Origin of the sequence: Limnohabitans sp. (assembly GCF_046052825.1) — a bacterium.
In the GTDB taxonomy this organism is placed as follows: Bacteria; Pseudomonadota; Gammaproteobacteria; order Burkholderiales; family Burkholderiaceae_C; genus Limnohabitans.
Genome location: NZ_JAVLFP010000030.1, coordinates 1 through 46823, shown reverse-complemented (window position 1 = coordinate 46823; position 46823 = coordinate 1). Strand labels below are relative to the sequence as shown.

At 60.9% G+C, this 46823-nt stretch carries 51 protein-coding genes; 26 read left to right on the top strand and 25 right to left on the bottom strand.

The window, feature by feature from the left end:
* Window positions 1-984 (top strand): B12-binding domain-containing radical SAM protein (locus ACKWJN_RS04980; protein ID WP_408595071.1); only part of this gene is annotated, 984 nt, incomplete at its 5' end.
* A 4-nt stretch (window positions 985-988) separates the two neighbouring features.
* Here the strand turns inward: ACKWJN_RS04980 and htpX are convergent.
* The 8 genes from htpX to ACKWJN_RS04940 form a co-directional block, all read right to left on the bottom strand.
* Window positions 989-1867, bottom strand: coding sequence for a protease HtpX (gene htpX / locus ACKWJN_RS04975; protein ID WP_408595069.1), 879 nt, complete (start codon window positions 1865-1867; stop codon window positions 989-991).
* Window positions 1868-1951: 84 nt separating this feature from the next.
* Window positions 1952-2758: a DUF3025 domain-containing protein gene (locus tag ACKWJN_RS04970; RefSeq protein WP_408595067.1), complete on the bottom strand. Its 807-nt coding sequence runs from the start codon at window positions 2756-2758 to the stop codon at window positions 1952-1954.
* Window positions 2743-3774, bottom strand: a complete 1032-nt coding sequence (gene pyrC / locus ACKWJN_RS04965; protein WP_408595066.1) for a dihydroorotase — start codon at window positions 3772-3774, stop codon at window positions 2743-2745. Before pyrC ends, ACKWJN_RS04970 begins: the two co-directional genes overlap by 16 nt.
* 18 nt (window positions 3775-3792) lie before the next feature.
* Window positions 3793-4530 carry an amino acid ABC transporter ATP-binding protein gene (locus ACKWJN_RS04960; RefSeq protein WP_408595065.1) on the bottom strand — a complete coding sequence of 246 codons (738 nt, stop codon included), beginning with the start codon at window positions 4528-4530 and terminating at the stop codon, window positions 3793-3795.
* Between the two features lie 15 nt (window positions 4531-4545).
* Window positions 4546-5214, bottom strand: coding sequence for an amino acid ABC transporter permease (locus ACKWJN_RS04955; RefSeq protein ID WP_408595064.1), 669 nt, complete (start codon window positions 5212-5214; stop codon window positions 4546-4548).
* Window positions 5215-5216: 2 nt separating this feature from the next.
* Complete coding sequence (locus tag ACKWJN_RS04950; RefSeq protein WP_408595063.1) at window positions 5217-5951, bottom strand: amino acid ABC transporter permease; 735 nt, start codon at window positions 5949-5951, stop codon at window positions 5217-5219.
* A gap of 78 nt (window positions 5952-6029) precedes the next feature.
* Window positions 6030-6929 carry a transporter substrate-binding domain-containing protein gene (locus ACKWJN_RS04945; protein ID WP_408595061.1) on the bottom strand — a complete coding sequence of 300 codons (900 nt, stop codon included), beginning with the start codon at window positions 6927-6929 and terminating at the stop codon, window positions 6030-6032.
* Between the two features lie 85 nt (window positions 6930-7014).
* Window positions 7015-7722, bottom strand: coding sequence for a class II aldolase/adducin family protein (locus tag ACKWJN_RS04940; RefSeq protein WP_408595059.1), 708 nt, complete (start codon window positions 7720-7722; stop codon window positions 7015-7017).
* Window positions 7723-7795: 73 nt separating this feature from the next.
* On the opposite strand from ACKWJN_RS04940, the gene ACKWJN_RS04935 reads away from it, so the two are divergent.
* A complete protein-coding gene (locus ACKWJN_RS04935; RefSeq protein ID WP_408595057.1) occupies window positions 7796-8761 on the top strand; it encodes a Bug family tripartite tricarboxylate transporter substrate binding protein in 966 nt (321 codons plus the stop codon).
* A gap of 71 nt (window positions 8762-8832) precedes the next feature.
* On the opposite strand, the gene ACKWJN_RS04930 is transcribed toward ACKWJN_RS04935, so the two are convergent.
* The 3 genes from ACKWJN_RS04930 to ACKWJN_RS04920 all read right to left on the bottom strand — a co-directional run bounded on the left by ACKWJN_RS04930 (window position 8833) and on the right by ACKWJN_RS04920 (window position 12309).
* Entirely contained in the window at window positions 8833-9825 is a 993-nt protein-coding gene (locus ACKWJN_RS04930; protein WP_408595055.1) for an ABC transporter substrate-binding protein, read from the bottom strand.
* Window positions 9826-9827: 2 nt separating this feature from the next.
* Window positions 9828-10826 (bottom strand): Bug family tripartite tricarboxylate transporter substrate binding protein, encoded by a 999-nt coding sequence (locus ACKWJN_RS04925; RefSeq protein WP_408595054.1) that lies wholly within the window; start codon window positions 10824-10826, stop codon window positions 9828-9830.
* A gap of 217 nt (window positions 10827-11043) precedes the next feature.
* Window positions 11044-12309, bottom strand: coding sequence for a Rieske 2Fe-2S domain-containing protein (locus ACKWJN_RS04920; RefSeq protein ID WP_408595053.1), 1266 nt, complete (start codon window positions 12307-12309; stop codon window positions 11044-11046).
* Between the two features lie 88 nt (window positions 12310-12397).
* Between ACKWJN_RS04920 and ACKWJN_RS04915 the strand changes: the two genes are divergently transcribed.
* The 8 genes from ACKWJN_RS04915 (at window position 12398) to ACKWJN_RS04880 (ending at window position 19749) form a co-directional block, all read left to right on the top strand.
* Entirely contained in the window at window positions 12398-13366 is a 969-nt protein-coding gene (locus ACKWJN_RS04915; RefSeq protein WP_408595052.1) for a PDR/VanB family oxidoreductase, read from the top strand.
* On the top strand, window positions 13363-14562 hold the full coding sequence (locus ACKWJN_RS04910; RefSeq protein ID WP_408595051.1) for a Gfo/Idh/MocA family protein: 1200 nt from the start codon (window positions 13363-13365) through the stop codon (window positions 14560-14562). Before ACKWJN_RS04915 ends, ACKWJN_RS04910 begins: the two co-directional genes overlap by 4 nt.
* Window positions 14559-15044, top strand: a complete 486-nt coding sequence (locus tag ACKWJN_RS04905; protein ID WP_408595050.1) for a MarR family winged helix-turn-helix transcriptional regulator — start codon at window positions 14559-14561, stop codon at window positions 15042-15044. Before ACKWJN_RS04910 ends, ACKWJN_RS04905 begins: the two co-directional genes overlap by 4 nt.
* Window positions 15045-15133: 89 nt before the next feature.
* Window positions 15134-15877: an energy-coupling factor ABC transporter ATP-binding protein gene (locus ACKWJN_RS04900; RefSeq protein ID WP_408595048.1), complete on the top strand. Its 744-nt coding sequence runs from the start codon at window positions 15134-15136 to the stop codon at window positions 15875-15877.
* Between the two features lie 8 nt (window positions 15878-15885).
* On the top strand, window positions 15886-16479 hold the full coding sequence (locus tag ACKWJN_RS04895) for a CbiQ family ECF transporter T component (protein WP_408595046.1): 594 nt from the start codon (window positions 15886-15888) through the stop codon (window positions 16477-16479).
* Window positions 16480-16541: 62 nt separating this feature from the next.
* Entirely contained in the window at window positions 16542-17111 is a 570-nt protein-coding gene (locus ACKWJN_RS04890; RefSeq protein ID WP_408595044.1) for a biotin transporter BioY, read from the top strand.
* Window positions 17111-18574, top strand: a complete 1464-nt coding sequence (locus ACKWJN_RS04885) for an AMP-binding protein (protein WP_408595073.1) — start codon at window positions 17111-17113, stop codon at window positions 18572-18574. Before ACKWJN_RS04890 ends, ACKWJN_RS04885 begins: the two co-directional genes overlap by 1 nt.
* A complete protein-coding gene (locus ACKWJN_RS04880; protein ID WP_408595042.1) occupies window positions 18553-19749 on the top strand; it encodes an acetyl-CoA C-acyltransferase in 1197 nt (398 codons plus the stop codon). The genes ACKWJN_RS04885 and ACKWJN_RS04880 overlap by 22 nt, the downstream gene beginning before the upstream one ends.
* 44 nt (window positions 19750-19793) lie before the next feature.
* On the opposite strand, the gene ACKWJN_RS04875 is transcribed toward ACKWJN_RS04880, so the two are convergent.
* The 3 genes from ACKWJN_RS04875 to ACKWJN_RS04865 all read right to left on the bottom strand — a co-directional run bounded on the left by ACKWJN_RS04875 (window position 19794) and on the right by ACKWJN_RS04865 (window position 23043).
* Window positions 19794-20504 (bottom strand): nitroreductase, encoded by a 711-nt coding sequence (locus tag ACKWJN_RS04875; RefSeq protein ID WP_408595040.1) that lies wholly within the window; start codon window positions 20502-20504, stop codon window positions 19794-19796.
* Window positions 20505-20600: 96 nt separating this feature from the next.
* Window positions 20601-21647: a hypothetical protein gene (locus tag ACKWJN_RS04870; RefSeq protein ID WP_408595038.1), complete on the bottom strand. Its 1047-nt coding sequence runs from the start codon at window positions 21645-21647 to the stop codon at window positions 20601-20603.
* Window positions 21648-21792: 145 nt separating this feature from the next.
* Window positions 21793-23043, bottom strand: coding sequence for a porin (locus ACKWJN_RS04865; RefSeq protein WP_408595036.1), 1251 nt, complete (start codon window positions 23041-23043; stop codon window positions 21793-21795).
* Window positions 23044-23207: 164 nt separating this feature from the next.
* Here ACKWJN_RS04865 and coq7 point away from each other — a divergent pair, with 164 nt between their 5' ends.
* On the top strand, window positions 23208-23840 hold the full coding sequence (gene coq7, locus ACKWJN_RS04860; RefSeq protein ID WP_408595034.1) for a 2-polyprenyl-3-methyl-6-methoxy-1,4-benzoquinone monooxygenase: 633 nt from the start codon (window positions 23208-23210) through the stop codon (window positions 23838-23840).
* Here the strand turns inward: coq7 and ACKWJN_RS04855 are convergent.
* The gene (locus ACKWJN_RS04855) at window positions 23837-24286 is read right to left on the bottom strand and encodes an OsmC family protein (RefSeq protein WP_408595032.1); all 450 of its coding nucleotides are present in this window, start codon (window positions 24284-24286) and stop codon (window positions 23837-23839) included. The two genes, coq7 and ACKWJN_RS04855, sit on opposite strands and share 4 nt — an antisense overlap.
* 151 nt (window positions 24287-24437) lie before the next feature.
* On the bottom strand, window positions 24438-25352 hold the full coding sequence (locus tag ACKWJN_RS04850; protein ID WP_408595030.1) for a DUF535 family protein: 915 nt from the start codon (window positions 25350-25352) through the stop codon (window positions 24438-24440).
* A 63-nt stretch (window positions 25353-25415) separates the two neighbouring features.
* On the opposite strand from ACKWJN_RS04850, the gene ilvA reads away from it, so the two are divergent.
* Window positions 25416-26993: a threonine ammonia-lyase, biosynthetic gene (gene ilvA / locus ACKWJN_RS04845; protein ID WP_408595028.1), complete on the top strand. Its 1578-nt coding sequence runs from the start codon at window positions 25416-25418 to the stop codon at window positions 26991-26993.
* A 27-nt stretch (window positions 26994-27020) separates the two neighbouring features.
* On the opposite strand, the gene ACKWJN_RS04840 is transcribed toward ilvA, so the two are convergent.
* The gene (locus ACKWJN_RS04840) at window positions 27021-27461 is read right to left on the bottom strand and encodes a type II secretion system protein N (protein WP_408595026.1); all 441 of its coding nucleotides are present in this window, start codon (window positions 27459-27461) and stop codon (window positions 27021-27023) included.
* Window positions 27462-27482: 21 nt separating this feature from the next.
* On the opposite strand from ACKWJN_RS04840, the gene gspG reads away from it, so the two are divergent.
* From gspG to ACKWJN_RS04775, 13 genes are all read left to right on the top strand, one after another.
* On the top strand, window positions 27483-27914 hold the full coding sequence (gene gspG, locus ACKWJN_RS04835) for a type II secretion system major pseudopilin GspG (RefSeq protein WP_408595024.1): 432 nt from the start codon (window positions 27483-27485) through the stop codon (window positions 27912-27914).
* An 11-nt stretch (window positions 27915-27925) separates the two neighbouring features.
* Window positions 27926-28375: a prepilin-type N-terminal cleavage/methylation domain-containing protein gene (locus ACKWJN_RS04830; RefSeq protein WP_408595022.1), complete on the top strand. Its 450-nt coding sequence runs from the start codon at window positions 27926-27928 to the stop codon at window positions 28373-28375.
* Window positions 28372-28758, top strand: a complete 387-nt coding sequence (gene gspI / locus ACKWJN_RS04825) for a type II secretion system minor pseudopilin GspI (protein WP_408595020.1) — start codon at window positions 28372-28374, stop codon at window positions 28756-28758. Before ACKWJN_RS04830 ends, gspI begins: the two co-directional genes overlap by 4 nt.
* 6 nt (window positions 28759-28764) lie before the next feature.
* Entirely contained in the window at window positions 28765-29463 is a 699-nt protein-coding gene (locus ACKWJN_RS04820) for a type II secretion system protein J (protein WP_408595018.1), read from the top strand.
* The gene (gene gspK / locus ACKWJN_RS04815; RefSeq protein WP_408595016.1) at window positions 29460-30440 is read left to right on the top strand and encodes a type II secretion system minor pseudopilin GspK; all 981 of its coding nucleotides are present in this window, start codon (window positions 29460-29462) and stop codon (window positions 30438-30440) included. The genes ACKWJN_RS04820 and gspK overlap by 4 nt, the downstream gene beginning before the upstream one ends.
* Window positions 30441-30447: 7 nt before the next feature.
* A complete protein-coding gene (gene gspL / locus ACKWJN_RS04810; RefSeq protein WP_408595014.1) occupies window positions 30448-31653 on the top strand; it encodes a type II secretion system protein GspL in 1206 nt (401 codons plus the stop codon).
* A complete protein-coding gene (gspM, locus tag ACKWJN_RS04805; RefSeq protein WP_408595012.1) occupies window positions 31650-32195 on the top strand; it encodes a type II secretion system protein GspM in 546 nt (181 codons plus the stop codon). The genes gspL and gspM overlap by 4 nt, the downstream gene beginning before the upstream one ends.
* 11 nt (window positions 32196-32206) lie before the next feature.
* The gene (gene gspN, locus ACKWJN_RS04800; protein ID WP_408595010.1) at window positions 32207-33055 is read left to right on the top strand and encodes a type II secretion system protein N; all 849 of its coding nucleotides are present in this window, start codon (window positions 32207-32209) and stop codon (window positions 33053-33055) included.
* 98 nt (window positions 33056-33153) lie between these two features.
* On the top strand, window positions 33154-35319 hold the full coding sequence (gspD, locus tag ACKWJN_RS04795) for a type II secretion system secretin GspD (RefSeq protein ID WP_408595008.1): 2166 nt from the start codon (window positions 33154-33156) through the stop codon (window positions 35317-35319).
* A gap of 5 nt (window positions 35320-35324) precedes the next feature.
* A complete protein-coding gene (gene gspE / locus ACKWJN_RS04790) occupies window positions 35325-36737 on the top strand; it encodes a type II secretion system ATPase GspE (protein WP_408595005.1) in 1413 nt (470 codons plus the stop codon).
* An 11-nt stretch (window positions 36738-36748) separates the two neighbouring features.
* The gene (gspF, locus tag ACKWJN_RS04785) at window positions 36749-37963 is read left to right on the top strand and encodes a type II secretion system inner membrane protein GspF (protein WP_408595003.1); all 1215 of its coding nucleotides are present in this window, start codon (window positions 36749-36751) and stop codon (window positions 37961-37963) included.
* Between the two features lie 54 nt (window positions 37964-38017).
* Complete coding sequence (locus ACKWJN_RS04780) at window positions 38018-38920, top strand: 5'-nucleotidase (protein WP_408595001.1); 903 nt, start codon at window positions 38018-38020, stop codon at window positions 38918-38920.
* Between the two features lie 19 nt (window positions 38921-38939).
* On the top strand, window positions 38940-40832 hold the full coding sequence (locus tag ACKWJN_RS04775; protein ID WP_408594999.1) for an ABC transporter ATP-binding protein/permease: 1893 nt from the start codon (window positions 38940-38942) through the stop codon (window positions 40830-40832).
* A gap of 56 nt (window positions 40833-40888) precedes the next feature.
* Here ACKWJN_RS04775 and ACKWJN_RS04770 read toward each other — a convergent pair whose 3' ends face one another.
* The 5 genes from ACKWJN_RS04770 to ACKWJN_RS04750 form a co-directional block, all read right to left on the bottom strand.
* On the bottom strand, window positions 40889-41212 hold the full coding sequence (locus ACKWJN_RS04770) for a type II toxin-antitoxin system RelE/ParE family toxin (protein WP_408594997.1): 324 nt from the start codon (window positions 41210-41212) through the stop codon (window positions 40889-40891).
* Window positions 41209-41451, bottom strand: coding sequence for a type II toxin-antitoxin system ParD family antitoxin (locus tag ACKWJN_RS04765; protein ID WP_408594995.1), 243 nt, complete (start codon window positions 41449-41451; stop codon window positions 41209-41211). Before ACKWJN_RS04765 ends, ACKWJN_RS04770 begins: the two co-directional genes overlap by 4 nt.
* Window positions 41452-41536: 85 nt before the next feature.
* The gene (queC, locus tag ACKWJN_RS04760; RefSeq protein WP_408595072.1) at window positions 41537-42250 is read right to left on the bottom strand and encodes a 7-cyano-7-deazaguanine synthase QueC; all 714 of its coding nucleotides are present in this window, start codon (window positions 42248-42250) and stop codon (window positions 41537-41539) included.
* A gap of 20 nt (window positions 42251-42270) precedes the next feature.
* Window positions 42271-42837: a DUF2889 domain-containing protein gene (locus ACKWJN_RS04755; RefSeq protein WP_408594993.1), complete on the bottom strand. Its 567-nt coding sequence runs from the start codon at window positions 42835-42837 to the stop codon at window positions 42271-42273.
* A 16-nt stretch (window positions 42838-42853) separates the two neighbouring features.
* Window positions 42854-43420, bottom strand: coding sequence for a TIGR00645 family protein (locus ACKWJN_RS04750; protein WP_408594991.1), 567 nt, complete (start codon window positions 43418-43420; stop codon window positions 42854-42856).
* A 61-nt stretch (window positions 43421-43481) separates the two neighbouring features.
* Between ACKWJN_RS04750 and ACKWJN_RS04745 the strand changes: the two genes are divergently transcribed.
* Window positions 43482-44030 carry a YggT family protein gene (locus ACKWJN_RS04745; RefSeq protein WP_408594989.1) on the top strand — a complete coding sequence of 183 codons (549 nt, stop codon included), beginning with the start codon at window positions 43482-43484 and terminating at the stop codon, window positions 44028-44030.
* Window positions 44031-44054: 24 nt separating this feature from the next.
* On the opposite strand, the gene ACKWJN_RS04740 is transcribed toward ACKWJN_RS04745, so the two are convergent.
* From ACKWJN_RS04740 to ACKWJN_RS04730, 3 genes are all read right to left on the bottom strand, one after another.
* The gene (locus ACKWJN_RS04740) at window positions 44055-45212 is read right to left on the bottom strand and encodes an acyl-CoA dehydrogenase family protein (RefSeq protein WP_408594987.1); all 1158 of its coding nucleotides are present in this window, start codon (window positions 45210-45212) and stop codon (window positions 44055-44057) included.
* 24 nt (window positions 45213-45236) lie between these two features.
* Window positions 45237-46223, bottom strand: a complete 987-nt coding sequence (locus ACKWJN_RS04735) for a Bug family tripartite tricarboxylate transporter substrate binding protein (RefSeq protein ID WP_408594985.1) — start codon at window positions 46221-46223, stop codon at window positions 45237-45239.
* 91 nt (window positions 46224-46314) lie between these two features.
* Window positions 46315-46823, bottom strand: a 509-nt coding sequence (locus tag ACKWJN_RS04730; protein WP_408594983.1) for an AMP-binding enzyme, incomplete at its 5' end; no start/stop codon positions are given.

The following is a 46823-nucleotide window of genomic DNA, read 5'->3' as shown; positions in this document are numbered from 1 at the left end:
AGCGCCCAGGTGCGCTACGTGAACTGGGCAGAGCCCGATGTGGCGTTTGAAGACGTGGGCACACCCACCTGGAACGGTCTGCCGCTGGACCGCTACCTGTCGCTGCTGGACATGCTCAACCCCATGCACCGACTGTGGAGCGATGGGCGCTGGAACAAACTCACCGTGGCCCATGGCTGCTACTGGAAGAAATGCAGCTTTTGCGACGTGAGCCTGGACTACATCTCACGTTACGACGCCGCGTCTGCCCACACCTTGGTGGACCGCATCGAGGCCATCGTCGCCGAAACCGGACAAACCGGTTTCCACTTGGTGGACGAAGCCGCACCGCCCAAAGCCTTGAAGGCCATGGCCGAAGAAATTTTGCGCCGCGAGTTGCGCATCTCGTGGTGGGGCAACATCCGCTTTGAAAAAACCTTCACGCCCGAGTTAGCTGAGCTGTTGGCCGAAAGCGGCTGCATTGCCCTGTCGGGTGGCTTGGAAGTCGCCTCCGACCGCTTGCTGGCCTTGATGAAAAAAGGCGTCTCGGTCGACCAAGTGGCACGCGTGACCAAGGGCTTTTCAGAGGCAGGCATTTTGGTGCACGCTTACCTGATGTACGGCTTTCCTACCCAGACGTTGCAAGACACGGTGGATGCATTGGAGTATGTGCGCCAGTTGTTTGAGAACGGTTGCATTCAGAGTGGCTTCTTCCACCGCTTTGCCTGCACGGTGCACTCACCCGTAGGGAAAGACCCTGCAGCCTATGGCATCACGCTGGTGCCCAACCCGCCGGTGACGTTTGGCGAGAACGACATTGGCTTTGTCGACCCCACTGGCACAGACCACGACCTGCTGGGACGTGGTTTGAAGAAGGCGATTTACAACTTCATGCACGGCATCGGTCTAGAAAACGATGTGCGCAGTTGGTTTGAGTTGCCCAAAGGCCAGTGCCCCAAGCCCACCGTCAAGCGGCAGGCGATTGAAAAGGCACTGGGCTATTGAGTCGTCATTGGCCTTGCGTGGCTTGCAGCACCGCAATGCGCTCTTCCAGCGGCGGGTGGGTGGCAAACAACTTGCCCAAGTCACCGGTGATGCCCATGGCCGACACGCTGCTGGGCAGCACCCCCGCTTGCATTTGACCCAAACGGCCCAAGGCATTGATCATGGGTTGCTTGCGCCCCAACAACTGGGCTGATCCCGCGTCGGCACGGAACTCGCGCTGGCGGCTGAACCAGGCCACGATCATGCTGGCCACAAAACCCAACACGATGTCGAGCACAAAGCTGGTCACGTAGTAGCCGATGCCGGGTCCGCTCGACTGCTCATCGTTCTTGCGCAGCATGCCGTCCACAAAGTAGCCCACCACCCGGCTCAAGAACACCACGAAGGTGTTGAGCACGCCTTGGATCAGGGCGAGTGTGACCATGTCGCCGTTGGCGATGTGGGCAATTTCGTGGCCCAACACTGCCTCGACTTCTTCACGCGTCATGCCTTGCAGCAAGCCCGTGGACACCGCCACCAAGGCCGAGTTTTTGAAAGCGCCAGTGGCAAAAGCGTTGGGCTCGCCGTCGTAAATGGCGACTTCAGGCATGGCAATGCCAGCGTTGTGCGACAGGCGTTGCACGGTGTCCAAAATCCAAGCCTCGTCTGGCGAGCGGGCTTGGGTGATGACCTCGGCACCCGTGGACATCTTGGCCATCCACTTGCTCATCAAGAGCGAGATGATGGCGCCGCCAAAGCCCATGACCAGCGAAAAGCCCAACAAGGCCGAGAGGTTCAAGCCATTGGCTGTGAGGTAGCGGTTGACACCCAGCAAACTGGCGACGACCCCCAGCACCACCATGACAGCGAGGTTAGTGAGGACGAACAGAAGAATGCGTTTCATGTGTGACGTTCCTTTGGTTGTTCAGCACGCCCGTTGGCGCACTGAACGTGAATATGAGGCACAAAGCCAGTCAATTCAAGTGCGTCAAAGGATAGCCCCACGGTTTTTAGGACGAAACACCTGCGCGTTGTCATAAAAGTCAGGCGCTTCGTTGGCAGGCCACCAACCCGGCACGCCCAACACGGGCAAAGGTTCAAATGGTTTGGTGGCGAGTTTTTCGGGCTGCAAATCGGCGCTCAACCACGCGTCCAGGGCGGCATCGTCATGGGCGTCCACGTCGGCTGCGATGCGGTACACGTGTCCGGTGATGGAGGCGTAAGGCGTGACCAATTTTTCCAGCAAGGCATGCCCAAACAACACGATGTGCACCTGCGTCCATAGGCCGCGTTGAGCCACACACAAGCTGCGCCAGTCACGCGCTTGCAGGGTCTGCCACAGCGCATCGGGCAGTTGCAGCAAGACGGCGTTTTCGTCGAACAAGGTCAGGGCATCGCGCACCGGGCCGCGTGTGGCGCCCACGCCTTGCTGCGCAATCTGTGCCGCTTGCAGAGCGTTCAGACGTCTCTTCGCTCGGGGAAAGCGATGCCAGCACAAGCCGTTGAAAAAATCATGCAAGCCATCGCGCGTGGGGACACGGCCTTGCTGAAAGATGAAGTCTTCATAAGCCTGCTTGGGCGCAAGCTCGGATTGCGCAACGAACTCCACACCACTGCCGGGGTTCTCTAGCTGCTGAGCGTTGAGCGCTTGGGCCAAGTTGTGCGTGCGAAGGGCGTCTTGGGCCACTTGCGCGCCAGGGCGTTGCCAAGGCGCAAACCACGGCTGCGCCCAATCGATGTCGGCCAGCGCTGCACCCGCAAAAATGCTGGGCGCGGGTGTCAGACCACGCGCCAAGACAGCGACTCGCCAGAGCGCAGAGGCTTGAGTTCGGCATCACCAAACGCAAAACTCTCAGGCGGTGTCCAGCTTTCGCGGCGCAAGGTGAGCGTGCCCTTGTTGCGCGGCAAACCGTAAAAGTCGGCACCATGAAAGCTGGCAAAGCCTTCGAGCTGGTCCAGCGCACCGGCGTTGTCAAACGCTTCGGCATACAAGGGCATGGCCGCATGCGCGGTGTAGCAACCGGCGCAACCGGTGGCGTGCTCTTTGAGTTGCGCCGGGTGAGGCGCGCTGTCGGTGCCCAAGAAAAACTTGGGCGAGCCACTGGTGGCCGCCTGCACCAAAGCTTGGCGGTGCACCTCGCGTTTCAACACGGGCAAACAGTAAAAGTGCGGGCGAATGCCGCCCGTGAAGATGGCGTTGCGGTTGTAGAGCAAGTGGTGCGCGGTGATGGTCGCCGCCGTGAAAGCATCGCTTTGCGCCACATACTGCGCCGCTTCGCGGGTGGTGATGTGCTCGAACACAATTTTGAGTTCAGGAAAGTCGCGACGCAGCGGGATGAGTTGGGTGTCGATGAACACCGCTTCGCGGTCAAACAGGTCGATGTCGCTGGACGTCACCTCGCCATGCACCAGCAGCAACATGCCGGCTTGTTGCATGGCCTCCAAGGTCTTGTAGGTCTTGCGCAAATCGGTCACACCGGCATCGCTGTTGGTGGTGGCGCCTGCGGGGTAGAGCTTGGCGGCCACCACGCCAGCGTCTTTGGCGCGGGCAATTTCGTCGGCAGGCAGGTTGTCGGTGAGGTAGAGCGTCATCAAGGGCTCAAAGTGCATGCCGTGCGGCACAGCAGCCAAGATGCGCTGTTTGTAGGCCAAAGCTTGGGCCGCGGTGGTGACCGGTGGCTTGAGGTTGGGCATGATGATGGCCCGACCAAATTCAGCGGCGGTGTGAGGCACCACGGTGTTCAAAGCAGCGCCGTCGCGCACATGCAGGTGCCAGTCGTCGGGGCGGATGATGGTGAGTTCTTGCGTCATGCCCACCATTGTCTTCGATCAGTGCTGCAAGATCTTGTTCAAGAACTCTTTGGTGCGGGGCTGGCGGTTCTCGGGGTGGTTGAAGAACTCGTCTTTGGAGCAGTCTTCCAAAATCTTGCCGCCCACATCCATGAAAATCACGCGGCTGCTTACTTTGCGGGCAAAGCCCATTTCGTGGGTCACGCACATCATGGTCATGCCCTCATGCGCCAAGTCGACCATCACATCCAACACCTCGCCCACCATCTCAGGGTCGAGAGCGGAGGTGGGTTCGTCAAACAGCATCACGATGGGGTCCATGCTCAAGGCACGGGCAATGGCCACGCGTTGCTGTTGACCGCCGGAGAGCTGACCGGGGAATTTGTCTTTGTGCGCCATCAGGCCCACACGCTCCAGGTATTTCAGGCCATGCGAGCGCGCCTCGTCCGCGCTGCGCCCCAGCACCTTGACTTGCGCCATGGTGAGGTTCTCGGTGACCGACAGATGGGGGAACAGCTCGAAGTGCTGAAACACCATGCCCACCCGGCTGCGCAGCTTGGGCAGGTCGGTGTCTTTGCCGTGCACGGCCACGCCATCCACAAAAATCTCGCCTTGCTGAAACGGCTCCAGCGCATTGATGGTTTTGATGAGGGTGGATTTGCCCGAGCCCGAGGGGCCGCACACCACCACCACTTCACCGCGCTGGATGGTGGTGGAACAGTCGGTCAGCACCTGCACAGGGCCATACCATTTGGAGACGTTTTTGAGTTCGATCACAGGGTTTCTCCAGGCTCAACGGATGATGGCAATGCGCGCTTGCAAGCGTCGCACCAAGGCCGACAGGCCATAACAAATGACGAAATACACCACCGCGGCCAACAGGTAGGCCTCTTCGGGGCGACCGTAAATCTTGCCTGCGGTGACAAAGCCTTTCAGCAAGTCATAAGCGCCAATGGCATACACCAGCGAGGTGTCTTGAAACAAGATGATGGTTTGCGTCAAGAGCACCGGCAGCATGTTGCGAAAGGCCTGGGGCAAAACCACCAAGCGCATGTTCTGTCCGTAGGTCAGACCCAAGGCCTGACCCGCAAACACCTGGCCGCGTGGGATGGACTGGATGCCCGCACGCATGATCTCGCTGAAGTACGCCGCCTCAAACGCCACAAAGGTGATGGTGGCCGAGAGCTCCGCCCCGATGGGGCGGCCGATCAAGGAGGGGATCAGCAAATAAAACCACAGGATCACCATCAACAGCGGGATAGAGCGCATGCCGTTGACATAGACCACCGCAGGCGTGGCCAACCACTTGTAGCCCGACAAGCGCATGAGCGCGAGCAAGGTACCAAACAGCACACCACCGACGGTGGCAACGATGGTGAGCTCCACACTGAAAAACAAGCCCTTTGAGACAAACTTGCTCAGGATGTCCCAGTCTAAAAACGACAGGTCGAGGTTGCCCATGGTCAGTGCCCCCCGCCGGACGCCGTGGCCACGGTGAGCCCCGGAATTTGCATGCGCCGCTCGACCAACGCCATCACACGGTTCACAGCAAAAGCCGAGACCGCATACAGCGCCGTCACGGCCAGGTACACCTCCACGCCGCGCGAGGTCTCTTCTTGCACCTGCATGGCGTACATGGTGAGCTCAGCGATCGACACCGCAAAAGCCACCGAAGAATTTTTCAGCAAGTTCATGGACTCGCTGGTGAGTGGCGGCCAAATGATGCGAAACGCCATGGGCAAGAGGATGTAGCGGTAGGTCTGCCAGGTGGTGAACCCCATCGCCATGGCCGCATGGCGCTGACCGCGCGGCAAGGCTTGTATGCCTGCACGCACTTGCTCGGCAATGCGCGCCGAGGTGAAAAACCCCAGTCCCAGCACCACCAGGGCAAAGCCCGGCACCTGTTGCATGGCCGGAAAAACCTTGGGCAACACGAAGTACCACAGAAAAATTTGAACCAACAAGGGGATGTTGCGGAACAACTCCACCCACACATTGGCCGCACGAATCAAGCTGCGGTGGAGCGCGTTGTCGGGCGGCAAGGTGCGCAAGGTGCCCATCAGCGCCCCCACCACCATGGCCACCAGCCAGGCGCTGCCGGCCACCGACAACGTCCAGCCCCAGGCTTCAAACATCCACTCGAGGTAGGTGCGCCCACCGCCGTCGTCTTCTAAAAAAACCTGCCAATCAAGTGCCATGGGTTTGCCTTGTCAATCGAAGATGGGGCGAAGCGGGAGGGCGCAGTGGATGGGCGCAGTGGTGTCGATGCGCGTGACTTACTTCTTGGCGTACTCTTCGACCGGCTTGTCGTTCAAGTTGGCCCAAGCGGCTTTGTTGGCGTCGCTGGCGGGCATGCTCATGCGGATGTTCTTAGGTGGGATGGGTTGCACAAACCACTTGTCATACAGCTTGGCGAGTTCGCCCGACTTGGCCAGCGCACCGATGGTGTCATCCGCCAGTTTTTTGAACGCGGCGTCGTCCTTGCGCAGCATGATGGCGATAGGCTCCACGCTCAACACCTCACCCACAATTTTGAAATCTGCAGGGGACTTGCTGTTGGCGATGTTGCCCGCCAAGATTTGGCCATCCATCACAAACGCGTCGGCTCGGCCCGACTCCAACAGCAAGAAGCTGTCGGCGTGGTCTTTGCCAAACACTTCCTTGAAGTCCACGCCAGTGGCACGCTCGTTCTTGCGCAGCAACTGCACCGAGGTGGTCCCCGTGGTGGTGGCCACGTTTTTGCCGTTCAACTGGCCAATGGCGGTGATGCCCGAGTTGGCACGCACGGCGATGCGCACTTCTTCCACATAGGTGGTGAACGCAAACGCCACGTCTTTTTGACGCGCCAAGTTGTTGGTGGTGGAGCCACACTCGATGTCGACCGTTCCGTTTTGCACCAGAGGCAAACGGTTTTGCGAGGTCACGGGCAGGTATTTGATCTCGAGCTTTTTGCCAACGGCTTTTTCGAGGTTGTCCAGGATGCGTTGGCAAATTTCCACGTGGTAGCCCACATACTTGCCGTCGCCCAGGGTGTAGGACAACGCGCCTGACGAGTCACGCACCCCCATGGTCACGCTGCCAGAGGCTTTGACCTTGGCGATGGTGTCATTGGCTTGTGCCTGCACACCACCAGCCACCAAGGTGGCCAGTGCCAAGGCGAATAACTGCTTTTTCATGAGTTGCTCCAGTTCAAAGTAACGACAAGTAAAAAAAGTCATTCTAGAGACAACCCGGGCGCTTCAAGCACCCTGAACTTTCAAATCAGAAGGGGTTGGCCAAGGCCTTGCGCTTCCACATTTGCCATGGGCGGTCCAAATGCTGGTCGTTCATGTCCGAGGTGGCTTGGGCTTCAGCATCGGTCAAGAAGTTGATCTCACCCAAGGGCGCGGCCAGGGACTGCAAGCGCGCATTGTTCTCGGTGTAAATACCGCGATACACCGCTTGTTTGATCGAAGTGCCCACCGTCACGCTGCCATGGCCGCGCATGAGCGCCACACTGGCTTGGCCCAGGCACTGGGCCAGCGACACACCCAGAGCTTGGTTGCGAATCAGCAGGTCTGAGGTTTCGCCTGCGCTGTGGCGAATTTCGTAGACCGGAGTCACTGCCCCCAAGAAACCACTCATGTGGCAGATGGGACGCAAACGCGCACCGGTCACACCAAACGGAATCACCGCAGGGGAATGGCTGTGGATGACGGACATCACCTCGGGACGGGCCCGGAAAATTTCGCTGTGGATGAAGCGTTCCAAATACGTGTGGCGACCTTGGGCGTCGTGCACCACACCGTCCAAGTCGACCGACACCAAGTCTTCAAGGGTCACCAACGCAGGCGCCATGCTGCGGGCGATGTAGAAGCGCTCGGGGTTGCTGGGGTCGCGCACGCTGATGTGGCCAAAGCCATCGAGCACGCCTTCGTTGACCAAAATGTGGTTAGCCACGACCAAATCAGACAAAACTTCCGAAACCATTTGATATCCTCCAAAAGATGTGTTGATCGTACTGGTTGCACGCTTTCAAGACAGCCCCCAAGGAGACAAGGTGTTGCGTAGTTATTCAAGAATTGTGTGTGCGTGGATGTGCAGTGGCTTGCTGGGGCTTGCCAGCGCACAAAGCTTTCCCAACAAACCCATCCAAGTGATCGTGCCGGTGGCCGCAGGCGGCGGCACCGATTTGTTGGCCCGCACCTTGGGTCAAAAAGTCGGCGAAGAATTGGGGCAAAACCTGATCGTGGAAAACCGTCTGGGTGCAGGCGGCAACATTGGGGTAGAAATGGTGGCCCGGGCCAAACCCGATGGCTACACCTTGTTGGTCTCCCCCGCCACCATTGCCACCAACGTGGCGGTGTACAAAAAGCTGCCCTACGACCTGCTGAAAGACTTGCAAACCGTGACCCTGATTGGTCAAACCGGCGTGGTGCTGGTGGTGCACCCCTCCGTCAAAGCCAACACCCTGCGCGAGTTTGTCGACTTGGCCAAAGCGCATCCAGGCGAGCTGAACTTTGGCTCTGCCGGTTTGGGCAGTCCACAGCACTTCCATGCCGAGCTCTTCAACCAACTGGCAGGCACCAAGACCAATCACATTCCCTACAAGGGCCAATCGCAGTCGATGACCGATTTGGTGGGTGGACAGCTGACCTACATGCTCAGCCCTTTGCAAAACGCCTTGCCTTACATCCAACAAGGTCGCATCCGTGCGCTGGCCGTGGCCTTCCCACAGCGCTATCCGGCCCTGCCCAATGTGCCCACGATGTTGGAGTCAGGCTACAAAGGCGCTGATTTCGCCAATTGGTTTGCGGTCTATGCGCCGGCCAACACGCCCCCTGCGGTGATCAAAAAACTCAATGCGGCCTTTGTCAAAGTGGGCAAGACCCCCGAGATGAAAGCCAAGTTCGACAAACTGGGGTTTGAAGCCTTCTTCACCACCCCCGAAGAGGGCACCGACTACATGCGCGCCGAACTCGTGCGCTGGGCCCGTGTGGCGGCCTATGCGGGCATCAAAGCAGAGTGACACGGCGCTTTGCGCTTTATCCAACAACAAAGGCCGCAACTGCGGCCTTTGTTGTTGGGAGACACCAGGTCTTAAATCTTGAACGCTTCCAGCGATTCAGGGGCAAACAACTCCTGCACGTCCAACTTGCGCGGCGACAGGCCTTGCTCATGGTGGTAGCGCGTGAAGGTGTCCAAGGTCTTGATGTTTTTCTCCAAACCATAAGGCCACCAGTCGTCGCCAAATTCGCGCTGGGTCTCGTCCACATAAGCTGACAACCAAGGCAACATGGCCTTCAAGGCCGCAGTGTCCTTCAAGTCTTCGTAGGTGTGGCGCTGCGCTTCGATGAAAGCTTTGGTCAAGGACTGGGCAATCCAACGGTTGGCCTCGTACACCTCGCGGCGCATCACCACGGTGTGCATGATGGGGAAGATACCCGTCTCGCGGTAGTAGCGACGCTCCACCTCGGGGTAGTCTTCAAACAAGCGCTTGACCTTGCCATCGCCCTTCAAAAACGACGAGGGCATGCGCGCGGTGTAGAGCGCGTCCAACTCGCCGTCGTACAGCATTTGCGACAAGGTTTGGTGCGGCGCAATGGGGCTGACTTGGATATTAGGTGGCAAGGCCAGCTTCATCTTTTCAATGCGCCCCACCTCTTCTTCGCCGCCATACAAATACGGTTGCGCGTCCACGGGCACGTTGTAGTGGTCGGACAAGATGCCCCGGATCCACACCGGCGCTGTCATTTGGTATTCGGGGCTGGCAATGCGTTTGCCAATCAGGTCTTTGGGCTCGCGAATGCCGCTGTTGGCATTGACGTAAATGCACGAGTGGCGGAAAAACCGCGACGGAAAAATCGGCAACGCCACAAACGGACGCTCGGGCTTGGACAAGGTGACACAGTAAGACGACAGCGACATTTCGGAGATATCGAACTCTCGGAAACGGGCCATGCGAAAGAAGGTTTCTTCGACCGGCAAGTTCAGGTAGTTCAGGTCGATGCCATCCACCTTGACCGTGCCGTCCATCAAGGCACGGGTGCGGTCGTAGTTCCAGCAGGCAAAAGTCAAATTCAATTTACTCATCATCATTCCTGTTTCAAATTGGCGTTTTGAACCGCCTTGCCTAGACGTTCAATTTCTTCGTTCATGGCCCGGCTCAGTTCGGCCGGGCTGCCACCAATGGCTTCGATGCCGGCGTTGCTCAGCAACAGCACCACATCGGGCAGTTTGGCAATGGCGGTCATCTCGGCGCTGATGCGGTCAATCGCCGCTTGCGGGGTGCCGGTCGAGGCAAATACCGTCACGATGGGTGCAAAGTCAAAGCCTGGAATCAACTCGGCAATGGCAGGCACCTGAGGTTCTTGGGCCGAACGCTTGGCTGCGTTGTTGCCCACCAAACGCACTTGGTTGTTTTTGACAAACCCAGACAAAGACGGCAACGCTGAAAACAACATGTCCACCTGTCCGCCAATCAAGGCGGGCACCGACTGGCCTGTGCCCTTGAACGGCACGTGGACGATGTCGAGCCCCAGGGCCGACTTGAAGGCTTCCATGGTCAAGTGGTGGGTGCTGCCAATGCCCGACGAACCATAGGTCAACACGCCTGGCTTGGCCTTGGCCAAGGCAATCAGTTCACGCAAGTTGCTGGCCGGAGTTTTCGGGTTGAGTGCCAAATACAAAGGGGCACGCGCGGCCAAGGACACCGTCACAAAGTCACGCTTGTAGTCGTAGCTCAGGTTCTTGTGGATCACCGGGTTGATCGAGAAGGTCGACCCATCGGTCACCATGAAGGTGTAGCCATCTTTAGGTGCCGTGGCCATGGCTTGTGCCGCCACCATGCCGTTGGCACCGGGCTTGTTGTCCACCACCACGGCTTGTCCCAAACGTTCGGTCAATTTCTGGGCATACACACGCGCCACGGTGTCGGGCAAACCGCCGGCGGCGTGCGTGATGATGAATTTGATCGGCTTGTTCGGATAGGCCGGAGCTTGCGCCCAAGCTGCGGGCGCGAGCAGCGCCATCACGGGCAGGGTGATCAAGGCTGCAAGCAAGGTCTGTCGACGCACACGCAAGGTCAAGGTCATGAAAATCTCCAAAGAATTCAAAAATCAGTCAAGGCCAAGGGTTGGCAGCTGCTTTGACCGAGGCGTCGAGTATCACCAAATCTTGCGGGACTTGGGGACCTTGACAGTCCGGCATGTGACGCCGAATCCAGGATCTGGATCCGCTGCGTCCATGCGCGAACAAAGGGCACTGTCCAAGGGGCCGTTTTGCAAACGGCCCCGACACGTGGGGCGGGTTTTAAACCGGCGTCGCTTCGAAGTCTCGCCAGTCCGTTTCTTTGGGTATCACGCCCTGGTAAGAGCATACCGTTGACGGGATGCGCGATTCGCCCACGCCAATCGGAGCCTCACCCTTGGCAAAGCGTTGCACGGCATCCAACATTTGGCGGCGGAACTCGACAATCGCCAAATCACTCGCGCCCAAGCGGTCGTGGGTTCGGTCTGCGATAGGGCCCATGGTGACCCACATGGCCATGTCTTGGTTCGGAATGCCGCGTATGCCCGTGAAGTTGCCCGCTTTCATGGCTTGGCGGTCTTGCAAGAAATGGTTGCTCACATTCCGCAGCGGTTTGAACTGCACATCCACATCCACCCCCACTTGGGCACTCAAAAACTGCCGCCAGGTGGCGGTCTCTGGCGTGGTGGCTGGGTTGCCCCACGCAATGAAGTGAAAGGCGGTGTGCGTGTCGTCGATGGCGGTGTTGATGTTGGCCACGTTGTACAGGTTATTGGGCGGAATCAAGGCCGAAGCGGGCGCCACAAACACGGTGGAGCGCACGTACTCGTGCGTGGCAGCGTTGTGAATCGGGCGTCGAATGGCGGCGTACCGAAAGCCATACGCATCGCGTTGGGTTTGCATCCGCGGTGCTTTGTCGGTCGAGGGACGCAGCCAGTTGGTGTCGGTGGCTTGCGCCCCGTTCACGCGGGCCGGCACCATGTCTGACGAGTGCAGGCTGGAGCTGTGCGCCGAGTCGATTTGACCTTCCAAAATTTGCGCCCAGTTGCAAGGAATGATGATCTTGGCGATCGACACCCGCACGTCTTGGGTGGGCGCCCAAGGCGGGGGGCTGAACTCGGTCAGGGTGTCTGCGGGCCCCATGTAGGCCCAGACAAACCCGCCCCACTCTTGGGTCGGATACGCGGTGTGTTTGACCTTGCCCGCCATGCCACTGGCCACAGGCTCTGAACTCATCTCCACCACGTTGCCGGCCACGTCCATCTTCCAGCCGTGGTACAGGCAGCGCAGGCCGCAGTTCTCGTTGCGGCCGTAAACCAAGGATGCGCGTCGGTGTGGGCAATATTCATCCATCACCCCCACGCGGCCCTCGGTGTCGCGAAACACCACCAAGTCTTCGCCCAACACGCGGGCGCGAATGGGGGTGCCATCGGGCTCGCTCACCTCTTCCAACAAACACACGGCTTGCCAGTGACGTCGCATCAACTGGCCCATGGGTGCATGGCCTTCAACGCGGCACAACAGGTCGTTTTCTTCAGGGGTCAGCATGGTCGTCCTCTTTGGGTTTGGAGTGGCTTGGCTTCACACGTTGGTTCAGAAGCTTGCCTTAAAAAGCTTAGGCGGCTAAGATTATCACATGCAAGAAACCTCTACCTCCGAAACTTGGATGCCCTTGCGTGTTGCACGCAAACAATCTGTGGCACAAGACATTGTCTTGTTCGAGCTCACCCATCCTGACGCACACCCTTTGCCGGAGTTCACCCCTGGCGCTCACATCACCGTGCAAGTGCCCAACGGCGTGCGCCGCAGCTACTCGCTGTGCAGCTTGCCCAGTGACACCCACCGCTGGCACATCGCCGTCAAGCGCGACGCGCGGGGCCGAGGCGGCTCGTGCAGCATGGTCGACACCGTGCAAGAAGGCGACCTGCTGCCCACCTTGCCCTGGGCCAATCTGTTTGCACTGCAAGCCAACGCAGCGTCGTATATTTTTGTGGCCGGTGGCATTGGCATCACGCCCATCTTGTCGATGGTTCGGCACTTGCTGAGTCAAGGCCAAGACAACTTCAAGCTCTACTACTGCGGCCGCGACGCAGCCAGCACCGCGTTCATGCAAGAGCTCAGCGCCCCTGAATTGGCCGGCAAAGTGCACATCCACCACGACCACGGCGACTTGGCCCAAGCCTTTGATTTTTGGCCCGTGTTTGAGCGCCCTCAAAACGCCCATGTGTATTGCTGCGGCCCCACAGGCCTGATGGACAGCGTGCGTGACATGACGGGCCACTGGCCGACAGAGCGCATCCACTTCGAAAGTTTTGGCGCTGCACAAACCGGCTTCGCCGACAACAGCGCCTTCGAGGTGGTGCTGAACAAGTCGGGCGAGCGTGTGCAGGTGCCCGCCAACCTGTCGATCTTGGATGCCTTGCGCGCTTGCGGACACTCGGTGTCGAGTTCGTGTGAGAGTGGCACCTGCGGCTCGTGTCGCACCGGTTTGTTGTCTGGTGAGGCCGAGCACCGCGACCTGGTGTTGCGCCCCGACGAGCAGGCCCAGCACATCATGGTGTGTGTATCGCGCGCGCGCACCCCAGAATTGGTGCTTGACCTGTGAGCGCGCCTCGACTGCGATTAGGCGTCGCGGGCTTGGGCCGCGCCTTCACCCTCATGCTGCCGACACTGGCCAACGACCCGCGCATTCAACTGGTGTGTGCCACCGACCCGCAAGCCCTGGCTTGCGCCCAGTTTGAACGCGACTTCGGTGTGCCGTGTGTCGACAGTGTGCAAGCCCTGTGCGCCCACCCCGATGTGCAAGCCATCTACATCGCCACACCGCATGCCCTGCACGCCAGCCATGTGGACATAGCGGCCGCGCACGGCAAGCACGTGATGGTTGAAAAACCCATGGCCTTGAGCCTGCACGATTGCACCCGCATGATCGACGCCGCCCAGCGCGCAGGCATCGTCTTGATGGTGGGCCACAGCCACAGTTTCAACGCGCCCATCGCACGGGCCCACCAGCGCATTCAAAGCGGTGAGTTTGGTGCCGTGCGCATGATTCAGGCTTTGAACTACACCGACTTTTTATACCGCCCTCGCCGCCCCGAAGAGCTCGACACCAGCCAAGGCGGGGGGGTGCTCTTCAGCCAAGCGGCACACCAACTCGACATCGTGCGCTTGCTGGGCGGCGGCCTGGTCACCCAGGTCATGGCCCACACCGGCGCCTGGGACCCTGAGCGGCCCACCGAGGGTGCCTACAGCGCCTTGCTGGGCTTTGCCTCAGGGGCTTTTGCCAGCGTGAGTTACAGCGGCTACGGCCACTTTGACAGCGACCAATGGATGGGGGACATCGGCGAACTCGGGCAAGCCAAAAGCCGAGACGATCATGGCGCGGCCCGCCGCCGCCTGAGCCAAACAAGCAATGCAGAACAAGAAGCCGCCCTCAAAGCCGCACGCAACTACGGCGCGCCGCAATGGGCGGGCAGCACTGCGGCGCCTGCAGGTTTGCTGCACCAACACTTTGGGCCCTTGGTGGTCAGCTGTGACCGCGCCGACTTGCGGCCCACGCCCCACGGCGTGTGGGTCGATGGAGACGGGCAGTCGGCCCTGGATCCCATTGCGCCCACAGCGGTTCCACGTCAAGAGGTGATCGACGAGTTCTACAACGCCGTGGTCCACCAGCAACCGGTCTTGCACAGCGGCGTCTGGGCCCGCGCCACCACCGCCTTGAGTTTGGCCATCTTGAAGTCTGCTCAAAGTGGCCAACCCGTGGTGCCTGAATTTCAAGTGGCACCCACCGTCAGCGTATGAAAAAAACCAAGCCTGACACCCAACTCATCTTGCGCCACTGGCAAGAAGCTGTGCCCAATGACCGCTTGGCCCACTTGGTGCGCGACGCCGGGCGGGCCTATGCGCGTGCATTGCAAGTGCGCCTGAGCGCGCACGACGTGCCCTTTGGCCACTGGACGTTTTTGCGCATCTTGTGGGACGGCGACGGCTTGACCCAGCGTGAGCTGAGCGAGCGTGCGGGCGTGATGGAGCCCAGCACCTTTGCCGCCATGAAAACCATGGAAGCCCTGGGCTACATCGAGCGGCGCCAACTGCCAGACAACAAAAAAAACATGTACGTGTACCTCACGCCCAAAGGCAAAGCCCTCCAAAAGAAATTGGTGCCCTTGGCCGAAGAAGCCAACCACATCAGCATCCAGGGGGTGAGCGCCCAAGACGTGGCCACCACCCGGCGTGTGCTGCTGGCGGTGTTGCACAACCTGGCCCAAGACGACCCGGCCTGAGCCGTGCAGCTCGGCCACCGCACACCGCATGGGCCAAAAATCTGCACCCGCTTTGTTGCCGATAATTGCGGCTGCTCACCCAGCCCGACATGTCGACCCTTTCCCCATCTCCCTCCCACACTCCGCGGTCCAGCGACGCCCCCTTGGCAGGCGTGAGCGTGCAGATCGACAACGTCACCCTGATACGCGGCAACACCCCGGTGTTTGAAGGGCTCAACCTGCAGTTAACCCAGCGCCGCATTGGCCTGATTGGCGACAACGGGGCTGGCAAAAGCAGCTTGTTTCGACTCATCTGTGGCTTGGACAAGCCCACCACAGGCCACGTGCGGGTGCAGGCCGAATCCAGCGTGGGCATGATGTTTCAAAATCCAGACGAGCAAATCATTTTTCCCACCGTGGAAGAAGAGCTGGGCTTGAGCTTGCACGCTTCGGGCATGTCGCGCCAAGCCGCCCGGGCCCATGCGCGGGCTTGGTTGGAGGCCAGGGGTTTGGGCCCATGGGCCGAGCGTGCCATTGGCAGCCTGAGTCAAGGCCAACGCCAGCATGTCTGTTGGTTGGCCTTGTTGATTGCTTCGCACAGCCTGCTGTTGCTGGATGAGCCGTTCTCGAGTTTGGATTTGCCTGCCCAAGCGCGTTTGGAGCGCGACATGGCCAGCGTCTCCCAGCACGTGATCGTCTCCACCCATGTGTTGCACCACATCCGCCACTTTGAGCGGGTGATCTGGCTCGATGGCGGCGCCGTCAAACGCGATGGCAGCGGGATGGACGTGTGCGCCGCTTACGAAGCCGATGTCGCCGCACGCGCACCAACGTGCGGCTTGAGCGCGGTGTAAAGCCACACATGGGCAGCCTGTACAGCGAGCACCGCACCTGGCTGCACAGCGTGCCCGCTGGCGTCAAGCTGTGGGTGCTGGCCTTGGTGGGGGCTGGTCTTTTTTTCACCGACCGCGTGGAGGTGCTGCTGCCCAGCACCGTGCTGTGCCTGGCGATGTTTGTGTCGCTCGGGCGCGCCACCTTGGGCGCGCGCAAGCTGTTGGTCGCACTTGCCGTGTCGTGTGCCTTGGTGGTGGGTTTTCACGCCGTCATGCAGCACCCCATGCTCGGCGTGACCAGTGCGATGCGTTTGCTGAGCACCGCCCTGATGGGCGTGGCGCTGACCCTGACCACGCGCTACACCGCGTTGCTTGATGTTTTTGAAAGCTGGTTATGGCCGCTGCGCACCTTAGGCTTTCGGGTTGACCGCTTGGCCTTGATGTTGGCCCTCATGCTGCGCTTTGTCGAACATTTTTTTGTGCTCTGGCAGCGGCTGGACGATGCGCACCGCGTGCGCACCGGGCGCAGCGGTGGCTGGCGTTTGCTGGCCCCCTTGACCATCCAGATGTTGCAAGCGGCCAACCGGGTGGCAGATACACTTGAACTTCGGTTAGGTAAGTGAGTTTTCGACACCCTGTCGACACCGCGTCGACACCTTCGCTGCCCCCATTGAATTGATTTGTCATGAACTCCTCCTTGCGTGCCATTCCCCTGATTGCCTTGTTTGCCGCCCTGTTGGCGGTGTTGGGGCTGATTCCCAAAATTGACCTGCCCTTGGGCGTGCCCATCACCTTGCAGACCCTGGGTGTCATGTTGGCTGGCTGCATGCTGGGTGCCAAGCGTGGCTTCCAAGCCCTGATGCTGTTTTTGTTTGCCGTGGCCCTGGGCCTGCCTTTGTTGTCGGGCGGGCGCGGGGGGTTGGGCGTGTTCTTTGCGCCCTCCAGCGGCTACTTGATTGGTTGGCCCTTGGGCGCCCTGGCCACAGGCGCGCTGATGGCCGTGCTGCCTGCCCAATCGCCTCGCGCTGCGGCCACCAGCGCCTTCATCGCCTCGGCCCTGGGCGGGCTGCTGGTGGTGCATGTGTGCGGCGTGGTGGGCTTGGTGTATTTGGCCCAGCTCAGCGTGTCGCAAGCGGTGATGGGCACCTTGGTGTTTGTGCCGGGTGACCTCATCAAGTGCGGCCTGTGCGCTGTGGTGGTCCACACCGTGGCCCGTGGCCTGCCCGACTGGCGTTTTGGTGGACGCGCTGTGTGATGGCATTGGCGGGGGTACCTGCAGCCGCGCATGATGGGGTGCACGCCCCTTTGGCGCACTGGGCCAGTCTGCGCGGTGACGCCATTGCCTTGGATGACGGCACCACCACCCTCAGCTTTGCACAACTGCACCAGGCCGTGACGCTGGGTGTGCAGGCCCTGCACCAAGCCCAGGCGCCTGCCACCGTGTTTGTCAACGACGCGGTGTCCACGCTGCATCAGGTGGTGGACTTTTTGGCCATCGTCAGCAGCGGCCGATGCGCCGCCGTGAGCGACCCCGACTGGCCCGCCGCCACCCGTACCCAGGTGCACAACCACTTCAGCCGCGACGCCTGGCACAGCATACCGCCACAGCCCACGTCGCCGTTCTACATTGGGTTCACCTCGGGCAGCACGGGTCTGCCCAAGGGTTTTCAGCGGCACCACCGGTCATGGACCGAAAGCTTTCAGGTGTGTGTCGACACCTTTGGCGCGGCGGCGCAAACGCCGGTGTTGGCACCCGGCAGGGTGTCGCACTCCTTGTTTCTGTTTGGCATGCTGTTGGGGCTGTGGACCGGTGCCGGCGTGGTGGTGCAAGACAGGTTTTCGGCGGCACGCGCGCTCGACACCTTGCGCTTGGGCCACACCCCGTGCGTGGTGGCCGTGCCCAGCCAGTTGGTGATGATGCTGGAGCATGCCGCGCGCCGTGCGCTGGCCCCCCTGCACGAGGTGGTCTTGATTTTGATCAGCGGCGCGCGCTGGATGCGCGAGCGCACGCCCGAGCTCAAGGCCTTGTTCCCCAAGGCCCAAGTGGTGGAGTTTTATGGCGCCTCCGAGACCAGCTTCATCGCTTGGATGAACGCCGACGAAGCGGCACCCGCGCAAGCGGTGGGACGCCCCTTCCAAGGGGTCGAGCTGGACATCCGCCAAGCTTTGGAGGCCAGCAGCGAGCCAGCAGCCGGGCTGATTTATGTGCGCAGTCCCATGCTGTTCATGGACTACGTGGGCGGCGCGAACGACGCCACCGCCGCTTTGCGCGATGGCGACTGGCTGTCGGTGCGCGACATGGGCTACATCGATGACCAAGGCTATCTGTGCTTGGTTGGCCGTGAAAATCGCATGCTGGTGACCCAAGGCAAAAACCTGTTTCCTGAAGAGGTCGAAGCCGCCTTGTGTCGCACCGGCTTGATCGGCCAAGCCTCGGTGCACGGCGTGCCAGACCCGGTGCGCGGACAGCAAGTGGTGGCCATCGTGCACGCGGCAACTCATGGCGACGGACAACGCCCACCCAGCGCTTTGGCCTTGGCCCAAGCCTGCCGCGCGCAGTTGGAAGCCTACAAAGTGCCCAAGCGCTTTTTCAGCTGCGACCCTTGGCCACTCACGCCCAGCGGCAAGACCGACCACCCCGCCTTGGGCCACCTGCTGACCCAATTCATCCACTCACCCCAAAGCCCGTCCACGCCATGTCTAAAGCCACTGCATTGATTGCCGCGTGGGCGCGCAGCGCCGTGGTGCCCAAAGACGGCGCCTTTGGCATGCTGGATGCCCACGCGTTGGCAGCCCCCGTGGTGCAAGCCCTGTTGGCCCGCGCGGGCGTGAGCCCGCTGGCGGTAGACGCCGTGGTGGTGGGCAACGCTTTGGGAGCCGGTGGCAACCCGGCACGCATGGTGACGCTGGCCGCAGGCTTGCCCGCGAAGTGCGCCGCACTGAGCGTAGACACCCAGTGCTGCTCGGGGCTGGATGCGGTGAGCCTGGGGGCGGCCCTCATTGCGTCCGGCCAAGCCTCGGTGGTGGTGGCCGGTGGCGTGGAGGCTTGGAGCCGATCCCCCATTCGCCTCACGCGCCCGCGCCACCCCGGCGAAGAGGCCGTGGCTTATGAGCGCCCGCCCTTTGCCCCCGACCCGGCACACGACCCAGACCTGCTGTTGTCTGCTGCCCGCCATGCGGCGCAACAAGGCATCACACGGGTGCAGCAAGACGCCTACGCCGTGCTCAGCCACCAGCGCGCGGTGGCGCACCGGGTAGAGGTGGCACAAAATATCGTGCCCATCGCTAGCGTGCAACACGACCTGTACCCTAGAGCCATGGATGCCCTGCGCGCAGCGCGCATGCCCATCGAGGCACAGACCGACAGCCACAGCGCATCTGAATCCGAATCGACATCCCAATTCGCCCCCCCTGCACTTGACTGCAGCATCAGCCGCCTAGGCATATCGGCCAAAGCAGATGGGGCCGCCTTTGTGCTGCTGGTCAGTGCGTCAGCCTGCGACAAGCTCGGCCTTCAAACGCACATGCGATGGGTCAGCAGTGCCTCGGCCGGCTGCGCGCCCGACACCCCCTTGCTGGCTGCGCAACAGGCGGCTCAACACGCCTTGCAACAAGCCGCGCTGGCCAATGGGGACAGCCTGCACAGCATCGAGTTGCACGATGCGTTTGCCGTGCAAGGCTTGAGCTTTGCCCAAGCCTTAGGGCTGAACCCCGAGCGGCTCAACCCACGCGGCGGAGGCTTGGCACGCGGCCACCCCATTGGCGCCTCAGGCGCCATCGCACTGGTGCAATTGCTGGCCAACATGGCCTTGGATGCGCCAGCAGGCGCTCTAGGTCTGGTGGCCGTTGCCGGGGCCGGCGGTGTGGGTGCTGCGGCCGTCGTGGCGCGTTGATGAGAGCGGGTCGGGCTCTTGTTCGAGTTGAGTAAGAACGACAACTACCCCACTGTTTTGAAATACTCACCCAAGGCCGCACGTTCGGTACGGGTCTGGTTGACAGGTGCCTCTGGATCGGCATAGCCCAAGGCCAAGCCGCAGACGATGTGGTTGTCACGCTCGAGCGATAAGTGCCGGCGAATCAGGCTGGGGTAAGAGGCCAGGGCGCCAATGGCGCAGGTTGACAAGCCTTGGGCTTGTGCCGCCAGCATCAAGCCATACAAACTCATGCCTAAGTCCATGTAGCAGCCGCTGCCCAAATCAGCCGCGATGGTCACCACCAGTGCCACGGGGGCGTCAAAGAAATAGAAGTTACGTTCAAACTGCGCGTCGCGTCCTGCGCGGTCTTCGCGGACCACGCCCAAGCTGTCGAACAAAGCCTTGGCAGACGCGACTTGGCGGCGCTTCAAGGCCATGGGCATGGGGTGCGGGAAGTAACTGTAGTCTTCGGGTTCTGCGCGCTGGTCACGCCAGGCTTGAACCAAGTCTGCGCTCAAGGCGCGGCGCACCTCACCTTGCACGGCGATGAAACTGCCTGGCTGCAAATTAGCCCCACTGGGTGCCCAGCGCGCCTGCGACACCACCTCACGCAGCACCTCATCTGGCACCGGGGTGCAAAGGTAGCCACGCACCGAATGGCGTTGGCGCAGCACGTCGTTGAAAGAATCCGTCGCCGTCACAGCGCTTGAAAATAATGGGCCTGCATAGGTCAAGCAGTTTACCGAACGCCCAAAACAAAACCCTGCCACACTTTCGCGTGACGGGGTTTGAGAGTTTGAGATCCTTAAATGGCTGAGTCCATTCACACCTTAAAAGGAAGCTGACAACGTGGTCACCACGCCTGCAGAGGTCACCTTGCGAATCTTGGTGTAGTTCTGATCCACCACATACATGTTGCCAGCAGAATCAATGGTCAATCCAATGGGGCGATTGAAACGCGCTGCAGCCCCGGTGCCATCTGTCGAGCCTGACGCACCTGCCGTACCCGCCAAAGTTGTCACAACTTTGGTGGCAATCACGATTTGTCGAATCACATGGTTTTCTGAATCAGCCACATACAAATTGGTGCCGTCATTCACAATTCCTGTGGGGTAATTGAATTTTGCGGCAGTTCCCGTGTCATTTGTCGACCCGGCTGTTCCTGCCACACCTGCCCATGTCGTCACCACACCCGAAGTCGTGACCTTGCGCACCGTTTGATTCGCTGTGTCTGTGACATACAAATCTGTGCCGTCGTAGGTGATGCCAAAAGGCGTGTAGAACTTGGCCGCAGTGCCCGTGCCGTCCGTTGTGCCAGGAGTGCCGCCATAGCCGGCGATGGTGCTGACCACGCCGGTAGAAATCACCACTTTGCGGATGGTGTGGTTGTAACTGTCGACCACATACAAATTGGTGCCTCCATCGCCCACTAAGCCCTTGGGTATGTAAAAGTTAGCAGCTGCACTGGTGCCGTCTAAAGACCCAGAAGTTCCTGCGGAGCCCGCAAGGGTGCTGACCACGCCTGCTGTGGTGAGTTTGCGAATGGTTTGGTTGTAAGTGTCAGCCACATAGAAATCTGTGCCACTCAAGGCAATGCCATAAGGCGAGTTGAAACGCGCCACTGTGCCTGTGCCGTCTGCCGTGCCTGTTGTGTTGGCCAAACCTGCCAACGTGGTCACGGCATTGGTGACGAGGTCAACCACTTGAACTGTATCGTTGTCTGAATTGGTGACATAGAGCTTGGTCGGACTGACGGAACGGTCCAGCGCAACGCCAATCAGTGCAGAGCTGGTGGTCGTTGTACCGCTGCCGCCACCCCCACATGCCAGCAAGCCAAAGGACAAGGCACACGCAGCCAAGGTTCGAATAAGGTTCATAAAAATTCTTTCACGCAAATATCAAGATTGATTTGATCCATTCAATCTGAAACACACTTTTACTACCATCGAAAAACCCCGCCACGTTTGCACGTGACGGGGTTTTGAACTTTTAAATCATCAGCTGGCTAATGCCAGCGTCAGATCAGAAAGCGTGCTTGATACCCACCAACAGACCGGTGTTGCTGGTAGCGCCAACGGAAGGTTGTGTGCCACCGTAGAAGATAGATTGCTTGTTGTTAGCGCCTTTGTTGTCAGCTTTGCCGTAACCAGCGTAAACGCTGCTGCGGGCAGAGAACTTATAACGTGCAGTCACAGCAGTGATAGTTGTCTTATAGTCGGCAACTGTGTCGTCTTGCATTTGTGTCCATGCACCTTTCACCTCGATCTGAGGTGAGACGTCATAGCCAATGCCCAAACCTTTGACGGTCACGTTGTCTTGCAGGCCATCAAATGTGCCGCTGAACTTGGTGTGGGTGATGCCACCGACGAAGGTGTAAGCGCCCATTTTGTACTCAGCACCGTACACGTCCATGCTGATGGCTTTTTCGCCATTGGAACCATTGCGGTAGGTGTTGCCGTAGGCCAAGCGCAAACCGCCTGTGGTGTAGTTGGCAGAGTAAGCCAAACCGCCACCGGCTTTGGCAGTGCCGTAGCTGTTGGTGGTACCAAAGCTTTGGATCGAACCCACCAAACCATTGATGTTAGGTGTGGTGTAGGTCAAGCCGCCACCAAAGTTCAAAGGAGCTGTACCAGTTTGGGCTGTGTTAGCAGCGCCCAGTGTTGGCATGGTAACAACGCCGTTGTACTTGGCGTTGTAGCTGGCAGAGCGAGTGTTTTGGAAGGTGCCATCACCCACAGCAGCGGCAGCAGCAGCGGTAACGGGTGTGTAAGCGTACTTGCCGGTGAATGTGCTCATGCCGTTGTCACCAGGGTTGGTGGACGTAGCGGTCAAAGCGTTCCAGCCCAAAGAGTTCAAGCCGGTGTTGTTCAATGTACCTTGGGTCACCCAAGCTTGGTCGGTCACGCGACCCACATCCAACGAACCGTAAGTGGCGCTGGCGATACCCACAGTGGCACCGCGGGTGAAAATGTTTGGCTTTTGACCGCCGTTGGTCGCTGCGTTGCCAGAAGTGGTCGAGCCCATTTGGCCTTCTTTCATGCTGAGCTCGCCCAACAGGTTGAAGTTGGCAGACAAGCCAGCACCCAGGTCTTCTTTACCGCGGAAGCCCAATGTGGAAGTAGAGCCAGCGTTAGAAGCGATGTCAGAGTAGGTCTTGCCGTTGTCTGTGCCACGGAACATGGTTTGGTCCAAGTTACCGTAAATGGTCACAGAAGATTGTGCGAAGGCGCCGGTGGCTGCCAGTGCTGCGATTGCAACGAGGGTTTTTTTCATTTCAAGGTTCTCCAAGGTTTGAACAAGGTCTCCGGTTAACCGGGACAACCACCATTTCTGGAAGTTGCGGCTATTGAACCAGAGACCTGACTGCCTCGCCATTCGAAACATGAAAAATAAGGCTATTTCGTTGCACAGATGCAACACCACTTAAGATTGCACCCATGGATACCCTCATTTCTTCCCTCGACAGCGCCTTGCGCACGGTGTTTGCGCCACACCACGCACACCGGGAAAACCCCGGTCTGGCCCACGAGGACCACGCCCTGTCCGTGCCGCTGTCAGACACCGAAAAGCGCGAGGCTGCGGCTTTGATGCGCGTCAACCATGTGGGCGAGGTGTGCGCGCAAGCGCTGTACACAGCTCAAGCGCTGGCCACACGCGATCCTGCACTTCGCCAACACTTCATCACGGCCTGCGAAGAAGAAACCGACCACCTGGCTTGGACAGAAGAGCGTCTGCGCGAGTTAGGGGGCCGTACCAGCCTGCTCAACCCCCTGTGGTACGCCGGCGCCTTTGGCATTGGCCTGCTCGCGGGTAAGTTAGGGGGTGACCGCGTGAGTCTGGGCTTTGTGGTCGAAACCGAGCGTCAGGTGGAGGCCCATTTGCAGAGCCATCTTGAGAAATTACCCAGCCACGACCACGCCTCACGCGCCATCGTGGCGCAAATGAAAAACGATGAGGCACGTCACGCCAAAGAGGCCGAGTTGGCCGGCGCCACCCTGCTGCCAGCCCCCATGCAAAGTGCGATGCGTTGGATGGCCAAGGTGATGACCACCGTGGCACATCGGATTTAAGCCTCCACCACCTCAAAACTGGTGGTGATCTCCGCCGTCTTGCCCAGCATGATGCTGGCCGAGCAGTATTTATCGTGGCTCATGGCAATGGCACGCTCCACGGCCAAAGCGGGAATGGCTTTGCCCGTGACGGTGAAGTGCATGTTGATGTGGGTGAACACCTTGGGGTCTTGCTCTGCCCGAACGCTGGTGAGTTTGACGCTGCAACCGCGCACATCGTGGCGCCCGCGCTTCAGGATCAACACCACGTCGTAGGCGGTGCAGCCGCCGGTGCCCGCCAAGACGGTTTCCATGGGGCGCGGCGCCAAGTTTTGACCGCCGTTTTCGGGCTTGGCAGCGTCTGGGGCGCCGTCCATCACGATGGTGTGTCCACTGCCTGTTTCAGCCACAAAACCCATGCCGGAGCGGGTGCCGCTTTGCCCGGTCCAACTGACGGTGCATTCCATGTCTGTGTCTCCTTGAGGGGGTGTGCGTGTGTGAATGGCAACAATTGTCATTGAAAAAACATATGCGTTTGAAAATATGTTTACACTGTGGGCTTGTCTCCTCCACCCTCAAAAGTGGATTTACCCCCGAGTCGAAAGACTCGGGGTTTTTTTATGCCCGCTGCTGCGCCGCTTGCTGCAGACAGGCGTCGAGCACCTGCTGGCGCATGTCATTGCGACGTCGCAATTGCGAGCGCTTGCTCGAAGCCACTTCGCTTTCTGGGCGAGGCTCCCAGGTCAACGGCAGCGTCCAATGCTGAGGTGTCAACTGCTCTGGCGCGCCGAGCTCTTGCCACAAGGCGTCGTAGCTCATGCCCACGCGCTGAGACAAGCTGGTGTAGCCCGCATAGGCATGGCCCTGGTCACTCACGCCCACCAGGCCAGCCAAACCCCAACCTTGGGCCAAGCCTTGCAGCGCATTGAGCAGCACGCCGCTGGGGCGCGTGCGCTCCATCAACTGGGTGAAGTCTTTGACCAAGTCTTTGCCCTCTTGCGAGCCTTGCACATTGCCAACCACCAGCACATGCGCTGAGGAATGTCCGCCGACCAAAGCGTGGGGCAACACACTGAAGGCGGCACGCATGACGGCTTGGCCGTCGAGCTCTAAGTGCAGCTCAAGCTCACCCTCACGGCTGAGCACGCGCCCGGGGCGCAGCATCACACGCACCTGACGTTCTTTGAGGGTCAACTCGCACAAAACCAAGCCATTGCGGGCGTACCAATCGATGACACGTGCCGCGCTGACGGTGTGCGTCAACCAAGCGAAGTGGGCCACCTCTGCCGCCGCGCGGCCTGGTGCGTCCAACCCGGTCCACAGGTAGGCCCGGGTGCAACGCAACAGCAGCAGCGGGTCGGTATCCAGCAGCTGCACCAAGCCCAGAGCGTTGAGGTTTTCGTGCACCGCCTGGATGTGCACACGCTGCCACAGGTAGCGCAGATTGAACTTCAAGCGGCGCTTGAACGTTTGCAGCGATCCCCCGGCGCCATCGTCGGTTTGTTGGAATAAAGAGGCGGCGGTGGGTAGCACTGAACAGGGGTGTGTTGGTAAAGCTGTCAGTGTAGTGGCACAGGCATAAGAGACAATGGCTTCATGTCTACCCGTACCGCCAAAGCCCGCACCCTGACCCCTGCCGATTACCTGAAAAAAATCTTGACGGCACGCGTCTACGACGTGGCCCAAGAGTCGGCACTGGAAGTGGCCAAAAACCTGAGCCGTCGCCTGCACAACACCGTGCTCCTCAAGCGTGAAGACCAGCAACCGGTGTTCAGCTTCAAGCTGCGCGGCGCCTACAACAAGATGGCGCACCTCACGCCCGAGCAATTGAAAAAAGGCGTCATCTGCGCCTCGGCTGGCAACCACGCCCAAGGCGTGGCCCTGGGCGCCAACCGCTTGGGTGCCAAAGCCGTGATCGTGATGCCCGTGACCACCCCGGCCTTGAAGATCGAGGCTGTCAAAGCCTTGGGTGGTGAGGTGGTGTTGCACGGCGACAGCTACTCCGACGCGCACCAGCACGCACTCACGCTAGAGCGGAAAAACGGCATGACCTTTGTGCATCCGTTTGACGACCCCGACGTGATTGCAGGCCAAGGCACCATCGCCATGGAAATGCTGCGCCAGCACCAAGGTCCGCTGGACGCCGTGTTTGTGGCCATTGGCGGGGGCGGTTTGATTTCTGGCGTGGCCAACTACATCAAGGCGGTACGCCCAGAGATCAAAGTCATCGGCGTGCAAATGGACGACTCCTCCGCCATGATGCAGTCGGTGGCCAAAGGCCAACGCGTGACCCTCAGCGATGTGGGCTTGTTCTCCGACGGCACGGCGGTGAAGTTGGTGGGCGAAGAAACCTTCCGCATCTCACGCAAGCTGGTCGACAGCTACATCACCGTCGACACCGACGCGGTGTGTGCCGCCATCAAAGACGTGTTCGTCGACACCCGAAGCATCGTCGAGCCTGCGGGCGCGCTCGCCGTGGCCGCCATCAAACAGTACGTGGCCGAGCACAAAACCAAAGGCGAAACCTACGCGGCCATTTTGTGCGGTGCCAACATGAACTTCGACCGCCTGCGCTTTGTGGCCGAGCGCGCCGAAGTGGGCGAAGAGCGCGAAGCTTTGTTCGCCGTCACCATCCCCGAGCAGCCCGGCAGCCTGCGCCGCTTTTGCGAGCTGATTGGCAAATTGCCCAGCTTTGGCGGCGGCAAAACCCCACGCAACGTGACCGAATTCAATTACCGCATGAGCGACCAAGCCAAGGCGCATGTGTTTGTGGGCTTGACCACCGGCGTCAGGGGCGAAAGCAGCAAGATGGCTGCGCACTTCACCAAGCACGGCTTTGATGCCATTGACCTCACCCACGACGAGCTGGCCAAAGAGCACATCCGCCACATGGTGGGTGGCCACTCGGCACTGGCTCAAGAGGAGCGTTTGTTGCGGTTTGAGTTTCCGGAGCGTCCGGGCGCTTTGATGAAGTTTTTACTGGCCATGCGCCCGGGCTGGAACATCAGCCTGTTCCACTACCGCAACCAAGGGGCCGATTACGGCCGCATCTTGATGGGGCTGCAAGTCCCCAAGTCCGACACCCAGGCCTTTGCCAAGTTTTTGTTGGCCTTGGGCTACCCCTATGTGGAAGAAACCCACAACCCCGCCTACCGTTTGTTTTTGCAGCGTTAACGCCCTGGTCGCCAAGCGTCGGCGGCCTTATTTTTTGACCGGCAGTTCAAGGGTCAACGCTGCGGGGCTTTGCAGGCTGGCTCCCAAGTTTGCGCGTCGGCCTTGGGTCGACTGCAGCACCAAGCCTTCGGCCACCACCGCGCCCACCCGCACGGGTTTGGCGGGTTTGCCATCTACCGCAATCAATGCCGCACCCTGAGAAGGCCCACCGGTGAGCACCCCCACAAGTTGGAAGCGACTGGCCAAGCTCGGCGCGGCCACCTCAGCCACTGGCTGAGCACCCAAACTGCGTGCTGCGGCATCCAAATTGACGTCAGCGGCAACCGTGTGTGCCAGAGGGCTCAGAGCGTCTGTCACCGGGCTGACCGACCCACGCAAACCCCAGGCCACCGCAGAGAAAGCGGCCAGCGCCCACACCGCCCAAGAGGCGGTGCGCACCAACAAAAATGGGTAACGGGTCTGCAACATACGCGGATTATGATTCAGCGCATGAAGAATCTTCCGACAGCCAAGCGCCAGCGCGGCTTTACCCTGATTGAGTTGATGGTGGTGCTGGCCATACTGGGCGTGCTGGCAGCCCTGATCGTGCCCAATGTGCTGGACCGCGCCGACGACGCGCGCAGCACCGCAGCGCGCACCGACGTGAACAACCTCATGCAAGCCCTCAAGCTCTACCGCTTGGACAACCAGCGTTACCCCGCTGCTGAACAAGGCTTGCAAGCCTTGGTGGTCAAACCCAGCACGGGCCCCGCGCCACTGAACTGGAAGCCTTATGTGGACAAGTTGCCCAACGACCCCTGGGGCCGCCCCTACCAATACATGAACCCGGGCGTCAAAGGCGAGGTCGATGTGCTGTCCCTGGGTGCAGACGGTCAACCCGGCGGCGAAGGCAAAAACGCCGACATCGGCAGCTGGCAATAAGCCCCCCGCGCATGCAGCGCCAACGTGGCCTGACCCTGTTGGAGCTGCTGGTGGTGCTGGCCATCATCGGCTTGACTTTGGCTGGCGTGGCCCTGAGCTTGCGCAACAGCCCACAAACCCAGCTTGAGTTGGAGACCCAACGCCTGATCGCCCACCTCGAAGCAGCGCGCGCGCAGTCGCGCACCAGTGGCATGCCTTTGGTCTGGCGCAGCACACCCACCGGGTATGCCATTGACTCAGCCCAGCCCGCCAGCCGCGCTTCCAACCCAGCCCCCACCGAGCACCGCTGGCTCATCCCTGGCATGCAAGCAAGCCCCCCAGCGACGCAGGTGGTGTTGGGGCCCGAACCCATCATCGCGCCGGCCAGCATCACCTTGGTGGCGCCCCCCACAGCGGGCGCCAACGCCCAAACACGTCGCCTTGCCACCGATGGGCTGCGACCTTTTGAGGTGCAGCCATGACGCGCCAGCGGACATGCGTACGCGCGTTGCACCCTGCCAAAGGCTTCACCCTGATTGAAGTCTTGGTGGCGCTGGCCATCGTGGCCTTGGCCTTGATGACGGGCATGAAAGTCAGTGGCGCTTTGGTCTTCAACGCGCAACGACAAACCGGGGTGTTGCTGGCACAAATTTGCGCCGACAACGCCATTCACCAACTGCGTCTGTCCCAACAATTGCCCGGCGTGGGTGAGACCCGGGTGCCGTGCGTGCAAGCCGAGCGCAACTTAGAAGTGGCGCTGACGGTGCGCAGCACACCCAACCCCTCGTTTCGGCGTGTCGACGCCCAGGTCTTCGATGCCCAGACCCCCATCTTGCGCGTGGCCACCGTGCTGGGTCGCTATTAGGTCGCGATGAAAAACCAACGTGGCTTCACCTTGATCGAACTGCTGATCGCCATCACCGTGATGGCGGTGATGGCGGGCCTGAGCTGGCGTGGCCTGGATGGTCTGCTGCGCACGCGCGAAGCCACACAACAGCGGGTTGACCAAACCGCCGTGCTGCAAACCGTGCTGGCCCAATGGACGGCCGACCTCGACGCCATGCAAGCCGTACCTGGCCTCAGCGACGCTGGTTTGCTGTGGGACGGGCAAGTGCTGCGCATCACGCGGCGCAGCAGCGCTTGGCGAATGGATGGCAGCGACCCCGGCCTGTGGGTGGTGGCATGGACCCGCCAAGGCACCACCCACGGCCAATGGGTGCGCTGGCAATCGGCGGCACTGACCGAACGCAACGCCCTCAACCAAGCCTGGCAACAAGCCGCGCGCTGGGGACAAAACCCCAGCAGCGAGGACCTGGCCCGCCAAACCCTGTTGACGCCTCTGGACCGGTGGCAGCTGGTGTACTTTCGGGGCAACGCGTGGACCAACCCCTTGTCCAGCGCGGCCGTCGCGGCCAGCCCCGGCGAGCCAACCGCTGCGGCTGCGCCATCTACGGTCAACAGCACGCCAGACGCCATCCGCCTGCTGCTGGATCTGCCTGCCAGCACCGGCTTGGGTGGTCGGCTGACCCTCGACTGGGTGCGGCCCAACTTCAGCAACACCAAGTCATGACCCAGCGGCACCACCCTCACTCCCCGCAACGAGGCGCGGCCTTGCTGGCCGCCATGCTCACCGTGGCCTTGGTGGCCACCTTGGCAGCGGGCGCACTGTGGCAGCAGTGGCGCAGCACCGAAGTCGAAGGCGCAGAACGACAACGCGCACAAGCCCGTTGGTTGCTGGCAGGGGCCCTGGACTGGGCGCGCGTCATCTTGCGCGAGGACGCACGCGCCGACACCGCCACCGCCACCGACCATTTGGCAGAGCCCTGGGCCGTGCCCTTGCAAGAAGCGCGTTTGTCGAGCTTCTTGTCGGCGCTGCCAGACGGCAGCAGCAACAGCGACGACGACCAACTGGCTCAACAGGTTTTTTTGTCGGGCCAGATCAACGATTTACAAGCCCGGCTCAATGTCACCAACTTGCTGGAGAGTGACCGCATCAGCCCCGCTGCCTTGGCGAGCTTTGCGCGTTTGTTTGAAGCCTTGAACCTGCCGCCCGAGCAACTGCGCCTGCTGGCGCAAGGCCTGGAGAACGCACAGCGCAAAACCAACCCTGCCCAAACGATGCCCCAGCGGGTGAGTCAACTGGGCTGGTTGGGCGTTTCCAGCGACACCTTGAATCGGCTGACGCCCCACATCACGGTGCTGCCGGTGCCCACACCCGTCAACGTGAACACCGCCAGCGCCGAGGTCTTGTATGCCAGCGTGGGCGGCCTGAGCTTGGCCGATGCGCAGCGCTTGGTGGCTCTGCGCAGTCGGACGCACTGGAACAGCGTGGCTGACTTTCAGAAAGCTGCCGGTGGCAACGCAACGTCCGACAGCGACAGCACACGCAGCGTGAACACCCGATTTTTTGAGGTCTGGGGACGCCTGCGCATGGCCAACACCCTGGTGCAAGAACGCTCGGTGGTGCAGCGTGACCAAACCGAGGTCAAAGTGCTCTGGCGCGAGTCGGGTATGTGGGCGGGCCAACAGACCCCATCTCTACAATGATTGATCCATGCTGATCATCGCCCTTGACCACTCTCTGAACGCCGCTGCCTCTGAGGTCGCGTACGCGCTCTCGGACGGACACAGCGTGTTGCGCAGCGGCACGGGAGGACCCGCCACTTTGTCGCAGCACGCAGGTGAAGTGGTGGCCGTGGTGCCTCACAGCCGTTTGTCGTGGATGGCGGTGCAACTGCCACCTGGCAGCCACGGCGCGCGCTTGGATGCGGTGGTCCAAGGCCTGCTGGAAGAGCGGGTGCTGGACGACTTGGCCCAACTGCATTGGGTGCTTCCCAAGCAAGCCCAGGCCCTGACCAAAAGCGGGGGCCACACCGTGGTGGCCGTGTGCGACGCGCAGTGGCTGCGCCAAAGCCTGGCCCCGTTGCAAGCCGCCGGTTTGACCGTGCAGCGCTTGGTGCCTGAAATTTGCCCCAGTGACACCCCCACGCTGCACGTCACGGGTACGCCGGACCACGCGCTGTGCCTGCTCAGCCACGCCAGTGGCGTGTTGGCTTTGCCACCCAACACCGCCCAATGGCAGGCGTTTGGCCCACTGAGCGACCCTGAGCTACAGGTCTACGCCGAGCCCGCCATGGTGGCACACGTGCAACAGCAGTTCCAGCGCCAACCCGTGCTGCAAAGCGCGGCGCAACGCTGGCTGGCAGCCGCCAACCAGACCGAGTGGAACCTGGCCCAAGGCGAATGGGCACAAGGCCACGCCCAACGCCTGCAACGCTGGTTGCAAAGCAGCTGGCAAACCTTGCGCCACCACCCACAGTGGCGCCCCGTGCGCTGGGGTTTGGTGGTGCTGTTGGCGATACAACTGATCGGGCTCAACGCCTTGGCTTGGCGCGAACAACGCGCCCTGGCCCAACAGCTGGCGGCCTTGCCCAGCCTTTTGACTCGCACCTTCCCGCAGGTCACGCTGGTGGTGGATGCGCCACTGCAAATGCGGCGTGAACTCAACGCCTTGAAGCAAGCTTCGGGCAGCCCCGCCAGCAACGACTTTGAGCCCCTGCTGTCGGCTTTGGCCAGCGTGCTGCCGGCAGACCAAACACCCAGCCAACTGCACTTTGCAGACCGCGTCTTGCGCGTTCAAGGGCTGCGCCTGAACACTGAGCAAAGTCAACACGCCAGCCGTGCGCTGCAAGCCCTGGGTTTGGTCTTGCGCCAAGAGGGTGACGACACCTGGCTGCTCCAAGGCGAGGTCAACCCATGAGCACGCCGCGCACCTCTGGGCACAGCGCACGCGATGCGCTGCGCGCGCGTTGGCAAGCGCTCTCCAGCAGCGAACAGCGCAGCCTGTCCTGGTTGGGTGGGGTGCTGTGCGTAGCGCTGGTGTACAGCGTGGCTATTGCGCCCGCTTGGCGCACTTTGAAACACAGTCAAGCGCAACGCGAGCAACTCGGCCTCCAACTGGCTCAGATGCAAGCCTTGCAAGCCCAGGCCCAAGCCTTGCAACAACGCACGCCCATGTCCCGCGACGAAGCGCTGCGCACCCTGCAAAGCCTGAGCAACGCGGCTGGCTCTGGCCTGCAACTCACGGTGCAAGGCGAACGCGTGTCGGTGCAGGTCAAAGCCCTGCCCGCCTCGGCCTTGGCGCAATGGCTCCAAATGGTGCGCACGCAAGCGCAAAGCTTGCCTGTAGAGGCACACCTGAGCCAAGCCAGCTCCGCCAACCCTGGCGCGCCCGTCAGCTGGAACGGCACGCTGGTCCTGAGCTTGCCCCAACGCCCCAGCCCGGCCAGCAAAGCCCCTTGAGGTAGACCCCCTTGTCTTTGCTACGCCGTCCCAACCCTGCCCTGCGTTCAGCGCGCAGCACCACGGCAACGGCTCACGCCAAGCGCTGGGCCTGGCTTGGTGTGTTGACTGGGCTGGTGGTGGGCCTAATCACGCAAGCCCCAGCGCCTTGGCTGGCATACGGCGTGGCGCAACTCAGCCACCAACGTGTGTTGCTGAACAACGCACAAGGCACGGTATGGAACGGCTCGGCCCAATGGGTGCTCAGCCCTGGCTTGCGCAACGGGCAGCCTGAGGCCCAAGACACCCAAGCATTGCCAACGCCAGTGCGCTGGCAGTTGCAACCGCAATGGCGCGCTGGCGTGGCACTGGTGCTGGTGCTGAGCGCCGACTGCTGTACCCCTCAGCCCCTAGAACTTGCACTGTCGCCCCTGTGGGGCGGTGTGCGCGTTGACGTCAACGACCAACAGTCGCAATGGCCCGCCCAGTGGCTGGTCGGTTTGGGCGCTCCATGGAACACCATCCAGCCACAAGCCCAGTTGCAACTGCGCACCCAAGGTCTGCGCTGGCAAACCCAAGCCGGGCAAGAACAGCTGCAAGGCTTGGCCGAACTTCAAGTGCAACAACTGAGCACCCGCCTGTCCACCCTGCGCCCCTTGGGGAGCTACCGCCTACAACTGCGCGGCGGTGACACAATGGCCATGACACTCGACACCTTGGAGGGCAGCTTGCAGCTCCAAGGCAGCGGTCAGTGGGTGAACCACCGCTTGCGTTTTCAAGGCGAAGCATCTGCCGCACCCGAATTTGAAGCAGCCCTGTCTAATTTGCTGAACATCCTGGGGCAACGCCGGGGTCACAAATCCATCATGGAACTGAGTTAAGACCTATGTCGCAACCCCACACCCCAAAGCCCCCTCTTATGACGACCCATATGTCACCCCATATGTCACCCCATATGCCAACCCATATGTCACGCCTGATGTCAACCCGCAAGCCTCACAGCCCATGCCCACCCAGCGCTTGGCGATGGGCGCTCAGCCTGGCTTTGGGCTTGGGGCTGTTGCCAGCCCTAGGTGCCGGCTTGGCGCATGCCGCTGGCCCCGCAGCCAAAGCAGCTGCGGCACAACCCATCACGCTGAACTTTGTCAACGCCGACATCGAAAGCGTGGCCCGCACACTGGCCACCTTGTCCAACAAAAACCTGGTGGTTGACCCACGCGTCAAGGGCACGCTCAACCTCAGCACCGAGTTGCCCGTCTCGCCCGCCGAGGCCTGGACTCAGTTCTTGGCCGCGCTGCGCTTGCAAGGCTTTGCCGTGGTGGAGACCCAAGGCTTGTTCAAGGTGGTGCCCGAGGCCGATGCCAAGCTGCAAGGCGGCAGCGTGCAGCAAATTCCCAACCCCAGTGCAACGCAAGGCGCTTCTCAGGGCCCCTCTGGCGGCCAGGTGGTGACGCAAATTTTCAAGCTCAACTTTGAGCAAGCCAACAACCTGGTGCCGGTGCTGCGTCCGCTCATCAGCCCCAACAACACCATCAACGTCAATCCCGGCAACAACTCGCTGGTGATCACCGACTACGCCGACAACTTGCAACGCATGGCCCGCATCATTGCGGCCCTGGATGTGTCCAACGCCAGCGATGTGGAAGTGGTTTCCCTCAAACACGCCATCGCGGTGGACTTGGCGCCCTTGGTGACCCGGCTGATCGAACCCAGCAGCACCACCACCGCTGCAGCCACCACGGCCACACCCGGTCAAACCGGCAGCGACTACAAAACCACCTTGCTGGCCGAGCCGCGCAGCAACGCCTTGATCGTGCGCGCGGCCAACCCCGCCCGCTTGGCGCTGGTGCGTGCTTTGATCGACAAGCTCGACCAGCCCGGCACCAGCGCGCCCAGCGGCAACATCCATGTGGTGTATCTGAAAAACGCCGACGCCACCAAACTCGCAGCCACCTTGCGCGCAGCCGTCAGCGGCGGTTCGGCCCTGACCAGCACCAGCGCGCCCATCAGCTTGGCCAACACGCCCCCCATCGGCTCAGCGCCCACGGGCATGACCAGCAGCATCGGCAGCACCCTGGGCAGCAGCAACACCAGCGCGGCCACCACGGGCGGACAAATTCAGGCTGACACAGCCACCAACTCGCTGATCATCACTGCGCCCGAACCTCAGTACCGCCAATTGCGTGCCGTGATTGACATGCTGGACCAACGCCGCGCTCAGGTGATGGTCGAGAGCTTGATTGCCGAGGTCAACGCCAGCAAGGCCCAACAAATTGGCATCCAATGGCAATCGGCCTTGGGCTCCACGGGGGTGGCGGGCACCAGCTTTGGCAGCACCGGCAACATCACCTCTTTGTCGCAAGGCGGCACCGCTGCGGCGACGGCAGGCATTTCGAGCGGTTTGAACATTGGCACGGTGCGCAACATCAATGGCACCAATGTGCTCAGCAGCTTGGCGAACTTTTTGCAAACCAACACCGACGCCAACATCCTTTCAACACCCAATTTGCTCACGCTCGACAACGAAGAAGCCAAAATCGTGGTGGGGCAAAACGTGCCGTTTTTGACTGGGCAGTACACCAGCAGCAACACCGCCACGGGCGCGGTCAACCCCTTCCAAACCATCGAGCGCAAAGACGTGGGCTTGACCCTCAAGGTCAAACCCCAAATCAGCGAGACCGGCACCGTCAAGCTCACCATTTTTCAAGAGGTGTCGAGCATTGGCACCTCCACCACCTCGGGCTACATCACCAACAAACGCTCCATCGAGTCGAATGTGTTGGTGGAAGACGGCGCCATTGTGGTGTTGGGTGGCTTGCTGTCCGACGACTATGCGGGCAACAAAAGCCAAGTGCCCAGCCTGGGCGACATTCCGGGTTTGGGCTGGTTGTTCAAGAGCGAGACGCGCAGCCGCACCAAGTCCAACCTGATGGTGTTCTTGCGTCCGGTGGTGGTGCGTGACGCCAACGCCACCGAAGCCTTGAGCAACAACCGCTACCAACAAATGTTGGGCTTGCAGCAAAGCGCGCAGCCGCCGCAAAACGCCATCCTCGACACCGGCGGCGCCCCCCTCATGCCCGCCCTGCCCGGCACAGTGCCTGCGGCTCCCGGCATGGTGCCCGCCCCATCGGCGGCCCAGAAATAAGCCCCATGCGCCGACCGCTGCCCTACGCCTTTGCCCGCACCCACCAGCTGTTGCTGGAGGACGATGGCCGCACCCTCACCCTGTGGCACAGCGACGCGCCGGACCCCGGCGCCTGGAGCGAGGTGCTGCGCCGTCATGACGTACAAGCCTTTGAGTACACCGACAAAGCCAGCTTGGCCAAACGCCTGAGCGAAGCCTATGCCCAAGCCGACAGCAATGCCGCCGCCGTGGTGAGCGAGGTCGAGAGCGACACCGACCTCAGCCGCATGATGCAAGAGCTGCCTGCGGTGGAAGACCTGCTCGAAGCCGCTGACGACGCACCCATCATCCGCATGCTCAATGCGCTGCTCACCCAGGCCGCACGTGACGGCGCCAGCGACATCCACATCGAACCCTACGAACGCCACAGCAGCGTGCGCTTTCGGGTCGACGGCACGCTGCGTGAAGTGGTGCAACCCAACCGCGCCTTGCATGCGGCGCTGATTTCGCGCCTGAAAATCATGGCCGAGCTCGACATTGCCGAAAAGCGCTTGCCGCAAGATGGCCGCATCTCGCTGCGCTTGGGTCAACGCGCCATCGATGTGCGCGTGTCCACCCTGCCGAGTGCGCATGGCGAACGCGCCGTGTTGCGTTTGCTCGACAAATCAGAAAGCCGCCTGACGCTGCAAGCCGTCGGCATGGAGGGCGAGACCCTGCGCCGCTTTGAACACTTGGTGCAGCAACCCCACGGCATCATCTTGGTCACCGGCCCCACGGGCTCGGGCAAAACCACCACCTTGTATGCCGCGCTCCAGGGGCTGGATGCCACCCGCAACAACATCATGACGGTGGAAGACCCGATCGAGTACGAACTCGCCGGCGTGGGCCAAACCCAGGTCAACCCCAAAATTGATTTGGACTTTGCCAAAGCCCTGCGCGCCATCTTGCGACAAGACCCCGACATCATCATGATTGGCGAAATCCGCGACTACGAGACCGCGCAAATCGCCATCCAGGCCTCCCTCACCGGCCACTTGGTGCTGGCCACCTTGCACACCAACGACGCGGCCAGCGCCGTGACCCGCCTGACCGACATGGGCGTGGAGCCCTTCTTGCTCAGCTCGTCGCTGTTGGGCGTGTTGGCCCAGCGCTTGGTGCGCAAGCGCTGCACCCACTGCGCGCCCAAACCTGGGCAGGGCTATGGCGTGGTCGGGTGCGACGCCTGCGGCCAAAGCGGCTACCAAGGCCGTACCGGTATTTTTGAATTGCTCACCACCAACGACGACATCCGCGCCCTGATTCACCAACAAAGCAGCGAAGCCCAACTGCGCGACGCCGCTTTGCGCGCGGGCATGACGCTGATGCGCGATGACGGCGAGCGGCTGGTGCAAGCAGGCATCACCAGCGCCGAAGAGTTGGTGCGCGTGACGCGCGATTGAAGCCCCACGCCATGCCTGCCTACACCTTCGAAGCCCTCGACGCCCAAGGCCAAACCCGCAGGGGCGTGTTGGAGGCCGACACGGCCCGCGCGGCGCGCAGCCAGTTGCGGGCGCAAAGCTTGGTGCCGCTCAAGGTAGACGCCATGCAGCGGCACAACCAAGGGCTCAACACGGTCATTTGGGAATCGCGCATCTTCAGTGGCTCTGCCCTGGCGGTGTGGACACGCCAGTTGGCGGGTTTGGTGGGAGCGGGCTTGCCGCTCGAACGCGCGCTCAGCGCTTTGGCCGAAGAGGCAGACACCCCGCGCCAGCGCGACTTGGTGTCTGCCCTGCGCAGTGAGGTCAACGCCGGCGCACCGTTTGCCAAAGCCTTGGGGCAGCACCCACGGGAGTTTTCAAACATCTACATTGCCGTCATCGGCGCGGGTGAGCAAAGTGGGCATTTGGGCGGCGTGCTCGAACGCTTGGCCGAAGACTTACAAGCCCAGCAAAAGCTGCGCGGCAAGCTGTTGGCTGCGGGCCTTTACCCGGCCATCGTGAGCTTGGTGGCCTTGGTGATTGTGTTGTTCTTGCTGGCTTATGTGGTGCCCCAAGTGGCCCAGGTGTTCACCAGCAGCCAACGCACTTTGCCTGTGTTGACCCGTGCCATGCTGGCCTTGAGTGAAGCCGTGCAAAGCTATTGGCTCGTGGGTGTGCTGTCGTTGTGCGCGCTAGGAGTGGGGGCGCGGCTTGGCCTCAAGCAAGCCGCCCTGCGCTTGCGCTTTGACGCCGCTTGGCTCAAGCTGCCCCTGGTGGGCCGCTTGGCCCGTGGCTACAACGCGGCCCGCTTTGCCAGCACGCTGGCCATGTTGGCCACGGCGGGCGTACCGATTTTGAAAGCCTTGCAAGCCGCCGCAGACACCCTGTCCAACGCCGCCCTGCGCCAGGACGCGCAAGACGCGCTGGTGTTGGTGCGCGAGGGTGCGCCCTTGGCCACGGCCTTGGCGCAGCACCCACGTTTTCCGAGGTTGTTGGTCATGTTCTCGCGCTTGGGCGAACAAACCGGCACCCTGCCCGCCATGCTGCAAAGTGCAGCCAACCAGCTCAGTGCCGAAGTACAACGCCGCGCCCTGCAACTGGCCACAGTGCTCGAACCCTTGCTGATCGTGCTCATGGGCGGCATGGTGATGCTCATTGTGTTGTCGGTGATGTTGCCGATCATTCAACTGAACAACCTGATCAGATAATTGGGTTCTGACCCCAATTCACTGACCCCAATTCACCCAACGGATGGAAAAACCATGAGCGTTTCTTTGGATGGCAAGTTGGTGGTGGCGATCTCATCGCGCGCGCTGTTTGACTTTGAGCAAGAGAACCTGGTGTTCGAACAAGGCGATGACCGCGCCTACATGCAGCTGCAGCTCGACCGCTTGGAAACCCCAGCCAAACCTGGCGTGGCATTCTCTTTGGTGCAAAAAATGTTGGCGTTCAACGACGACAGCGCACAGCGGGTCGAGGTGGTGATCTTGTCGCGCAACGACCCGGTCAGTGGCATGCGGGTGTTTCGCTCGGCGCAGCATTACGGTTTGACCATTCAGCGCGGCAGCTTCACACGCGGCCAGTCACCTTGGCGGTATCTGCGCCCGCTCAACGCCAACTTGTTTTTGTCGACCCACCTCTCCGACGTGCGCTCTGCCCTGGGTGCTGGCGTGCCGGCTGCACAGGTCTACCCGCATTCGGCCCATGCCTCACAAGCCCACCCGCACGAAGTGCGCATTGCCTTTGACGGCGACGCGGTGCTGTTCAGCGACGAGGCCGAGCGCGTGTACCAAGCCGAAGGCTTGAGCGCTTTTCAGCAGCACGAAAAAGACAAAGCCACCCTGCCCTTGTCGGCCGGCCCTTTCAAGCCCCTGCTGGCCGCGCTGCAGGTGTTGCAGCAAGCGGGCACGCCACAGATGCGCATTCGCACCGCGCTCGTCACGGCACGCAGCGCACCGGCGCACGAGCGCGCCATTCGCACGCTGATGAACTGGAACATCGAGGTGGACGAGGCCATGTTTTTGGGTGGCTTAGAAAAGGGTGAGTTCTTGCGTGAGTTTGAGCCCGACTTTTTCTTTGATGACCAAACCGGGCACATCGAGTCCGCCGCCCGCCACGTGCCTGCAGGCCATGTCGCCAGTGGTGTGCGCAACCCCGCTGATTGATCCTGATGAGTCAACGCCCATGAACGCCGCTCAATCCGTCAGCCACAGCGTGGTGAACCACTGGCAGCAAAGCCGCTTGCAACTGCGCCGTGTGTGGGCGCTGTCTCTGCCCTATTTTGTGCAGTCTGAGGACAAGTGGCGCGCACGCGGGTTGCTGGCCGCGTGCGTGGGTCTGAACCTGGGCATGGTCTACCTGATGGTGCTGCTCAATGACTGGAACCGCGTGTTCTACGACGCCTTGCAAGAGCGCAACGCCGAGGTGTTTTGGCACCAACTGGGCGTGTTTGCAGGGCTGGCCACCTGTTTCATTTTGGTGGCGGTGTACCGCTTTTATTTGACGCAATTGTTGGAGCTGCGTTGGCGCGCTTGGATGACAAGCGACTACTTGGCGCGCTGGCTCACGCACCACACGTTTTACCAACTGGAGTTGCAGTCGCGCATCGGCTCTGGCAGCGGTTCAAGCGCCACCCAAGCGGCAGGAACCGACAACCCCGACCAGCGCATTCAAGAGGACGTGCAGCAGTTCACCGCCGACACGGTGGGCTTGAGCCTCGGGCTGCTCGACGCCACGGTGACCTTGCTGAGCTTTGTGGGCATCTTGTGGGGCTTGTCGGGTGGGTTCAGCTTTGAGCTCGGCGGCCAAGCCGTCACCATCCCGGGCTTCATGGTCTGGATGGCCTTGGCCTATGCCTTGGCGGGCAGCTTGATTGGGCACTGGATTGGCAAGTCCATGGCCTCGCTCAACTTTGCACAACAACGATACGAAGCCGATTTTCGACACCACCTGATGCGCGTGCGCGAGTACAGCGAAGCCATTGCCTTGGACCGAGGCGCAGCAGTCGAGCAAGCCGCGTTGCAAACGCGCTTTGGCCAGGTGCTGGACAACTTCATGCGCTTGCTGCGGGTGCAAAAGCGCTACACCTGGTTCAACTCGGGCTACGGCCAAGCGGCGGTGGTGTTTCCCATGCTGGTGGCGTCGTCGCGTTACTTCAGTGGTGCCATTCAGTTGGGGGAGTTGATGCAAATCTCCTCCGCCTTTGGGCAAGTGCAAGAGTCGCTGAGCTGGTTCATCAGCAACTACAGCCGCTTGGCTTCGTGGCAAGCCACCACCTTGCGGCTGACGAGTTTTCAAGACCAGATGGCGGCCGTGTCCATGACCACAGGCCCTGCAACCCCTCACGCCGGCTTGAATGTGCTCAACACCGCGCCTTTGACGGTGTGCTTGCCCCATGGCGAGGTGCTGCTGGCCGACACCCGCTTGCACGTCGGCGTGGGCGACAGCGTGTTGATTCGCGGACCCTCGGGCTGCGGTAAGTCCACGCTGATGCGGGTGCTGGCGGGCATCTGGCCTTATGCGTCGGTGGCCGCATCCACCAGCGAGGCCGTCTCAAGCACTGCGCCACATGCTGCCATGGCGACTGGCAGTCCAAGGCAAAGCTCGGTCCCGCTCATTGCCTTGCCCGAAGGCAGCATGTTCATGCCACAACGCCCGTATTTTCCAGAAGGCAGCTTGCGCCAAGCCCTGGCCTACCCGGATGCGCCAGATCGCCACAGCGATGACGCGTTGCGCCAAGCCCTGAGCGATGCGCTCTTGCCCGAGCTGATGACGCAACTCGACACCGAGAGCCGCTGGACGCAACAACTCTCCGGTGGCGAACAACAACGCTTGGCTATGGCTCGGGTGCTGCTCAAACGCCCACGCTGGGTATTTGCCGACGAGGCCACCAGCGCACTCGACGAAGCGGCTGAAACCGTGCTGTACCAACAGCTGCTGGCCTTGGTGCGCGCGCAAGGTGGCGCCTTGGTGTCCATCGCCCACCGCCCCGGTGTGGCTGCGTTTCACCAAACCCAGTGGGTGTTCACGCCAGCGCCTGAAGGCAGCGCACAGAAGTTTGTGCTTGAGGTGAAGTAGGCGTGGGGCTCATGCCCTGCCCTGCCCTGCTCAGGCCTGCCAGCGTGCCCAGCCGTTCACAGCTCTTGTGTCAACCATGCAGGTATGTCGCGGCTCATGTGCAAGACGCGCCAAACGTCAATGACATCCGCCGACTCTATGTAGAACACAAGATAGGGGTAGCGATTCAGTGACCATGAGCGCAGACCCGGCAAGTCTAAACGGTGGGAGTATTGAGGCGAACCCGTCGCCGGATGCCTAGAAATATGCGTGTAAGCAAGCTCTAGGGCCTTGATGAAACCCAAAGCAGCGACGTCTGCCTGCTCTTTGAGGTAATGGTCGATCGCATGCTCAACGTCTTCGTTCGCCTTTGCACGTGGAACGACTGGTTTGAACTTCACTTGAGGTGTGTCGTTCGTTTAACTCGCTGATGCAGACGCTCAAAATAAGCAGCATCAGCAGGCTCAGCAGATTCGGAATGTGCGCCCACCAGCAACATAGATCGCAACTGCTGGCGGTCTTGGTCTTTGCGTATCAAGTCTCGAACATATTCACCGCTGCTGCCATAGCCTCGCTGACCGACCTGGTCATCGACAAAAGATTTCAAAGTGTCTGGCAGTGAAATATTCATGGTGCTCATGCGCCTATCTTAAACACACAGAAAGACAGGGCACAGAAGTTTGTGCTTGAGATGGTGTAAGTCCCGGGCGAATGCTCTGCCCAGCTCAAGCCCGCCAGCGTGCCCAGCCCTTGGCACGCAAATCACACGCGGGGCAGGTGCCGCAGCCGTAGCCCCAGTCGTGGCGGTGGGTGCGGTCCCCCAGGTAGCAGGTGTGCGATTGTTCGACGATGAGTTGCACCAAGGCGTCTCCCCCTCCCGCCTGCGCCCGTTCACCCAAGTCGTGCGCGAGTTGCCAGGTCTGGGCTTTGTCGATCCACATCAACGGGGTCTCGATCAGCAAGCGACGGTCCATGCCCAGCGACAACGCAATTTGCATGGCCTTCATGGTGTCGTCGCGGCAATCGGGGTAGCCTGAAAAATCCGTCTCGCACACGCCGGTGACGATCACGTCCAAATCGCGCCGATAGGCCAGCGCTGCCGCCAAGGTCAAAAACAACAAATTGCGACCCGGCACAAAGGTGTTGGGCAAGCCCGAGGCTTCCATCTTGAAGGTCATGTCGCGGGTGAGCGAAGTCTCGCTCACTTGCCCCAGCACCGCGAGGTCCAGCAAATGGTCTTCGCCCAATTTGTGGGCCCATTGGGGAAAGGTGGCTTTGAGCTGCTGCAACACATTCAAGCGTGCCGCCAGCTCCACGTGGTGGCGTTGGCGGTAATCAAAAGCCAAGGTTTCCACGCGCTCGTACTGTGACAGCGCATGGGCCAAACAGGTGGTGGAGTCTTGCCCGCCCGAAAACAAAACCAAAGCGTTGCGGTGAATGGGAAGGTGTGGCGTGAACGTCATGGTGCAGTGCGCGTGGGCGGCTTCTTGGGTTGCCATTTGAAAAACATAGGGTATTGGCGTTGCACCAAAGGGCTCTCAAAACCCCAAGACAAACAACCGCCCAGGTGTGCGGGCGGTACATCGGCTTGGGTCTGCTTGAAACTTGCACTCACCGTTTGAAAAGCCGCTGTGGCCATGTTGAACAACAGCTCGCGCAAATGCGTGCAGCCCTTGGCTTTGCCCAAGTGCTCGTCAATGGCACGTCGCCACCCTGAGCGCATGCTGTGGCCCACCATGTTTTGCATGGGTGCTTGCGCGCTGGGGCACTCGCCGTGCGGCACGCCGTCCATGGCCACCACCAGGTCGCGCACCACCAACTGGTCGTCCACGGTGACCCGGATGTGCATGTTGTGGATGGGCTCGTCGGGGGCCCAAGTGCGCTCACCGGGAATGTCAAACGCGTGCGGTTTGGTGTCACACAAATGGCCTTCAATGTCCCACAGGCCATCGGCACGGCGAAAGCCTTGGTAACTCACTTGGCGGGTGTGTGCCAGGGTGCGGGGTTGGGAAACAGGTAATGGCACGTGGGCACTTTCAAATTCAATGGCTGTCAGGGGTGTGACGGGTCAGACGGTCCACATAAGCAATGGCCAAAGCACTGAGCAAAAAGGTGATGTGGATCACGGTTTGCCACAGCAACACTTTTTCGTCGTAGTTGGCCGCGTTGATGAAGCTCTTGAGCAAGTGGATGGACGAGATGCCAATGATGGCCGTGCCCAGTTTGACCTTCAGCACCGAGGCATTCACATGGCTCAGCCACTCGGGTTCATCGGGGTGGTCTTCGAGGTACATGCGCGACACAAAGGTGTCGTAGCCACCCACGATGACCATCACCAACAGGTTGGAGATCATCACCACATCGATCAACCCCAACACCACCAACATGATGATCGACTCGTTCAAATGGGTGATGGCAACGTCCGACTTGTAGCCAATCGCGTTGACCAAGGACGTGATGGCTGTTTGGCTGCCAAACGAGGCCTCCACCAAATGCACCAACTCCACCCAGAAGTGAAAGACGAACACGGCTTGCGCCGCAATCAGCCCGAGATAGAGTGGCAGCTGAATCCAGCGGCTGGCAAAAATCAAGCGTGGCAGTTGTTTCATGGATGGGCTTTCGCAACAGGGGGCAACTGAAATTTTGCCTGAGGGCACTAAACTCCTTGGCATGTTGATCCAAATTTTCTCACTCTTGTTGCAAGTCGCTGTGGGCTTGGTGGCGGGCACTTGTTTGCTGCGCACCTACATGCACCTCATGCGCATCCCGCTGTCTTTGCGATCGGGCAACCCGCTGGCACCGTTTGTGTTTGCCCTCACCAACTGGCTGGTGCTGCCATTGCGCCGCAGCGTGCCGGCCATCGGCCGCTTAGACACGGCCAGCTTGCTGGCAGCCTATGCCGTGGTGCTGGCCAAGTCGGTGTTGCTGGGTCTGGTGATCGGTCACATTCCGTATTGGGTCGACCTGTTGGCCCTGTCGGGCTTGGAGCTGCTCAAGCTCTCGCTGTCGAGCTTGGTATGGCTGGTGCTGGTCTATGCCGTGTTGTCTTGGGTGCGCGCTGGCTCGGATGTGGGCTATGCGGTGGGCCAGTTGGTCGAACCCCTGTTGCAGCCCTTGCGCCGGGTGGTGCCCCAAGTGGGCGGGGTGGACTTGTCGCCCTTGGCCTTGCTGGTGGTATTGCAAGTGTTGGAGATTGTGTTGCACAACCTCAGCATCTAGACAAAGCCAGTGAGGCTCGACACGTCAAGCGCGCAAGAGTTCTCGCCCAATGATGAGTTGCTGAATTTGGGTGGTGCCTTCGTACAGGCGCAGCAAGCGCACATCGCGGTAGAAACGCTCCACCGGGTATTCGTTGATATAGCCCGCTCCGCCATGCACTTGCACACCCCGGTCGGCCACGCGGCCCACCATTTCGGTACAAAACAATTTCGCACATGACACGCGCATCGACACCTCAGGGTCAGACACATGCGCGGGTTTGCCATCAAAGCGCTGCGCCACGTCTTGCACCAAGGCCCAACCCGCCAGTAACTCGGCCTGGCTGTCGGCCAACATGGCTTGGATGAGCTGAAACTCACCGATGGCTTTGCCAAACTGTTTGCGATTGCGGGCGTAAGCAGTGGCTTCTTCAAGGATGCGCTGCGCCATGCCGCAAGACACGGCGGAGATGTGCAAGCGGCCCCGGTCGAGCACCTTCATGGCTGTTTTGAAACCCTGACCCGGCACGCCACCAATGATGTTGGCGGCTGGCACACGCACGTTGTCCAAAATCACATCGCAAGTTTTGGTGCCGCGTTGTCCCATCTTTTTGTCTGGCTTTCCCAGCGAGATGCCAGCCAAGTCTGCGGGCACGATGAACGACGACACACCAGCGGCACCTGGTCCACCCGTGCGTGCCATCAGCGTGAATGCCCCAGCTCGCGGGGCGTTGGTGATGTAACGCTTGGTGCCATTGAGCACATAGTGGTCACCGTCCAAGTCAGCGCGGGTTTTGAGCGAGGCCGCGTCCGAGCCCGCATCGGGCTCAGTGAGCGCAAACGACATGATGAGCTCGCCACTGGCCACGCGCGGCAAATAGTCGCGCTTTTGTTCGGGCGTGCCGTCCATCAAGATGCCTTGCGAGCCAATGCCCACGTTGGTGCCAAACACCGAGCGAAAGGCCAAGGCAGTGCGCCCGATCTCGTAGGCCACTTGCACCTCTTGGCTCATGGACAAGCCAATGCCACCAAACTCTTCAGGAATCGACAGGCCAAACAGGCCCATGGCCTTCATGTCTTCGACGATGTCAGCAGGCACCTCGTCGTGCTCTTCGAGGTGGTTTTCTGCCGGCACCAAACGCTCACGGATGAAGCGCTGCAGCGTGGGCAACAAAAGATCGAAGGATTCGGTGTCGAGGGCCATGGGTGTTGTCCTGAGCAGGGTCGGTCAATCGACCGTGATTTTTTGTTCGCGAATCAACGTCGACAAAACCTTGCCTTCGTTGGCCAGCAAGGTTTTGAACTCGGCGGTGTCCAAGGCGGTGGCTTCGGCACCCAAGTCGCCGTAGCGCGATTTGACCGAGGGAATGGCCAAGGCTTTGGCCAGGTCGCGGGTGACGCGGGCAATCACGTCGGGTGGTGTGCCGTTGGGCGACCACATGCCAAACCAAATGTCGAGGTTGGCACCTTTGAAGCCTTGCTCACCCACCGTGGGCACATCGGGGAAGAAGGGCGAACGTTTCTCGCTCACCACCCCCAAGAGCTTGACCTTGCCGGTGCGGATGTGCGGAAAGGCAATGCCGGGGTCGCACACAAAGTCGGCTTGGCCCGACAGCACGTCTTGCAAAGCGGGAGCCGCGCCACGGTAGGGAATGTGCACGATGTCTGTGCCAGTGGCTTGCTTGAACAACTCACACGCCAGGTGCGGAGGGGTGCCAGCGCCGGACGAGGCGTAGGACAGCTTGCCGGGTTGCGCCTTGGCCATGGCCACCAACTCGTGCACGTCTTTGGCGGCAAGTTGGGGCTTGGTGACCAAGTACATCTGGGTTTTGCCAATGCCGGCCACGGGCGTCAGGTCACGCGAGGGCAGCAAGGTGGATTTGAACAACGAGGGGTTGGCCGTTTCCACCGAGGTGGGGGCAATCAAAAACGTGTAGCCATCGGGCGCAGCGCGGGCCACTTCAGCCGCTGCAATGTTGCCGCTGGCGCCGGGCTTGTTGTCGATGACCACGGTTTGACCCAGGGTGTCGGTGAGGTTTTGCGCCATCAAGCGCGCCAGCACATCGGTGGTGCCGCCGGGTGCAAAGCCCACCACGATGCGGATGGGTTTGGTGGGCCAGGCTTGGGCGTGGCTGGCCAGGGCGGTGCCCAGGCCCAGCGCAGCCACAGCGGCCACGGTGAGCGCACGGCGCAGGGTGTTGGGGGTGTTTGTCATGGGGTTGTCTCCGTTGTAAAAATTCAAAAGCACAGGGTGAAAGGCACAGGGGAACAGGGTCGGCGCAAGGGTTGCGGTTGGCTTGGATGGCTCAAGCCAGCGAGGCACGCAAGTCCTCGCGCAGCTTGAATTTCTGAATCTTTCCCGATGGGGTGGACGGCATGCTCTCGCGCACCTCCAGGCGTTCGGGGATGTACTGCACGGCGATTTTTTGTTCTTTGAGGTAGGCCACGAGTTGTGGCAAATCGATGCTTTGGCCGGGCTTGGGCACCACCACCGCACAGGCCCGTTCGCCCAAGCGTTCGTCGGGGTAGGCCACGATGGCGGCCATGGCAATGGCGGGGTGGCGATAAAGCAAGGCCTCGATCTCGACCACCGGGATGTTCTCGCCACCGCGGATGATCACGTCTTTGCTGCGCCCGGTGATGCGCACATAGCCTTGGGCATCCAAGCGGGCCAAGTCGCCGGTGTCAAACCAGCCGTCGGCATCGGTGCCGTTCCACTGCGGGCGCTTGAGGTAGCCGCCAAAGTTGGAGCAGGCACGCACCAGCAATTTGCCGGGCTGACCCGCAGGCAAGGCCTGGCCTGCGTCATCCACCA

Excerpts from the sequence above, each read along its gene's own strand:
- htpX (WP_408595069.1), bottom strand. The coding sequence starts at position 1,867 with ATGAAACGCATTCTTCTGTTCGTCCTCACTAACCTCGCTGTCATGGTG.
- pyrC (WP_408595066.1), bottom strand. The coding sequence starts at position 3,774 with ATGACGCAAGAACTCACCATCATCCGCCCCGACGACTGGCACCTGCAT.
- ACKWJN_RS04955 (WP_408595064.1), bottom strand. The coding sequence starts at position 5,214 with ATGGGCAACCTCGACCTGTCGTTTTTAGACTGGGACATCCTGAGCAAG.
- ACKWJN_RS04950 (WP_408595063.1), bottom strand. The coding sequence starts at position 5,951 with ATGGCACTTGATTGGCAGGTTTTTTTAGAAGACGACGGCGGTGGGCGC.
- ACKWJN_RS04945 (WP_408595061.1), bottom strand. The coding sequence starts at position 6,929 with ATGAAAAAGCAGTTATTCGCCTTGGCACTGGCCACCTTGGTGGCTGGT.
- ACKWJN_RS04940 (WP_408595059.1), bottom strand. The coding sequence starts at position 7,722 with ATGGTTTCGGAAGTTTTGTCTGATTTGGTCGTGGCTAACCACATTTTG.
- ACKWJN_RS04930 (WP_408595055.1), bottom strand. The coding sequence starts at position 9,825 with ATGAGTAAATTGAATTTGACTTTTGCCTGCTGGAACTACGACCGCACC.
- ACKWJN_RS04925 (WP_408595054.1), bottom strand. The coding sequence starts at position 10,826 with ATGACCTTGACCTTGCGTGTGCGTCGACAGACCTTGCTTGCAGCCTTG.
- ACKWJN_RS04920 (WP_408595053.1), bottom strand. The coding sequence starts at position 12,309 with ATGCTGACCCCTGAAGAAAACGACCTGTTGTGCCGCGTTGAAGGCCAT.
- ACKWJN_RS04915 (WP_408595052.1), top strand. The coding sequence starts at position 12,398 with ATGCAAGAAACCTCTACCTCCGAAACTTGGATGCCCTTGCGTGTTGCA.
- ACKWJN_RS04905 (WP_408595050.1), top strand. The coding sequence starts at position 14,559 with ATGAAAAAAACCAAGCCTGACACCCAACTCATCTTGCGCCACTGGCAA.
- ACKWJN_RS04900 (WP_408595048.1), top strand. The coding sequence starts at position 15,134 with ATGTCGACCCTTTCCCCATCTCCCTCCCACACTCCGCGGTCCAGCGAC.
- ACKWJN_RS04895 (WP_408595046.1), top strand. The coding sequence starts at position 15,886 with ATGGGCAGCCTGTACAGCGAGCACCGCACCTGGCTGCACAGCGTGCCC.
- ACKWJN_RS04890 (WP_408595044.1), top strand. The coding sequence starts at position 16,542 with ATGAACTCCTCCTTGCGTGCCATTCCCCTGATTGCCTTGTTTGCCGCC.
- ACKWJN_RS04885 (WP_408595073.1), top strand. The coding sequence starts at position 17,111 with ATGGCATTGGCGGGGGTACCTGCAGCCGCGCATGATGGGGTGCACGCC.
- ACKWJN_RS04880 (WP_408595042.1), top strand. The coding sequence starts at position 18,553 with ATGTCTAAAGCCACTGCATTGATTGCCGCGTGGGCGCGCAGCGCCGTG.
- ACKWJN_RS04870 (WP_408595038.1), bottom strand. The coding sequence starts at position 21,647 with ATGAACCTTATTCGAACCTTGGCTGCGTGTGCCTTGTCCTTTGGCTTG.
- ACKWJN_RS04865 (WP_408595036.1), bottom strand. The coding sequence starts at position 23,043 with ATGAAAAAAACCCTCGTTGCAATCGCAGCACTGGCAGCCACCGGCGCC.
- coq7 (WP_408595034.1), top strand. The coding sequence starts at position 23,208 with ATGGATACCCTCATTTCTTCCCTCGACAGCGCCTTGCGCACGGTGTTT.
- ACKWJN_RS04855 (WP_408595032.1), bottom strand. The coding sequence starts at position 24,286 with ATGGAATGCACCGTCAGTTGGACCGGGCAAAGCGGCACCCGCTCCGGC.
- ilvA (WP_408595028.1), top strand. The coding sequence starts at position 25,416 with ATGTCTACCCGTACCGCCAAAGCCCGCACCCTGACCCCTGCCGATTAC.
- ACKWJN_RS04840 (WP_408595026.1), bottom strand. The coding sequence starts at position 27,461 with ATGTTGCAGACCCGTTACCCATTTTTGTTGGTGCGCACCGCCTCTTGG.
- gspG (WP_408595024.1), top strand. The coding sequence starts at position 27,483 with ATGAAGAATCTTCCGACAGCCAAGCGCCAGCGCGGCTTTACCCTGATT.
- ACKWJN_RS04830 (WP_408595022.1), top strand. The coding sequence starts at position 27,926 with ATGCAGCGCCAACGTGGCCTGACCCTGTTGGAGCTGCTGGTGGTGCTG.
- gspI (WP_408595020.1), top strand. The coding sequence starts at position 28,372 with ATGACGCGCCAGCGGACATGCGTACGCGCGTTGCACCCTGCCAAAGGC.
- ACKWJN_RS04820 (WP_408595018.1), top strand. The coding sequence starts at position 28,765 with ATGAAAAACCAACGTGGCTTCACCTTGATCGAACTGCTGATCGCCATC.
- gspK (WP_408595016.1), top strand. The coding sequence starts at position 29,460 with ATGACCCAGCGGCACCACCCTCACTCCCCGCAACGAGGCGCGGCCTTG.
- gspL (WP_408595014.1), top strand. The coding sequence starts at position 30,448 with ATGCTGATCATCGCCCTTGACCACTCTCTGAACGCCGCTGCCTCTGAG.
- gspM (WP_408595012.1), top strand. The coding sequence starts at position 31,650 with ATGAGCACGCCGCGCACCTCTGGGCACAGCGCACGCGATGCGCTGCGC.
- gspD (WP_408595008.1), top strand. The coding sequence starts at position 33,154 with ATGTCAACCCGCAAGCCTCACAGCCCATGCCCACCCAGCGCTTGGCGA.
- gspE (WP_408595005.1), top strand. The coding sequence starts at position 35,325 with ATGCGCCGACCGCTGCCCTACGCCTTTGCCCGCACCCACCAGCTGTTG.
- gspF (WP_408595003.1), top strand. The coding sequence starts at position 36,749 with ATGCCTGCCTACACCTTCGAAGCCCTCGACGCCCAAGGCCAAACCCGC.
- ACKWJN_RS04780 (WP_408595001.1), top strand. The coding sequence starts at position 38,018 with ATGAGCGTTTCTTTGGATGGCAAGTTGGTGGTGGCGATCTCATCGCGC.
- ACKWJN_RS04775 (WP_408594999.1), top strand. The coding sequence starts at position 38,940 with ATGAACGCCGCTCAATCCGTCAGCCACAGCGTGGTGAACCACTGGCAG.
- ACKWJN_RS04765 (WP_408594995.1), bottom strand. The coding sequence starts at position 41,451 with ATGAGCACCATGAATATTTCACTGCCAGACACTTTGAAATCTTTTGTC.
- ACKWJN_RS04750 (WP_408594991.1), bottom strand. The coding sequence starts at position 43,420 with ATGAAACAACTGCCACGCTTGATTTTTGCCAGCCGCTGGATTCAGCTG.
- ACKWJN_RS04745 (WP_408594989.1), top strand. The coding sequence starts at position 43,482 with ATGTTGATCCAAATTTTCTCACTCTTGTTGCAAGTCGCTGTGGGCTTG.
- ACKWJN_RS04740 (WP_408594987.1), bottom strand. The coding sequence starts at position 45,212 with ATGGCCCTCGACACCGAATCCTTCGATCTTTTGTTGCCCACGCTGCAG.
- ACKWJN_RS04735 (WP_408594985.1), bottom strand. The coding sequence starts at position 46,223 with ATGACAAACACCCCCAACACCCTGCGCCGTGCGCTCACCGTGGCCGCT.